We start from the raw sequence: 57,671 nt of genomic DNA, 5'->3' as shown, positions 1-57,671 counted from the left end.
CGCAAGCAACCCAGCAATTCCGGCACGGTTGGATTCGTAAATCTGCCCCGGGCGGCACTCTTCTCCTGCGCTTACAAGTTCATCACCGGTCGCCATCAGGCCTACCCGCAATTTACGGAAAACCGATACAGAATCTGCACCCAGTGACGCTATCAGCATAAGGTGCGCGGCAGAAAGCCGGGTTCCCGCAACAATTACGGTATCACCCTGGGCGATGTCACAGCCCATGGGGCGGATATTTTCGCCTGCCCGGGCAGTTTGCAGAACTTCAATCGCGTTATCGAGCCTGCAGGTATTTTCCTGCATGATCACGGCGGTGGCTCCACGGGGTACCGGGGCTCCGGTCATTATTCGTATCGCTGTATCCGGGGTAACCTCAAATGTTTCTCCGTTCATTCCCGCAAGAAGCGTATCGGTGACTTTCAGTGTTTTCCCTGCAACGGCATTGCTGGCGATTACGGCGTAACCGTCCATTGCGGAATTGTCCCATGGCGGAACATTGTGTTTTGCCACAATGGGGCTGGCAAGTACTCTTCCCAAAGCCGAGGACAATGGCACAGATTCGCTTTCGGTTACGGCGTTCAGCTGAGACAGGGCCTGGCTGAGTGCGCTGTCCAATGAATGCCAGCCGGAAGATACAGGGTCCGTCATTGTCACTCCTTGAATTTAAAAACAGCGATTATGGACCAATGCCGTAAATAAGCCAACGGCCGTGATTCATCTGTGACGAGTGAATTGAAAAAGGCTGACGAAATGAAAAGAAAGTGCCTCTGCTGCAACAGAGGCACTTTCGATTACTCCATGTCCTGGTTACTGATCCAGACGGTTTGGTAGGGTTTAAGCTGGATAAAACCGGCGGAACTGTTGATTTGATCGCGGGATATCAGATCAAGCCAGTTGTCAGTGCCGATGAGGTTGATGTCGGACAGCAGTATGGATTGCTCTTCATCGGTTATGTTGCTGATGCAGAAAATACTCTGTTTCCGGTCCAGGCTCTGGCGCCAGTAGCCGAAGAGGTGATTGCCCAATTGCAGGGTAAATTGGGTGGCGTTAGGGTGAAAGGCCGACTGCGCTTTGCGAATGCGGATAAGCTGTGAGATCCGGGTGAGTACTTTGTGGTGTTGCGAATAGGGAGAATCAAGCAAGGCCTCCAGTTCACGATAGTCCCAGCGTTTGCGGTTTATCGAACGGTTCTGCCCGGTGTTGGCGACTTTTTCATAGTCGTTGGAAGTGCCCAGCAGGCTGTGGATGTAAATGCCGGGGATCCCTTCCAGGCCGAGCATTATGGCGTGGGCGCAAATAAAACGGTCAACCTGGTACTTATCCGGCCCCTTGGTGGTTCCCTGCAGGGCATCGAACAGGGTAATGTTGATTTCGTACGGTTTTTGCTGACCATTTTCAGAGGCTCGCCAGGAAATCTTGCCACCAAAGTGTTGCATGGTGTTGACCAGCGTGCCCAATTCTTCGTCACTCAGCAGCCCTTCCGCTGGCCGCAGGCCAATGCCGTCGTGAGAGGCAATGAAGTTGAAATAGGTGGTGCCGTTTTGTGCCGGCGGCATGCTCATCATCCAGTTTTTCAGATACAGACAGTTGCCGGTAACCATGGTATTGACCAACAGTGGTGGTAACGAAAAGTTATAGATGGCGTGGGCTTCGTTGGCGTTACCAAAGTAAGTGAGGTTTTCCCGGTTGGGAATATTGGTTTCGGTGATCAGCATAATCCCCGGGTTCACGTGTTCAACCAGTGTGCGGATAAGGCGGATCACTTCATGGGTCTGAGGCAGATTGATGCAGCTGGTGCCGATGATTTTCCATAAAAATGCCACAGCGTCGAGGCGGAAAATTTTCGCTCCCTCATCAATGTACTGGCGGATAATCTCCATAAACGTCATCAGTACTTTGGGGTTGCGAAAGTCAAAATCCACCTGGTCATGGCTGAAGGTACACCACACATGCTGCGTTCCGTTGGCCGTTTCGGTTTCGCGCAGTAACGGTGAGGTTCTTGGTCGGGTCACACCTGTTAAATCGGCGGAAGGGTCTGCGGTGAAGAAAAAATCGCTGCCTGGGCCGTCACCTTTAATAAAATTGTCAAACCACACACTGCGGGCTGAACAATGGTTGATTACCAAATCGACCATCAGGCCATAGTCGGCGGCAATCCGTTCAACATCTTCCCAGCCGCCGAGTGATTCATTGACGCTCGAATAATCGATAACCGAAAAGCCATCGTCAGAACTGTAGGGAAAAAACGGCAGTATGTGCACATTGTTGATGGTATTTTTGCAGTAGGTGTGCAGGAACCGGGACAGCGTAAACAACGGGCGCTCCTGTTCCTGGATCACGCTGTCACCGTAGGTGATCATGATGATGTCTTCTTCATCCCAGTGATTACAGTGGGGTAGCGGTGTGGCGATGTCATCGTCACTGTTGAGACGCATGATTTCCATTAGGCGGGTAGCCAAATCCCCGACCGCAATGTCGGTGACGACATCCGCGTAAATGGCCTGCAAATGGTGACTGACCTTTTCGTGTAATTGGTTCCAGTTCGTGTTCATAGGTTACCCTAACAATTCAGACGTATCGGCTTCTACCGCTTCCAGTATCCGGTCGAGAATATCCGGTACCGCACTGGTTACCCGGTTCCAGCTTGGGATAAATGGGGTTTCCATCGGGTTTTCAAGAAAGCTCTGGCCGGCTTTCATAATGTTGCTGGCGAACAACTCTACGGCTTTCTCTTCACTGTGAATATCCAGTGACAAGCCATTCATCGCGGCATCGTTGTGGTACGTTTCAATGAAGTCCAGTGCGATGCGGTAGTATGTTGCCTTTATGGAGCGGAACATTTCGCTGGAGAACGTGAAACCCTGGGTAGCGAGCTTGCGAAAAACCGCTTTGGTGATGTCGATGGACATTTTTGACAGACCACCCTCGTCATTATTGAACGAGAGATCTTGGTGCTTGTGGTCATACACATCGGCAATGTCTGCCTGACAAAGGCGGTTGTGGGAATAGTTGCGGTGCATTTCAGACAGCACCCCAATTTCCAGGCCCCAGTCACTGGGGATGCGAATGTCGTTGAGCACATCGCGGCGGAAAGAGAATTCGCCCGCCAGCGGGTAGCGGAAGCTGTCCATAAACTCAAGGTATTCGTGGTCACCCAGCGTACGTTTCAGTGCGCGAAGCAGCGGTGTTACCAGTAGGCGGGATACCCGCCCGTTGATTTTGCCATTGGCGATACGGGCATAATATCCCTTACAGAATTCATAATTGAACATGGGGTTGGCAACCGGATAAATCAGACGCGCCAGCAAATCACGGTGGTAGGTCACTATATCGCAATCGTGCAGGGCCACCGATTCTGCCCGGTTGGAAGCCAGTACATAGCCCATGCAGTACCAGACATTGCGGCCTTTACCCAATTCCTTTGGTGCCAGGCCGAGTTTGGCCAGTTCCTCGTCAATGGCTTTAAGACGGGGACCGTCATTCCATAACACCCGGTGATGCTGGGGCAGTTTGCTGAAAAACTTCAGTGCATGCTTATACTGCGCTTTATCGGCCCGGTCCAGGCCAATGACGATTTCGGATAAGTAGGGCACGTTGGTCAGTTCATCTACTATCATCGGTAGCGCGTCACCTTCGAGTTCTGAAAACAGCGAGGGTAGAATGAGTGCCATCGGGCGCTTTTGCGAAAAGCGCAGCAGTTCCGCTTCCAGTTCTTCGGTGGGTCTTCGTGAAAGATTGTGCAATGTGGTAACCACACCATTCTGGTAAAAATCGGCCATGTGTCCTCCTAATGGTCTAAATCAAGCAATTGAGTGAGGGTTTCAGTCCAGCCTTCAGGGCCGAGTCGGGTACTGGTGTACACCTGTTGTTGTTTTTCAAGTTGTGGGGGGGGATGACTGGGGGAGGCGATGCGGACTGCAATGTCAGCAACTTCGAGCATGGCAACGTCATTTTTGCCATCTCCCAGGGCAATGGATGTGGAATCAGCATGATGTTGGCGCTGATATTCTTCCATAAACCAGCTCAGTGCTGCCCCTTTGTTGCAATCACCGGAAAGATGAATGAAACGCCCGCCTTCCAGAGGGTAGCCTCCGCGACTGCGAATGACCTGTATAAATTGTTCCTTTTCACTGTCTGAACCAGTCCACAGAATTGGTTCGCCAAATTGCCGCTGCGCAGCGCGGCTGGCCGCGGCTTCATCGAGACCGGTTGCTTCCTGTATGTCCTCAATGGTCATGCTACTGAAGTGTGTAAGCTTGCCGGAGAATTCCGGTTTGATGACTTCCAGCAGCTTGAGCCAATACCCTTTGTTGGAAATAAAAGCCTTACACCAGAAACCGTCCTGCCAGGTTGTTCCGGCAGGCTTCTGTTTGAAAAAGCCGTGTGGAATGTAAATGGCGGCGCCATTTTCGACGATGAAGGGCCCGTCCAGCCCAATCTGCTTGCGCAGTTCAAGCAACTCCGCGAAGGTTTTGCTGGTGGTCGGGATCACCGGAATGTTGCGCGTTTTCAACATCTCCAGTGTAGGGATTGCGGCTTCGAAACTATACGTATGATGGTCCAGCAGGGTGCCATCCATATCCGTGAAGATAACCGTTTTGTGTCCTGTCATAATGGTTGTTTAACTACCTTTGCTATGTGACGGTTTTCATCCAACTCGAAGACATGATTACACCGACCAGGCAAAGTCGTGAATCCGTGTTCCGTCAGACGCTGATAATGCTGAATAAAACGTGCGATTTGTTCATCTGTCATAATTCCGGATCCCGCGGGCCCCTGTTTAGCCAGAAGCTTGTGCTCCTGTTCGCAGCGCCACCGATACACATGATCAAAGGAAGGGCCTTTTAGCATCACCCAGTACTGCATCTGGCTGAAAAGAGTCTGGTAATCACCGGCAAGCTGGCTGTTAACAAACCTGCGCCAGGTACCCAGTGGATCTTCGTTGGCTTCCAGTTCATTGACCGGGGTGTCAAGTTCCTGTTCCAGTTGCGGAGGCACTCCCCAGCACCAGCCTTCAATAAGCACGATGTCGGGCGGGCTATTGATCACAGGCCATTCGGTTACCGGGCGGGGATCATCAGTTGCTTTATTAAATCTTGGTAAAGAAACGGTACCGTATTCCCGCAGCCTCGCCAGCGTGGCCAGAGCCAGTGGCGTGTTGTGGGTGCCGGGTACCCCTCGTGTGGCGAGCAGAGGGTGCACTTTAATGGCCAGTGCGTTACGGTCTGATTTGGGTAAATAGAAATCGTCGAGAGAAACCGTGACCACGTTCAGGCCATGGGCCTGGCCAAGATAGAACACCAGAAAATCACACAAAGTCGACTTTCCAGAACCCTGACAGCCGTTAACACCGACGAAAAAGGGTCGCCTTGCACCACTGCAGTGCGACTTAATTTCATCCGCCAGCGGTATGAACCAGTTTTGTGCAGTCTGTCGATAAGTTTCGGGTAATTGGTGCTCTGATAAAAAGCTGGCTATGTCCATCGCGCTACCTTATCTGTGCCGTTTTCACACGGTTTTTCTAAAGATAAGGTTACAACAATTGTGCCAACTCACAAGCTTGGCTTAATGTCTGTGGGTATCCGGACAGGCAAAGCCCAACGCACAGAGAAAGGGCGAACCCGGTTTAATCCGGGTTCAGAGTGTTGATAAAGTCTGGTTATTCACATTAAACACTCTGCAGACTGGAGACAAACGTAGCGAGCGAAGAAAGTGCAAGGAAAAAGTCGCCAAAAAACCGCAGTTTACAAATGGTAAATGAGGATTTTGAGAAGACTTTTGACGCCGCAATTTCGAGCGCAGTAGTTTGTCATCAGTATTAACCCGGTTTAACCCGGGTTGTCCGTTGGGCAGGCCGAGGGTGGTTAAGGTCTCGGCTCAGGCACGGGTAGCGATGAGCACAGCCCGCTGAGGAGCCGGATAGCCCTCGATGGTCAGACTGGGGTCTTGAGGGTCAAGAAAATCTGCCAGAGACTGGGATTCCATCCAGTTTGTGGCCCGCTGTTCTTCAACCGTAGTGTGGTTGATATCGGCCAGTTTTACGTTGATAAATCCAACTCGCTCGAGCCACACTTTGAGTGCAGCAACACTGGGCAGGAACCAGACATTACGCATTTGTGCATAACGTTCACCAGCCATCAGGACGGTTTGTTCATCACCTTCAACAACCAGGGTTTCCAGCACCAGTTCACCGCCTTTACGCAGTTGGTGCTTGAGTTGCGTCAGGAACTGAATGGGATCTTTGCGGTGATAAAGCACTCCCATTGAAAAAACCGTATCGAAAGCGTTGAGCGGCTGCATTTGCTCAATACCGAGCGGTAAAAAGTGGATCCTGTCATCCTGATGAAAGTGCCGTATGGCCTGAAACTGGATAAAGAACAGTTGCGTTGGGTCGATGCCAAATACCCGACTCGGATTGTGGCCGAGCATGCGCCACATGTGATAGCCGCTGCCACACCCCACATCCAGAACGGTGCGACCGCTTAATTCACTGATGTGTGGGAGAACCCGTTCCCATTTCCAGTCGGAGCGCCATTCTGTATCAACATGCAGGCCATGAATAAAAAACGGCCCTTTGCGCCACGGCATAAATTGTCGCAGCAGCCCCTCAATCTGTTTGCGTGTATAGTCATTAACGTCCTGTTGTGTGCCGAAGGTAACCGATTGCAGCAAATCGACGCGGGAGGGTTCCGTTACGGGAAGTTTGTCCAGTAACCGGCACCACTTGTTAAATTCACCGTGAAGCTCCTGGCTTGCCCAGTGCTTCATCTGTGCGGGCAAGGTTTCCAGCCAGTGGGAAAGTGGGGTGCCAAGAAGCGCAGCGTAACTTTGTTCCAGCCAGGAGGAGAGCAACTTATTCAACACCAGTCTCCTTTGGGCCTTTAATTGCAATCAAAGACGTAAAATTAAAACATTTGAACCACATGACGACATCCTGAAAACCCGCATCTTTGAGCCGATTTTCGTGAACGGAAAATGTGTCTGTCAGCATGACATTCTCCAGCGCAGCGCGTTTCTGGCTTACTTCCAGTTCACTGTAGCCGTTATTGCGTTTGAACTGGTGGTGCAAATCTACCAGTAACTCGTTGCCTGCGGCCGAAGGGTGACGAATCTTTTCGGACAAAACCAGGATCCCGCCAGGAGTGAGGCCGTCAGCAATTTTCCTGAGCAGTGCCGGCCGGTCAGCGGGAGCAATGAACTGCAGGGTGAAATTCATGATCACCATGGACGCATTTTTTATTTCTGTCTGCTGTGCACTCTGGCACTGCACGTCAATGGCATTGGGCAGGGTAAAACTCTGGACAATTCGTTCACAGCGTTTTGTCATGGCAGGAGAATTGTCTACGGCAAAAATCTGGCAGGGGGTTTTGCTGGTCGCCCTGGACACAGACAGACTGGCAGCGCCCAGTGAGCAGCCCAAATCGTAAACGTTAGAGCCGGGAGTAACGTACCTCTGGGCCAGTTCGCCGATGGTATTGATGATGGTGTGATAGCCCGGTACCGATCGTTGGATCATGTCCGGAAAGACATCCGCTACCGCTTCGTCGAATTTAAAATCTTCTACCGAATTCATCGGCGCGGCGAAAATCTTGTCTTCCTTATGCACCTTATTACCCTGTGGTCCTCAAAAAACTGGCGCAATTTTACCTGGATCTGAACATTTGCCAATCCATTCGGCATAAAACAGCATTGGCCCTGAGGTTGCGCATTGTGTTGATGAATGCTTTTAGTCTAGAGTATTTACCTGTTAAAGTGCCAGAAAACACAGGGGCGAGTAGTAACGATGGCAGTCATTTTGGTCGCAGATGATCATCCCTTATTCCGAGAAGCATTGACCGGTGCGTTGTCACCGCATTTCAAAGGCACACGCTTTTTACAGGCTGACAGCCTTACTTCGATGATGGCTGAGCTTTCCTCCAACCCCGGTATTGACCTGCTGCTGCTTGATTTGTCGATGCCGGGGGCAGAGGGCTTTGTAGGCTTAAGCAGTGTCAGACAGGCCTACCCGAACCTTCCGGTGGCAGTTATTTCAGCCAATGAAGCTATCGAAACAGCGGCTCAGGTGATGAACCTCGGCGCACAGGGTTTCATTCCAAAATCGACGCCTACGGCAGAGATTGCAGAGGCGATTAGCCTGATCAGCCGAAAAGAGCAGTGGCTTCCGCAAGGGTTCAGGGAGCGGCTCAGGGAGATTGAACATGAATTGTGTGACACAGTGCAGCGGTTTCGACAACTGACGCCAAAGCAGATGCGTGTGCTGGGCTACGTTCGGCGGGGCCTGATGAACAAGCAGATTGCCCACGAAATGAATGTGACGGAAGCAACCATTAAGGCTCATATCAGTGCGGTTTTGCGTAAACTCGACATTCGATCCCGTACCCAGGCCGTGTTGCTGATGAACAAACACAATATCGATTTTGAACCCCGTAGCGGAAAGTCTGCATGATTGATAAATCGCTGCCACTGGTGGATTTGCATCGCCATTTGGATGGTAACATTCGGCCTTCAACTATCTGGTCACTGGCACAATTGCATGGTATCGCGTTGCCGGTAGCAAGTGAGTCAGAACTGGCTCCGCTTACCCAGATACAGGGCAGGACCTCCGATTTGCTGGCGTTTCTTGAAAAGCTCGATTATGGAGTTTCTGTACTGGCTGACGCCCAGGCGTGTTATCGGGTTGCTTATGAAAATATGCAGGATGCAAGTAAAGAAGGTCTGGATTACGTAGAGTTGCGCTTTTCCCCCTATTACATGGGCCGAAAGTTTGATGTGCCGGTAGCAGAGGTGGTTGAAGCCGTTATTGCAGGTGTAAGAGACGGTGAAAAAGCGTTCGGTGTCAAAGCCAGTCTTATCGGCATTCTGAGCCGCACGTTTGGTGCACAGGCCTGCTGGCAGGAGCTGCAGGGACTGCTTGCACACAAAGGCAGTATTGTCGCGCTTGATCTGGCAGGTGACGAATTGGGATTTCCGGCACACTTGTTTGAGCCGCACTTCAAACTTGCCCGTGACGCCGGTTGGCAAATCACTGTGCATGCGGGGGAAGCGGACGGGCCTGCCAGCATATGGAAGGCTATTCGCGAACTGGGCGCTACCCGCATTGGCCATGGTGTTGCGGCTAAAAATGATCCTGAACTGATAGAATATCTGGTCGCCAATGACATCGGCATTGAAAGTTGCCCAACCTCCAACTATCAGACTGCCACTGTGGCAGACACCCGTCACCATCCAATGAAAGACTTTTTGCAAGCCGGTGTTGCTGTCACGCTAAATACGGATGATCCCGGAGTTTCCGCCATCGATCTAGCCCATGAATACCAGCTTGCCTATGACGTTATCGGGTTAAGTGCTGAACAGCTTACACAAATCCAGCGTAATGGTGTTCACCAGGCATTTATTAGCGAGGCGGAAAAGCAGAGTTTGTTTAATGGCGCTTTACAGAGAGCGTCCGGTGACAGGGGATAAATGACGGGGCCCGCTCACGGGCCCCAGACTCTTGATTCAGGCAGCTTTGGACTTGCGGCGGGTTTTGGCCCCCAGGTTTGCTGTCAGCTCCTTGTGCTCGAAATCATCTACACTTATGATTTTCACGCGGGCTTTTTCCGTGCGGGTGAGCAGCTCGGCTTCCTGCTCTGATATAATACCGTCTTTGAGGGCTTCACGGGCCAGTTCATCCAGCCGCGTGAAGGGGAGTTTTAACCCTCGCTCTTTACAGATGCGTTCAAAAACAGGCTCACTGGCCAGCACGTCATCCAGCGTCTGTTCGAGTTCGCCAAACGGATTTCCTTCCTCACGTGTCAGGTATTGGCCATCCCCCAACCGGCTTCGTGCGAGACACGGCTTCTGCAGCATTTGTGCGATGGAATGTTCCAACTGGTCAGAAGGTTTTTTTACCCGGCGTCCAAACGGAAGAATCAGCACTTTTAAACCTGTCGCCAGCCATTTTGAAGGGAAGTTTTCAAGCAATTCAATGATGGCCGTTTCCATGTCATACAGGGTATTCTGCAGCGCCCAGTGCATCAAAGGCGCGTCTTCCTGCAGGCGACCATCCTCGTCGTAACGTTTCAGCGTGGCGCTGGCCAGATACAACCCGCTGAGTATGTCTCCCAGGCGCGCAGAAAGGCGTTCACGGCGTTTGAGCTCGCCACCCAGCACTGCCATGCAAACGTCAGATAAAAAGGCCAGATTGGCGCTGTATCCCTGTAGCAACTGGTAGTACCGGGCGGTGTCGTCAGCAAACGGAGCCTGGGAGAATCGTCCGCCGGTCAGTGAAAACCACACACTGCGAATCTTGTTTGCCAGGGCAAAGCCAATGTGCCCAAATACCGCTTTGTCGAATGCTTCCAAACGTTCCTGGCGATCTAACAGGCTGGCTGCCCGAATCTCATCCAGCACGTAAGGGTGGCAACGCATGGCGCCCTGACCGTATATCATCATATTTCGGGTCAGAATGTTTGCCCCTTCCACGGTAATGGATATGGGGGCCCCCTGGTAGCTGCGGCCGAGGTAATTGTTCGGCCCAAGCATGATGCCTTTGCCGCCATGAACATCCATTGCGGCATTGATCACTACGCGCATTTTTTCGGTAAGGTGATATTTGCTGATAGCGGAAATCACCGAAGGCTTTTCTCCCAGATCAACACCAACTGTGGAGAACCGGGTTACGGCGTCCATCAGGTAGGCATTGCCGCCAATCTGAGCCAGCATTTCTTCAACCCCTTCCATATGGCCGACCGGAATGCGAAACTGACGACGGATACGGGCATAGGCACCAGTCGCAAGCGCGCAGGTTTTGGCACCACCGGCAGCGGTAGAGGGCAGGGTAATACAGCGGCCAACCGACAGGCACTCCATCAGCATGCGCCATCCCTTGCCCGCCATTCTGGGGCCACCGATTATGAAATCCAGTGGTACAAAAATGTCCTTGCCGCGCACCGGACCGTTCTGGAACGGTGTATTGAGAGGCAGGTGCCGGCGGCCGATTTCCAGCCCTTCGGTGTCCCGTGGAATCAACGCACAGGTAATGCCCAGTTCTTTGGTTTTGCCCAGCAAACCGTCGGGATCCTGCAGTTTAAATGCAAGGCCGATTACGGTGGCTACTGGCGCCAGGGTGATGTAGCGTTTGTCGAAGGTCAATCGCATACCCAGAATTTCTTCACCCTGCCATTCGCCTTTGCAGACAATGCCGACATCAGGAATGGCCCCAGCATCGGAACCGGCCTCCGGCCCGGTTAAGGCGAAGCAGGGGATTTCTTCACCGCTGGCCAGCCGGGGGAGATAATGGTCCTGTTGTTCCGGGGTGCCATAATGCTGAAGTAATTCTCCTGGCCCCAGTGAGTTTGGGACCCCTACCGTGCTGGAGAGCACGGCGCTGCAGCCTGCCAGTTTCTGCAGAACCCGGGACTGTGCAAACGCAGAATACTCCAGGCCGCCGTATTGCTTTTTGATGATCATGGCAAAAAATTTATTATCTTTGAGGTATTGCCAGATTTCAGGCGAGAGGTCGGCATCCTTGTGGTTGATTTGCCATTCATCAACCATGCTGCACACACGGTCAACCGGGCCATCCAGAAATGCCTGTTCTTCCTGGGTGAGACGCCCTTTGGGGATAGCGTGCAGTTTATCCCAGTCTGGCGCACCACTGAAAATGTCACCGTCCCACCAGACCGTGCCTGCGTCAATGGCTTCCTGTTCTGTGGAAGACATTTCCGGCATCACCTTGCGGTAAAAACCCAGTAGCTTTGCGCTTATGTGGGGGCGGCGAATATCCGCAACCGCCAGGGGGACAGTGATAACCAGATATACGAGCCAGCCAAATACGCCAATATCCCCGAAGATTGAGCCCAGTACCATGATGCCTGCAGTGACGGCAACGGTATTGAACAGACTCATGCGATGGTAACAGGCAATTGCAAGTGCAATTACGAACACTACAAACCAGATTAAATCTGCCATACGTCTCTCCTGACTTAGAATCATCAGGCCTGACCGTTTAGCTGAGCAGGTTAGTTTTTGGCTTGTAGTGTATGAAATCAACAATGCTATCAAGCTAATAGTGACTAAACTGTTCTATTCGAGGTCAGACCAGCATAGCCTTAAAGCTATAGTTTCAGTGGGCAAAGATCAAGAAATGAGGCGCCAAAGAGGCGCTAATCGTGACACAGAAGTACATGAATATGTACGCGGAGAACCGGGTACAGGCCCTAGTTAACAGGAATATAGCTGCTCAGCTTCAAATCGCCCTGTTCCTGGCCGTCTTTGAATTGCTGTAAGCGCACCAGATTGTAGTCAAGGGTAGGGGCAAACCACGCAAAGGTTTCACGGCTGCTGGCCTGGCGTACGATTTTCACCTTGATGGTGTCCAGCCGACCAAATGGAACCTCTATATTTTCCTCACCCACAACGTCTATCTGATAGGTTTTTGGTTCGCCCCGGTAGTTGATGAAGTGATAGGCCATTGAGCGCTTGCCAGCCGCCAGTTGGAGCGGAACATCAATACGGTATAACTGATTGTCCGTTTCGTTGTTCCATGGCAGGGAAGCTTGGTCGCTGATGGTGATTGTCGGCTCGGGCTGCTGGGAAAATTGTACTGTTAAACTGCTGTCCCGGCCTGTCCCTTTGCGTTTGTACCGGTATTCAGCGGGAACAAGTTTGCCGCCACGAAGATGAAAAACCGAGTATTCAAAACGTTCGTCAGAAAGGAAAAACTTACTTACTTCTGAAGAGTAGGTAAGAGCATACTGCTGGGGAGCAAGTTCCTGTAATTTTATCTCTGCAGTACCAACGTCATCCCCCCATTTGTAGGCGGTGTATTTGGCATGAAACTGAACGAGGGATTCCGGTACGTCATCGGCATGGGCGGTGAAGCCGAAGATCATCAGCATTACCGTGACGATGAACTTCGGAAAAAAGTGCAATTTAGTCGCTTGCATAGCCGGATAACGGAAGAATTTCATTGTCGAGCACCGCCTTATTGTCGTTCATTGTCAGTCGGCCACTACAGTACCAGTGCAATACCAAGGGGTAAATCCGGCGCTCCTGCTCCTGAACACGCTGCGCCAGTTCTTCTGCGGTATCGTCTTCAAAAACCGGGACCCGGCTTTGAATGATAACCGGTCCACCATCAAGTTCCGGGGTAACAAAATGCACGCTCACCCCATGCTCGGTATCGCCATTGTCGATGGCACGCTGGTGGGTATGTAAACCTTTGTACTTGGGCAACAAAGATGGGTGAATGTTCAATAGCTTACCGGAAAAGTGATCAACAAATGCGGGGGTAAGGATGCGCATGTAGCCTGCCAGGGCGACGACATCAGGGGCGAGTGCGTCGATTTGTGCCTGCAATGCATGGTCAAAAGATTCACGGTCAGCGAACGTTGTATGGTCGATGCAGTAGGCGTCTATACTGGCTTGCCGTGCACGCTCAAGGCCATAGGCATCCGGCCTGTTTGATATGACACCAACAATGCGGGCATTTAACTTGCCCGCGCCGATGGCGTCTATCATGGCCTGCAGGTTTGAACCATTACCGGATATCAGAACACAGATTTTTGCACAGTCAGACATAATTTAACGGATCTCGACTTGCTGATCGCCGTCTTTGGCTTCTACCGTTCCAATCAACCAGGCATTTTCGCCCTGCTGATTCAACAGCGATAACGCTTTATCGACGTCCTGTTCATCCACAACCAGAACCATTCCCACACCACAGTTAAAGGTGCGGTACATTTCGTGACGAGTCACGTTACCGTTTTGCTGAAGCCAGCTGAATACCGCAGGCCACTGCCAGCTTTGCTCGTCAATTACAACTTTGGCGTCGTCGGGCAATACACGGGGAATATTTTCCCAGAAACCACCACCGGTTATATGCGAAATGGCACTTACCTTGACTTCTTCAAGCAGTGCCAGTACCGATTTGACGTAAATTCGGGTAGGCTCCAACAGATGATCGATAAGGGGTTTACCTTCCAAATCCTGCTGAACGTCGGCATTACTGACTTCGAGAATTTTGCGGACCAGTGAATAGCCATTGGAGTGGGGGCCTGATGCGCCCAGTGCAATCAGCTTTTGCCCGGCCTTTACCTGACTGCCGTCGATGACGTTGTCTGCTTCAACCACGCCCACACAGAAGCCGGCAATATCGTAATCACCGTCATGGTACATGCCGGGCATCTCTGCGGTTTCGCCGCCAATCAGTGCGCAACCTGCCAGTTCACAGCCTTCACCAATACCAGTTACGACTGAAGCTGCGGTATCAACGTCGAGTTTACCGGTGGCGTAATAGTCGAGGAAAAATAATGGCTCAGCCCCCTGGACAATCAGGTCGTTCACGCACATGGCCACCAGGTCGATACCCACACCCTGATGCCGGTTGGCGTCCATTGCAACGCGCAATTTGGTGCCTACACCGTCGGTACCGGATACCAGCAGCGGGCGTTTGTATTTTGCAGGGATCTCACACAGAGCGCCGAATCCGCCGAGTCCGCCGCGAACTTCCGGACGGTGGGTACGTTTGGTTACGGATTTGATACGTTCGACAAGCTGGTTACCGGCATCAATATCGACTCCGGCATCTTTATAACTCAGAGAAGTTTTGTTTTCGCTCACGGTTTTGCCCTGGTGCTCTGGGTGAAAAACGCGGATTCTACCAGTAAGTGCTGGTAAGTCCAATCGCCAATGTTACTGCTTATTATTGAAGACAAAAATTTGCCACTTTTAAGATGAAAATATTTCGTAAATAGAACACAATGGCACCCATTTTTTCATGCATTTGACTACAGTGTAGTAGCGATTGCGGTTACGGAGTGACAAAAGGTTTTGATTACCAAAGTGAGAAACGTGTTCAGTAAATGTGCGGTTGCCGCCTTGCTGACAATGTTGCTGGCCGGCCTGGCAGCCCCCACTGTGGCGACCGAAGTGGTCGAAACCAACAGAGCCAAAATTCCTGTGGCTGATCAAAGCAGGGAATCTTTGTCTCGGGCCAGTCGTGAGGCGTTAGCCCAGGTAGTGGTTAAAATGAGTGGCAAGCGGGATTCGGTCAAAAATCCTGTGCTCAGTGCAGCAATTCGAAATCCTACTAAATTATTGCGTTCCTACCAGTTCGAAGTTATTGACCAGACCCTTTATCTGGTAGCGGACTTTGACGCCGAGAGTATTGAATCTATTTTAAGAACCGAAGGGTTTCCAATCTGGGATCAGCGTCGCCCGGACGGTTTGCTTTGGCTGGCGCTGGAGCAGGATAACGGCAATCGCGTGATTCTCGATGAAGCCAACAGTCGCGAGCTGGGGCAGGTCATCACAACCACTGCCGAGCAGCGTGGGGTGCCAGTTTCCATGCCATTGATGGATATCACTGATTCTCAGGCCATATCCATATACGATGTGTGGGGCCAGTTTGCCAGTTCCCTTACTCAGGCTTCGCAACGCTATGGTGCGGACTTTGTTCTCGGCGCAAGAATTTACCGCAACGACGGATTGTCTTCAGCCGAATTTTCACCTTCTGGTTCAGGCGAACCTGGTGATGGGGGCAATGAACAGGAAGATGCCTTATACCGGGCTCTGGCAAATGAGCGCCAGGCTAAGCTTCAGGGCAGGGCGTCGTTCAGTGATGAAGAGTTCCGCGCTATGAATGCCAACACCGGAGAGGGGGACTATGCTCTGGATTGGGTATTAATCGGCGGCGACAAAGTGCACGTTGGTACTCTGTATGGTGAATCACCGGTTCAGTTGAGCGAAAATCTTCTGCACGAATATGCCGATTTTCTGGCAGGAAAATTTGCGATAGTCCCGGTGGATGAACCCGGCGAAGCGAGTTCGGTGGAAATTTCGGTTGCCAACCTTGACTCCCTCAACCGCTACGTTGAAGCGCTGCGCTATCTCAATAGTCTGTCGGTTGTTGACGCGGCAGTATTGGAACAACAAAGTGGCTCTGTGGGCACGTTCCGTCTGGGACTTATCGGGTCTTTTGAGGATTTTGCGACAGCCGTTGCACTGGAAAACCATTTACAACCAGTGACGGATGGCGCCGGGCAAAGGGTTGAAGGCAAGCATTATTACTGGAATGACTAATCATGCAGTTGCCCTTGCCAGTTACGTTACCCAATGATGAAACTTTTAAAAGCTTTGTAGAGGCCAAAAATACCGAGCTGGTTGGTCTGCTTAAAAACATCGCGAACGGAGTTCCGGACTGGCAGGCCAATGAAGGGCTGAAAACGGTACGTCGACTACGCATACCCATGGTCAACATTATCGGCAGCCCGGGTAGGGGCAAAAGCCATTTGCTTTATGCGGTGTGTCATCAGTTGGCCCGACGTAACGTCAGCCACAGTTACCTCAACCTCGACGAGGCCGCAGACTGGCCTCCAAACGCATTTGAGGGCCTGGAATCCCTTTCCCTGATTTGCCTTGACAACATTCAGAGTATTGCCGGCAATGCCCGGTGGGAAGAGGCGTTGTTTGACCTAATCAACCGTGTGCTGGAAGTGAACCAGGGGCTATTGGTTTGCACGTCTGAACTGGGCCCGTCACACCCGGATTTCGTGCTGCCGGATTTGCGCTCCCGACTGGGGTGGGGCGTAACCTATCAGCTTCAGGCACTGTCTGATGAGCATCGTAAACAGGTAATTCGAAAACGGGCTCAGCAACGGGGGCTTAAACTCTCGGAGCAGGCTTTGCAGTTCTTACTGCATCACAGTGATCGTGATTTGCCCAGTCTGATGTCGTTGCTGGAAAGGTTGGATAACCGGTCGTTGCAGGAGCAAAAAAAGCTTTCTGTTGCGATGGTCAAAAGAGAGCTGGACCTTGGGTAGGCCCAGCTAGCCAATTCAGTGCGCCGGCAGCTTCAGAGTCTGTTCAAACGAGGGAACGGCAAAAAATTGCGGAGTTGCCGGCGGTAGTTCATTAATAGGTATCAGGAAGTTACCGGGTGCAGAGTACAGGACATCAAACCATGATACTCCTGGCGGAAGCAGTTCAGCATCAGGCAATTGTAGCTGGATCGCATCCACATCAAGTTCGGGCAACACCCGGTTCACGGCATATTTCACTCTTGGCTGCACCGATGGGTCATTGATGCGATCACGCTGTCCCCAGGTGATAGATAAATCGCCGCGGTTGATAGCGTCACTGGAAAATACGCCGACATCGGAAGAAACACCAAGCCGGTAAAGCATCATAAAGCGCTCAACCAGCGTAGCGTAATCCTCTCTTGCGGTATAGTAGGAATAGAAGGAAGCGGCACCGTCCCGTTCAAAATCCCAGGCGACTTCTTCAGCCGTAATGGCCAGTTGGTCAGAGGTGGCGTCTGCGCCACCGTAGTTGACCTGTGCCAGCTCTTCCAGCATGGTAGACATCAGTGGATGCGCCAGAATCAGGCCATCAGACTGGGGAGCATTTTCATATACGTAGGACAGCGGGGTTTCATTATCCGTTAAGCTCGACCAGCTCGTGGGTGGAAAAAAATCATTGGCGTGGGCGAGTTCGTGATAAAGAAGCCAGGAGATAGCTTGCTCGATGCCCAGCAAAGTGCGGCTGTTACGCAGTTCTGCAGCAAGTCCGGGCTGAGGATAGTAGTATTGTTGATTTTTCACATAGCGCCAGGTGGTTACATAATCCAAATCAAGGCCAAATTCACTGCGATAGTCCGGCTCGGTATTTACCGTGTCCCGTTCTTCCGGCGTGCGCCAGAAATTGTTCGCATCCAGGTAAATAGCTCCCGTGACCACCCAGTAAAATGACGGCCTTACTTCATAGGAAATGACGATGGCTGTGGTGGCGCGCAACATGTTAATCAAATCTTCACTGGCACTGGAATACGCAAGAAAATCGCGCAACGCGTCGCCCATCCAGGGGTGAGAAACATAGGTTCTGTCCAGAATGTCGTCTATTGTTGGGGTGTCGGTTACCTGGCCTATCAACGGCAATTTCTCAAACGTGCACGAGCGGGACAGCTGATTGTTATAGACACAGTCAGATAAGGCCTGGGCGTATGGGCTGTCAGCGCGGTAAGGTTGCATCTGTTCGGTGACTATCAGGTCGCTGGAAGGAAAAAAACCGTTGCTGTTGACGTCGGCGTTTTTCACCACAATCAGAGTAGAATCGCTGGCCTGATGGCCGTCACTGAAGCTTACGGTTGCCTCATACTCAATAACCGAATCCTGCAGTACCTGCGGAGCTTTAAAAAAAATGCGTTTGCTGGGGGTGCCTACATCATCGTATTTAACGTCGACAGCCTGGGGGCCCTGTAATTGCGTCCAGCTTATCTGCCGCACACTGGCGTTGCGGTTGGTGTCCAACTGCAGTGATACCCGCCCCCCCTCAGTGGCTTGATGAGCAAGTCTTACAATGACTGCGGGGGACGTGCCCTCAACAACAGTCAGAGTGACGGTTTTACTTAACCGGGTGCCGGAATTCAGCGTGGCTTCAACGTCAATACTGAAATTACCCGTTTTTGTTGCATCAAAACCTATGGCCTGGGTGTGCGGCGCCAAAATTGGGAAAGCCGCATCAGAAACGGACCAGGTTACCGTTTCGATTGGGCTTTGATCCGAAGCTGTTACTGCCAGTGCGACTGAATCGCCTTTAACTACCCGCAGTGACCCGGTAATTTCCAGAGCCAGTTGCGTATCGGTCTTACCTGAGGTTGTGTCGGGGCTTCCGGAACCACCACAACCCAATAACAACAACGTAAACAGTGCCACCAACCATAGCTTCATTACTTCCTCCCTTCAAAGCGCTCCCGCTCTTCCTGCATTACCGTTTTGAGCTTTTTTAGTCCAAGACCCAACTCACGCCCGCGTTTGCGCGCAAATACGCTGCAGCCGATGAACATGCCGATACAAAGGGCGAGTTCAACCAACGCATAATATCGCTCAGACTCTACCGCATAGATTACGGTAAGGCTATGCAGAAGGTAAAACAAAACCACGAAATTTGCCCAGGCGTGGGTGTAAGGTTTGGCCGTAATAATGCCCGGCAGTGGCAACAGCAAAGGCAGCACATAGACAATACCAACGAAAACCGGTGAATACTGAAACTGTTTCTGAAAATAAAATTGCCACAGGATGATCCAGGCAATCAGCAGTAAATGACTGCACAAGGCGAGATAACGATAAAAACGCGTAGAGGACGACATGAATTACTCCGTTAAGATGAATGCAACTGGCTTAGTTGCCGGGCAAGGCTGGCCAGTCTTTTTCCCTGGGCTACACACAAGGATTGCTCATCGGCGCTGAGTCCGGGGGCGGAACCGTTTTCGACATGAGTGGCACCATAGGGGGAGCCCCCTGTTGTGGTGCTATGCAGTTCCGGTTCCGAATAGGGCAATCCACATACCACCATGCCGTGATGTAGCAGTGGCAACATCATTGTCAGTAAAGTGGATTCCTGTCCGCCGTGCATACTTGAGGTTGAACTGAACACACAGGCAGGCTTGTTGATGAGTGTACCTTTTAACCAAAGATGGCTGCTTGAGTCGATGAAGTGTTTTAGTGGCGCCGCCATGTTGCCAAAGCGCGTGGGGCTGCCTAGTGCCAGTGCACTGCAAGCCGTCAAATCATCCAGTGTGGCGTATGGAGGACCGTTTTCGGGCAGTGGGCCGGGCGGTGCATCACCGTGAGTTGCCAGCGGCGGAACAGTTCGTAGCATAGCAGTAGCCCCGGCGGATTCGACACCGGTTGCAATAGCCCGGGCGAGTTTGGCGGTTGCTCCGTTACGGCTGTAATACAGAATAAGGACCGGCCCCATTAAAGAATTTCCAGCACGGCTTCAGGAGGCCGTCCGATGCGGGCGCGGGCACCGTTTATTACTACCGGACGTTCCAGCAGTTTGGGTGTCTCTGCCATAGCTTGAAAATACGCATCCTCACTGACGTTTTCCAGGTCCAGCCCGGCCTGCTTAAATTCGGCTTCTTTGGTTCTCATCATCGCAGTAACGGTTTTGAGATTGAGTTTTGAATAAAGTGTCCGAAGTTCATCAACCGTCAGTGGGGTTTTCAGGTATTCGATCACGTCGGGTTCAACGCCTTGTTCCTGGAGTAAGGCGAGTGTTTGACGGCTTTTGGAGCAGCGAGGATTGTGCAGTATGGTAACTCTGGACATAATCATTATCGTTGTGTTGAGATAGCTGCATTGTATATTGCTGACCTGGACCAATCCACCCGCAGACGTAAACTCCTGCTGGCAGTGGTTGGATGAGTGAATGCGAGGTGGAAAGGGCTGTGCAAAATAAAGTCAGTAAAGGCCTGGGTTATCTGGCTGTGGCGCTGTTGGGAGTATTGGCTGCGGTTGCCGGGGTTGTCAGCTATCAGGCCGGCCGGGTGGATTTTGAAACGGTTACCGGCAAGCAGTATCGCTGGGAAACGCTGGAGCAACAATGGGTAGTAGTGAATTACTTTGCTGAATGGTGTTCACCGTGCCTCAAGGAAATTCCCGAACTTAACCATTTTTTCCGCACCAGGCCCGGGGATGTGCAGCTTTTTGGCGTCAGTTACGACCTTCTTTCAGTGGCGGATGTACAGGCACTGAAACAAAAATATCATATAGAATATGACCTGATTGTGGCCGATGAAAATACCCGGCTCCCGGTCTCCAAACCTCAGTATCTTCCGGCCACATTTGTTATTGGACCCGATGGTACAATCGCTGCGGAATTGATGGGGGAGATATCCAGCAAGCGGCTCGTTGAGGTATTGGAAAAACTCAAGTCAAAGCCGCTTTAGACGTTCTTCCTCTTCCCTTAATTGCTTTATGCGGGCACGGATGCGCTGTTTTTCGAGGTGGCTTTCACCACTGAAATTGTAGGCGTACTGCAGTTCGTCCACGGCCCGGCTGTAGGCACCATACAGAGCGTAAACTTCTGCTTTGCTCTGGTGCATGTCCTGAAACTGTTTTGCCCCCTTGTAGGCTTCACTGAGCATCTGGTAGGCCAGTTCATGTTCCCTGTGGACCAGCAAAAAATCTTTCAGCAGCGCAATGGATTCCTCATACCGCCGGGCTTCGTTAAGGGCATTAGCCTGGTTGAGCACCAGAACCTGGTTTCGCGGGGTTCTTTGTAAATGGGGCTGCAGACGCGCTACAGCCTCATCGAATTTTCTCTGCGCCAGTGAAATATCGGTTGCAACATCAAGATAGAACAGGTTTTCCGGATCCTTGGCCAGCAGGTCGTCGATGATAATTTTACGGGCCTGGTCAAATTGTTCGTTGCGCAGGTAGGCGATGCCCAACCCATACAATCCGGCCTCCCGCATTGAATAGGTGCTTTTCTCCACCATTGCCTTGAAATACTCCAGGCTGTATTCCGAGTCAAATGTGTAGCGTGCCACTACCCGAGCCCTGGCCAGTTCGAAGGATAAATTCTGTGGCAGATTGACCGCAGGGTAATCGTCCACCCGGGATCGGGCATCAGCGATACGGCTTTCCGTCAGTGGGTGCGACAGCAATCTGGCAGGTGGCCTGGAAACCATCCGATACTGGCTTGCCAGGGTTGAGAAAAAGGTTGCCGCTCCCCGGGGATCAAAACCAGCCCTTGCCAGCATGGCGATGCCGATACGATCCGCTTCCTGTTCGTTTGAGCGGGTATAGTCAATCTGAAGTTGCGCCGATGCTGCCTGGCCTGCTGAAATTGCCGCCATTCCCGCTTCAGGGTTTGCGATAGCCAGGAGCACGCCTCCCAGCATAGATGCCAGCGCAAGGGGGGACGAACGTTGTTGTGCCTGCATGCGCCTTGCAATATGGCGCTGAGTGACGTGGGCAATTTCGTGCGCCAGAACCGATGCGAGCTCACTTTCATTTTTTGCCCGATAAATCAGCCCGGAATGAACACCAATGTGGCCACCGAAGAACGCGAATGCATTAATGTCGTTATTATTGACCCAAAAAAATCGGAATGGGAACTTGGCATTATCGGCATAGGCAACCAGCCGATTACCCAAATCCTGCAGGTATTCATCGAGGATTGGATCGGCAATCAGGGGGGCCTGGCTGCGCATTTGCCTCATTACGGCATCACCCACCAGGATCTCTTTATCCAGCGGCATGACTTCAGAGGCCACAACACCAATTTCCGGGAGAATGTTTTTGTCGTTTTGAGTCTGACTATGGGCGATGGCCGCTAAGCTCATCCCTAAGATAAAAAACCCGCTTTTGATTCCTTTACGCACTATTGATCTCATTAAATACGGTAAAAAAATTGAGTACTGCATTTTGCGCTCGTTCCGGTTAGAGCGAATAGAATGGCTGAGAGTTTCATTTTTCTGTCGCAATTTTTCGCTATTGTGCCGCACCTGCGGGCTGATTGCTACTGAGCCCGCTTGGATTGCCGATTTTGCGTATTGCCCCAAGCCGTGGGTTTACCCTATGATGCTAGGCATTATAAGGAGTTCGGTTAAAGGAACAGGACTATGTTGAGTGTGTTTGGTCGCTGGTATCGGCGCAAGTTTTCTGATCCCGATGCAGCGATGTTGCTCATCCTGATACTTTTGAGCACGGCAGTATTGCTGCTATGGGGGCAAATGATAATGCCGGTCCTGGTAGCGGCGGTCATTGCGTATCTGCTCGACTGGCCGGTGAATCGTCTGGTCAGGATTGGGGTGGGGAGGGGCTTTGCCTGTGGCGTTATGATGCTGCTATTCGTAGCCATTGCGGTGATGCTGTTTGTGGGGCTGGTACCGGTGGTGGCCCGCCAGAGTATTAACCTGATTCAGGAAACCCCGCTGATCTGGCAAAAAGCCCAGGACTGGGTGTTAACCCTGCCGGAAAAGTACCCCGATTACGTTCAGCTTAACCAAATCTATCAAATGATGGAAAGCCTTAATGAACGGTTAGTCGGGGTAGGAGAAAGCCTGATTTCTGCTTCTTTCAGCTCACTGATTGATGTCGCCGCGCTGCTGGTTTATCTCATCCTGGTGCCGTTGATGGTGTTTTTCATGTTGAAGGACAAATTTTTCTTCCTTGACAGTATTTCCCGTATGCTGCCGAAAGAACGCAGGCTCATTACCCAGGTTGGGCATGAAATGAATGCGCAAATCGCCAATTACATTCGCGGCAAGGTAATTGAGATACTGATTGTGGGTTCGGTGTCCTGTGTGACCTTCGTTCTTATGGACTTGCGTTACGCCATATTGCTGGGAGTGCTGGTTGGATTGTCGGTATTGATACCCTATATCGGAGCCGCTGTCGTAACCATTCCTGTGGCTGTAGTTGCCATGTTCCAGTGGGGCATTACGCCTGAATTCTGGTATTTGATGTTTGCCTATGGGGTGATTCAGGCACTGGACGGTAACTTGCTGGTACCATTGTTATTTTCTGAAGCGGTAAGTTTACACCCGTTGTACATTATCATTGCTGTGCTGTTTTTTGGTGGGTTATGGGGGTTTTGGGGTGTGTTTTTTGCCATCCCGCTGGCCACCCTGGTGAAAGCGGTGATCACCGCTTGGTCCTCTTCGCCGGAGCAGGAAAAGTTTCCAGATGCTACTGCCCCGTAGGGCAGACGTTTCAGAGTTTGCCAGACTAAGGTTTTCGCGGGCGTTCAGCCCGCCGGGCTGACTAATCCAATTGCAGGTTGCTGACGGTAACCGACACGTTCTCAGCCCCGGCCTGAATTTCCTGCATAACCGCAGCTACTCCCTGGATCTGTTCCAATCCCCGTTGGGTAGTCCCGGAAACGTCCTCCATAAGTCTGGTAGCATTTAGGGTCAGGGCTTCATTTCTGAGCACCACTTCGTTAATTTCATGTGTCGAGTCGTTGGTTTTGGCTGCCAGGCTTCGTACTTCATCGGCAACCACGGCAAACCCGCGCCCCTGTTCACCGGCTCTTGCGGCTTCGATAGCGGCATTCAGCGCAAGCAAATTGGTTTGCTCAGCAATTGCACTGATGGTCGAGACAATGGCTGATATATTTTTGGACTGCTCGTTTAACGAATTGATCGACGTCATCGCACTGGTGACTTTTTCCGTTATCTGGCTCGAAGTCTCGACGGCAAGGCGCAACTGCTCGCTGCCCTGTTGTGCAATCTGCTCGGTCTCTACCGAAGTAGACTGGGCAATTTCCGCGGCCTGCGTAATGCTGAGTTCCCGATCGACCTGGGCGGTTACATCCGAGGCAAACTTAATTACTTTTACCACGCGCCCCGCGTCATCGAACACCGGATTGTAGGTGGCCTCTATCCAGACAGGTTGCCCCCGTTTATTCTGACGCTGGAACCGGCCACTTTTGAATTCGCCATTTTCCAGTTGTTCCCAGAATCCTGGATTTTGTTCGTAGAACCCGGGTTTGCAAAACAGTCGGTGGTGCTTGCCTTTTATTTCGTGCAGTTCGTAGCCTACGGCATTAAGAAAGTTTTGGTTAGCATTAATTATCTCACCTTTTGGCGTGAATTCTATTACCGCATTGGAACGGTCGAGCGCGTCGAACACCGCGTTTTTGTCTGTAAGGGCGTTTCTTTCTGCTGTGATATCGGTTGCAATCTTGATGATTTTGACAACTTCTCTGTGCTGTATTACCGGAAAATAGGTGGCGTTTAACCACACTGCACTGCCGTCTTGTTTCACGCGCTGAAATTCACCGGATTGAGCCTTGCCGGAACGCAGCCTTTCCCAGAATTCCTGATATGACCGGGAGTTTTTCTGTTGCGGCGGGCAGAACATACTGTGATGCTTGCCCTGAATTTGTTCAAGGCTGTAGCCAACGGTGGCCAAAAATAGCGCGTTGGCGCTCAGAATGGTGCCGTCAGGGCTGAATTCTATATTGGCCACGGCGTTGTTGATGGACTCAACCACTGCTTTCAACTGCTCATTCTGTTCGCTGAGTGCCTGAATTTTATTGTTATGTTTGGTAAACAGCATGCAATGCATTCCTCTTGAGGTGCTTTCAATAGACTTCCATTTCCGCTTTTCCCTGAGTTTGTCGTTATTAAGGTTTGGGCCATTAAATGGGGCTGTAGGGGGGGTATTCTAGTGGTAGAGGTGGCAGGATAGGTGTTGGTTTTTATACGTAGGTATTGAGCAGGGCGCAGCATACGGAGGCTGCGCCAAGGACAAGTGCTGCCCTTCGGGTTCACTCTGAGTGCTTACATGACTGCGTTGTTCGCCATTTACTTAGCTGACTAAGCTTCATGGCTCTCGCCACAGCAAAGATCAACAGGCCCTAGAGTCTGTTGAGGAAATCGAGCACCACCTGATGGTGATCTTTGGTTTTGAATTTATCAAACACTTTGATAATTTTGCCGCTTTCGTCGATCAGAAAGCTGATGCGATGAATGCCGTCGTACTCTTTGCCCATGAATTTTTTACGGCCCCAAACACCGAACGCATCGGCAACGGAATGATCCTCGTCCGACAGCAGAGTAAAATTCAGACTTTCCTTCTCGATAAATTTGGGCAGGCGTTTTACCGCGTCCGGGCTGATTCCCAAAACCACCACATTGTGACTTTCCAGCTCTGATTTAACGTCGCGCAGGCACTGGGCCTGAACCGTGCATCCTGGTGTCATGGCTTTAGGATAGAAATACACCAGTACTTTCTTACCGGACAGGCTGTTAAGAGTAACAGTCGAGCCATTCTGGTCGGGCAGGGAGAACTGTGGGGCGCTGTCACCAGCTTGCAGTGTGTTCATGGTTGTCCTTCTTGTGTTTGTCGACGACCTTCCCGGTCAGGTTGAGGCTGTCGAATAGGAGTTTGAGAGAGTATTCCAGTTCGCCAAAATCCACCGAATCCGGAATGCTGACCACAAATTTACAGCGCATCATCTCAAGCCCCGACGCTTTGTCGGTAAAAGTGCGTTGTCGGAACGCGCTGATAGATGCGTTACGGTCGGCAAAAAAACCGGTCACGGATTTGATCAGTCCTGCTGCGTCTACTCCGCTGAATTCGACGTCGAACAGGTGCTCCAGGTTTTGCTTGGCGTGATGGCTGGTACGTTTCATCATCGACAGCAGATCAAGGCGTTGGCAAAGGGGGGGGAGCAGGCATTCGGCTTTGGTGATTGCCTGATGGGAACCTTCCAGGATCATGGTCAGGGAAAATTCTCTGCCGTAAATAGCCTGGCGACTGTCGAGGATATTGCAATGCACTTCGGACACGGTAGAGGCTATCTCGCTCAATATACCGCTGTGGTCGGTGCCCAATATGGTCACAATTAATTGATGCTTCATGGGTTTTCGGTTCCAAAGTAACAAGCGGAAATGGTATCACAGAGTTTTTTTGCTGTGCCAGCGCTAAAGGGTTGGAAATAATCTTAAAATTGCCCGCCGGATTGCTTGTGTTTAGTGCCTCAGATAATTAACATGTGCGCTCACAAAAAGCGGAGAGATTATGTTTACAGGCAGTTACGTCGCACTGATTACACCGATGAATGACCAGGGCGAAATCGATTACGCCGCGCTGGAAAAACTGGTTCAGTTTCATATCGAACAGGGTACCCACGGTATCGTATCAGTCGGCACTACCGGTGAATCAGCAACTTTACCCTTTGAAGAGCACATAGATGTGGTCAAGCGCACGGTAGCAATGGTGGGCGGGAAAATTCCGGTGATTGCTGGCAGTGGCGCGAACTCGACTGCAGAAGCAATTTTTTTGAGCGAGCAAATGGCTGGGCTCGGCGTGGATGGTTTTTTGAGTGTGGTTCCATATTACAATAAACCCCAGCAAGCTGGCATGATTGCCCATTTTAATGCCATCGCAGACGCCACCGATGTGCCTGTGCTGCTGTATAACGTCCCGGGGCGCACTGTTGCGGACATGTTACCGGAAACCGTCGCTGAATTGGCAAAGCACAAAAACATTGTGGGGCTTAAGGATGCTACCGGTGATATAGACCGCCTCAAGCAAACTCAGGCGCTGGTGGAAGACGATTTTCTGCTGTTAAGTGGTGATGACGCCAGCAGTTGTGAGTTTTTGTGTGAAGGCGGTCATGGGGTTATTTCTGTTACGGCAAACCTGGTACCGAATGCCATGGCCCGTATGTGTGACGCAGCACTAAACAAAGAGTTTGACCAATGCCGTCGTATCAATTCGGAAATTGAACTTCTTCATGATGCCTTGTTCGTTGAACCCAACCCGGTGATGCCTAAGTGGGCTTTATACAAAATGGGCCTGATTCAAAGTGCAGTGTTAAGATTGCCCATGGTTTTACCGGAACTTGCCAGCCAAAAACATATCGAAGACATATTAAAACAATATCAAATGATTTCTGGTTAAGAGGATAGCCAATGAACAAATCCCTGGCTTTAGTAAGTGGCCTTCTGGTTGTGGCCCTTACAGGCTGTTCGAGCCAAATGGAAAGAAAAACCGCTTCAGGCAGTTATGAATATCTGAAAGCAGAGCAACAAGCTGTGCTGAAGGTTCCGGCGGACCTGCACAGTCCAGATTATTCCGGTGACTATGAATTACCTCAGTTGGGCGCTGGCGCTGATCATTCCCTGATTGGGCGTGAGCTCTCCGTGCAGTCACCTACACTGGTGTTGCCGCTGGTTGCCGGATCACGGGTGGAAGATGGAAATCAGTCCGCTACAATCTGGTTTGATCAGGTTGATGACAGTCAGCCTCTGAACCAGGCAATCTGGAATTCTTTGTTGGCTTACCTTGAACAACAGGGCATCGGAGTGGAAAGTTTCGATCCTGAAGCTGGTGTTCTTGTTACCGACTGGATGGTGCAGGATATGGGGGAAGATGCCAGCTGGTATGATTTCTCCGATGAAACCCATCAGACTGAACGCCGCTTTGAATTTTCTATGGAAGTGAAGCCTCATGGTCGAACAGCGGCACTGCATGCTGAGTTGAAAGACTACAGGGAAACCTTGGGCGAGGACGTCAAGAGTGACCTTCTGGCTATGCAGGAACGTCGTGAAGAAGTAGATGTACTGAACAAGGTTATCAATCACTATGAGTACCAAATTCGGCTGGAAGACAGCCGTCGTCTGGCACAAATCCGCCAGGGGCTGAATACCGAGTTGGGTTATGACAGCGATGGTGCTGCTGCCTTTATTGTCAACGCTGGTTATGATATCGCCTGGCCCCGGTTGTTACTGGTGCTGAGGAAACTTGGTTTTGATGTGAAAGATTTGGATAAATCCACTGGTTTGCTGTTTGTAACCTACAACGGTGCGGATGAGAGTTGGTGGAAGGGGTGGTTCTCCGATGACGGAGAATTGCTTGAACAGGATGATTACCGGCTTCGGGTTGGCAAGATGGGTGAGAAAACCTCGATCACTTTTATGAATAATGAAAGTAAACCCTTTGAGCCCAACGTTGTAGCCGACATTTATGACGCTTTCGTAGAGGCAATGTCGCAAGACAACCTTGATATTTAATTTTTGAGAGTAACCATGGAAAAACGCGAAGAATTGTACCGCGGTAAGGCAAAAACGGTTTATCTGACGGATGACAGTGATAAATTGATCCTGCATTTTCGTAACGATACCTCCGCTTTTGACGGCCAGAAAATTGAACAGCTGGATCGCAAGGGTGAAGTGAACAACAAGTTCAATCACTTTATTATGACCAAACTGGAAGATGCGGGCATTGCAACCCAGGTTGAAGCATTGGTTTCTGATACCGAGTCGCTGGTTAAGAAACTGGATATGATCCCGGTTGAATGCGTAGTTCGAAACGTGGCTGCCGGTTCTCTGGTACGTCGGCTGGGCGTTGAAGAAGGGTTATTGCTGGATCCGCCAGTGTTTGAGTTTTTCCTCAAGAATGACGCACTCCACGACCCTATGGTGAACGATTATCATATTGTTTCGTTCGGATGGGCCAGCGAAGCGCAAATTGCCGAAATGAAAGCTCTGACGTTCAAGGTGAATGCTGTACTGAAAGCATTGTTCGACGAAGCAGGTATGATGCTGGTGGACTACAAACTGGAATTCGGTGTGGATGCTGCCGGCAATATCGTGCTGGGTGACGAATTTACGCCGGACGGTTGCCGTCTGTGGGACAAGGAAACCCGCAAAAAAATGGACAAAGACCGTTTTCGTCAGGGGCTGGGCTCCGTTGTCGAAACTTACATCGAAGTCGCAGAACGTCTCGGTCTTGCCCTGTAAGTTCGCAAATGATCTAACAAAGCCGCAGTAAAGCGGCTTTTTTTATGTTTAGATTACTGGCATAACTTTTCATGAAAACGAACAGGTACGTGTTCACGTCACATCTGGTGAATAGCCGAAATGCGTAATATAACCAATGGACTCTGGTTGTCGGTGGCAATGCTCGCATTTGCCGCCAACTCATTGCTGTGCCGTATGGCATTACTTGAGGGCAGCATTGATCCGGCCAGTTTTACCAGCATTCGCCTTATCAGCGGTGCTTTTACGCTGTTTTTACTTACGTATTGGAATGGCATCCGTGCTTTCTCATTTGGCTCGCTGTCCGGGGCAGTGGCGCTTTTTGTGTATGCTAGTGGTTTTTCGTTTGCCTATATCAGTATGTCCACCGGTACTGGAGCATTGATCCTGTTCGGTAGCGTGCAGCTGACCATGCTGGTCTGGGGATTTTTTCACGGTGAACGCTTCAGCTTGTGGCAGTGGCTGGGGTTGGGGGCGGCAGTTGCAGGTCTGGTGGTGTTGCTGTTACCGGGGCTGAGTGCACCACCAATGTCGAGCGCGGCGCTAATGACCATGGCAGGAATTGGCTGGGGGGCTTACTCATTACTTGGCAGGGCTGCCGGTGCGCCACTGGCTATGACGGCCGGAAACTTTCTGTTTACTGTTCCGCTGGCGGTGGTTTTACATCTTGCGCTTGCACAACCGGTTAACTGGCAATCGATGGGGGTCGCCTGTGCACTGCTTTCCGGAGTTGTGACATCCGGTCTGGGCTACGCAATCTGGTATCGGGTGGTAAAATTTCTTGCTGCGTCACAGGCAGCCACAGTGCAACTTAGTGTGCCTGTGCTTGCCATGTTGCTGGGATGGGTGTTTTTAGGTGAAGTCATTAGTGGTCAGATGTTACTGGCTTCGGCTTGCATACTGGGCGGAATTGGTCTGGTGATCAATCGGCGGAAGGCCGAAGCGTCGAAATAACGGTTGTGTTCTTACAAGGGAACTTTGATCTTCAGATCGGTCAATGCGATGCAGCAACAGGGCAGGATCTCATCGTCGTCGATGTAGGCAAGGGGATCTGTGGTGTAATCTACTTCTCCAGCTATCAGCTTGGTGCGACAGGCTCCACAGTAGCCTTCGCGGCAATGATAATGGATTTGGACGTCCGCGGCTTCCAGAGACTCGAGCAGGGTTTTGTCCGGGTCAGACAGGGTGCCTTTCACATCGATAACTTCAATGTGAAAGGCGGTGTCAGGTTTTTTCATTCAAACTTGGATCAAAGCTCGAAATCGGCGAAATCGTCTTCGCTGACGGAAGAGTCAATTTGGCCAACCAGATAAGAACTGATTTCAGACTCCTGCGGAGCAACCTGAACGTTGTCGGAATTCAGATAGTTGTTCATCCAGGGCAGGGGGTTGCTCTTGACGTCAAACCCGGAATCCAGCCCAATTGCCGACATACGCTGATGGGCGATGTATTCCACATACTGGCACAGAATTTCTTTGTTAAGACCGATCATAGAGCCGTTCTGGAACAGGTACTCAGCCCATTGCTTTTCCTGTTCAACCGCTGACAGGAATATATCCCGGGCCTGCTCTTTACATTCCTCGGCAATTTCTGCCATTTCCGGGTCGTCCTTGCCCTTGGCCCACAAATTCAGAATGTGCTGAGTTGAGGTTAAATGCAGGTTTTCGTCGCGGGCAATCAGACGAATGATCTTTGAATTACCTTCCATCAGCTCGCGCTCTGCAAACGCAAAGGTACAGGCAAATGAAACATAGAAACGAATGGCTTCCAGCGCATTTACTGAGTTCATGCACAGGTACAGTTTCTTTTTCAGCTCACGCAGGGAAACTGTGTAGGTTTCGCCGTCAACGGTGTGAACGCCTTCTCCCTGGGTTTGCCACAACTGAGTCAGGAAAATGAGTTCGTCATAGTAACCGGAGATGTCTGATGCACGTCGCTTGATCTCTTCATTGACGACAATGTCTTTAAAAATATCGCTGGGGTCGGAGAACAGGTTACGCAATATGTGCGTGTATGAGCGGGAGTGAATGGTCTCAAAGAATGACCAGGTCTCTACCCAGGTTTCCAGTTCCGGCAAGGAAATGATGGGCAGGAAGGCAATATTCGGGCTTCGACCCTGGACCGAATCCAGCAGTGTCTGATACTTCAGGTTTGAGATGAAGATGTGCTGCTCGGCTTCGGTCAGCTTTTGGAAGTCAACGCGATCGCGGCTGACATCCACTTCTTCCGGGCGCCAGAAAAAGCTGATTTGTTTTTCGATCAGTTTTTCAAAAATCGCGTGTCGCTGCTGGTCATACCGGGCTACATTAACCGGATTGCCGAAAAACATGGGCTCAACCAGCGGGTTGACACTTTGTTGATTAAAAGTGGTGTATTTCATACTGATTTAAATCACTAAAAACGAAATGCGTTGATCTCTGTAATGCATAGGGTACCAGAGTACAGCCGAGCAAGAAGAACGAATACCCGGAAGGTGAAAACTTCCGGGTATGCCCTGAGGGACTTAGATTTTGCAAGCTCCACCAGCGCAGTCGTCGTCTTCGACAATTACCGCTTCCTGAGCAAGAGGCTTGGCCTCCTGTTGCTTGGTCTCCAGCGTACTGGAGTCAGCTGCGCCATCACGGGTGTTATGATAGTACAGAGTCTTAACACCCAACTTGTACGCAGTAAGCAAATCTTTAAGCAACAGCTTCATCGGCACCTTGCCGTTTTCGTATTTGCCCGGGTCATAACTGGTATTGGCAGAAATTGTCTGGTCAATAAACTTCTGCATGATACCCACCAGCTGCAGATAGCCGTCATTCGAGGGGATATCCCACAACAACTCATACTTTTCCTTGAGTGTGTCGTACTCAGGAACAACCTGCTTCAGGACGCCATCTTTACTCGACTTGATGCTGATATGGCCACGTGGCGGCTCAATACCGTTGGTGGCATTGGATATTTGTGACGATGTTTCCGACGGCATCAGAGCTGACAATGTTGAATTGCGTAACCCATGGGCCTGAATGTCGGCACGCAGGGTTTCCCAATCGTATTGGAGTGGCTCATTACAAATGGCGTCCAAATCCTTTTTGTAGGTATCTATTGGCAGGATACCTTGGGAGTAGGTGGTTTCATTAAATTTCGGACATGCACCTTGTTCTCTGGCCAGATTGTTGGAAGCCTTAAGCAGATAAAACTGAATGGCTTCAAATGTTCTGTGAATCAGCCCGTTGGCGCTGAAATCGGAATACTTCACGCCGTGTTTCGCCAGATAATAAGCGAAGTTGATTACACCTATGCCGAGCGTACGACGCCCCATGGTTGCGTTATAGGCTGCGGGAACCGGGTAGTCCTGGTAATCCAGCAGGCTGTCCAGAGCACGTACCGCCAAATCGGACAACTCTTCCAGTTCATCCAGTGACTTGATAGCGCCCAGGTTAAACGCCGAAAGGGTGCACAGGGCAATTTCGCCGTTTTCGTCGTTAACGTGCTCGAGAGGCTTGGTCGGTAAGGCAATTTCCAGACACAGATTGCTCTGGCGTACCGGAGCCACTTTAGGGTCAAACGGGCTGTGTGTATTACAGTGATCCACATTTTGCAGGTATATACGGCCTGTACTTGCACGCTCCTGCATAAACAGACTGAACAGCTCCATGGCTTTGATGCGCTTCTTGCGAATGCTCTCGTCGTTTTCGTACTTGACGTAAAGCTCTTCAAATTTCGCCTGGTCGGCAAAGAATGCATCGTACAAACCCGGTACATCAGAAGGACTGAACAGCGTAATGTAGTCGTCTTTCATCATGCGCTGATACATCAGCTTGTTGAACTGGACACCATAATCCAAGTGACGGACCCGGTTCTCTTCGACGCCACGGTTGTTTTTCAATACCAGCAGCGATTCAACTTCCCAGTGCCACAATGGGTAGAACAGGGTAGCTGCGCCACCACGTACACCGCCCTGTGAACAGCTTTTCACGGCTGTCTGGAAATACTTGTAGAACGGAATACAGCCAGTGTGGAAAGCTTCACCACCGCGGATTGGGCTGCCCAGAGCACGAATGCGGCCAGCGTTCACACCAATACCGGCACGCTGACTGACGTACTTAACTATGGCACTGGCGGTAGCATTGATGGAATCGAGGCTGTCACCGGTTTCAATCAGAACGCAGGAGCTGAACTGACGGGTAGGGGTACGTACCCCGGACATGATCGGCGTCGGCAATGAAATCTTGAACAGTGATGTAGCGTCATAAAAACGGCGTACATAGTCCATTCGGGTGGTTTTGGGATAATTGGCAAACAGACAGGCTGCCACCAGCACATACAGAAACTGGGCACTTTCGTAGATTTCACCGGTTACACGGTTTTGAACCAGATATTTTCCTTCCAGCTGCTTTACCGCGGCGTAGCTGAAATTCATGTCACGCCAGTGATCGATGTAGGATTCCATCTCGGCAAATTCTTCAGCGCTGTAATCACTGAGCAGATGCTCATCGTACTTGCCCTGAGCGACCATTTTCTTCACGTGATCATACAACACCGGTGGCTCAAACTGGCCATAGGCTTTTTTGCGCAGATGGAATATAGCCAGGCGGGCAGCAAGATACTGATAATCCGGCGCCTCTGTTGAAATCAGATCGGCCGCGGACTTAATCAAAGTTTCGTGGATTTCGCTGGTTTTGATGCCATCATAAAACTGGATGTGAGCCTTGATTTCCACCTGGGAAACAGAGACGTTTTTAAGCCCCTTTGCAGCCCATGTGATGACTTTATGGATCTTTTCGAGGTCAATGGGCTCTTTCTCACCATTGCGTTTGGTGACGGTTAGGTTGTTATTCATTAGTACTGGCCGTTTGTCTGTTAGCGCTGCTAGCGTGGGCTTTGCCCATCGTTATTTTAACTACAAAATTCTTACTGCTTGTGGAATTGCCAAGGTTTGGCAACGATCCTGCGCGATCCCTGACTGCATTACGGGAGATCAAACGCTACCGCGGGCTCCGCCGAAAGTTCACGTTTGCTGGACCTACCACAAGATAGTGAGGTTTATGGATTATTGCAACCCAATATCTGGTGGTTAATCCAGCAGTCAGAACGGGTTGTTTCTTTGGTTAGTAGTGACTCACCTAAAAGCCACGATTTGTCCTTCCATGAGTCGAATGCAAGGTATTTTTTCGATCGGATCCGTATATAAAATTATTTGTTCCAAAAAACGCATTTATATAAATACAGGATCTAAGCAGGACGAATAATCATCAACTACTACATAGTGTGTCCAATATATTAAGCGGGCACACTATGTAGTAGGTAGTTCACATCCACATTTCGGTCCGAAAGGTAAAAGGTTTGCGACATTGGCGACATGTGTAAACCTGTTATATGGCGGTTTAACAAGTTGGCCTGATCGGTCATGGCCATCAGTTCTGAGGGCTTAATAAATCGCTCATGTTGATGTGTGCCTTTAGGGACAAGATTGAGAATGTATTCGGCTCCGACGATTCCCATCAGGTAGGACTTAATGTTGCGGTTAAGGGTAGAGAAAAACACATGGCCGCCAGGCTTGACCAGTTGTGCGCAGGCTTGCACAACCGACCCTGGATCAGGCACGTGTTCGAGCATTTCCATGCAGGTAACCACATCGAACTGACCAGCGTGCTGGGCAGCAAAAGACTCAGCGGTGCTGCACTCGTAGCTTACGTCAACACCACTCTCCAGGCCGTGCAGTCGAGCAACTTCGAGCGAGGCTTCGGCCATATCGATACCGGTGACCTGCGCTCCCATTCTGGCCATGGATTCGGCCAGAATGCCACCACCACATCCTATATCGAGTACTTTTTTTTCAAACAGTCCATCGGCGTGCTGCTGAATAAAATCCAACCGCAAAGGGTTGATGGCGTGAAGGGGTTTAAACTCCCCTTGCGGGTCCCACCAGCGAGAGGCCAGTTCAGCGAATTTTGAGATTTCCTGATGATCTACATTGTTCATAGTGACAGCCACGTAGCTCTGAGTGCCTGATTGGTTTTCGTGCCATTAAAATACCTGAATTAGCGTTCGAATGGCATGAAAAAAAGGCCTCGGGATGTCAGTTGGTGAAAAATTCAGCGGTTGGCCGGTAAAAGCGAAATTGGGCTTATTAAGCGCTACATAAATTGCTAATGCGGTGTTACACTCGGGGATTATTTACGACCCCATAATAACAGTGTGCGCGCCCTTATATCGCTTCGATAGCGGGCTTTGTCCCTATGACAACGCATGACAACCTGAGAACAAGGGACCTAGCAGTTTATGACTGATAACGCTAAAGAAATTCTCCCCGTAAACATAGAGGAAGAACTCAAGAATTCTTACCTCGATTACGCGATGAGCGTTATTGTTGGGCGTGCCTTGCCCGATGTACGAGATGGCCTGAAGCCGGTTCACCGCCGCGTTTTGTTTGCCATGAACGAGCTCAAGAACGATTTCAACAAGCCGTATAAAAAATCAGCCCGTGTGGTTGGGGATGTTATCGGTAAATATCACCCGCATGGCGACTCGGCTGTGTACGACACCATTGTTCGTATGGCCCAACCGTTTTCACTGCGCTACATGCTGGTTGACGGGCAGGGTAACTTTGGTTCGGTTGACGGTGATTCTGCTGCTGCCATGCGTTATACCGAAGTACGCATGGCCAAAATTGCCCACGAACTGCTGGCAGATCTTGACAAGGAAACCGTGGATTTTGTGCCCAACTATGACGGTACAGAGCAAATCCCGGAAGTATTACCCACCAGAGTTCCTAACCTGCTGGTAAATGGATCCTCCGGTATTGCCGTTGGTATGGCGACCAACATTCCGCCGCACAATTTAACCGAAGTGGTGAATGGCTGTATCGCGCTTATCGAAGATCCGGACCTCAGTATTGATGGTCTTATGGAATACATTCCTGGCCCGGATTTCCCCACTGCCGCTCTTATCAGTGGCCGTAAAGGAATCGACGATGCATACCGCACCGGCCGGGGAAAAATTTACCTGCGTGCCCGGGCAGAAATTGAAACCGACAGTAATGGCAAGGAAACCATTGTTGTTCACGAAATTCCTTACCAGGTTAATAAAGCCAGACTGATTGAAAAGATAGCCGACCTGGTTAAAGAGAAGCGTATTGAAGGCGTTTCGGCTCTGCGTGACGAGTCTGATAAAGATGGCATGCGTATTGTCGTCGAAGTCAAGCGTAACGAATCAGCGGAAGTTCTGCTCAACCATCTTTATGCCAATACCCAGCTACAAACGGTGTTTGGGATTAATATGGTGGCATTGGATAACGGCCAGCCCAAGGTATTTAACCTTAAGGAAACCCTTGAAGCCTTTATTCTGCACCGCCGTGAGGTGGTTACCCGTCGTACCGTATTTGAACTGCGTAAAGCCCGGGACCGTGCCCATATTTTGGAAGGTCTGGCCATTGCGCTGGCCAACATCGATCCCATCATTGATTTGATCAAGGCCTCGCAGAGCCCGGCAGAAGCCAAGCAAGCCTTGGTAGCGCAGGGTTGGCAACTGGGCGATGTGGCAGAAATGCTGGAGCGTGCTGGTGACGATGCTGCTCGCCCTGATTGGCTGATGCCGGAATTCGGGATTCGTGACGGTAAATATTACCTGACCGAGCAACAGGCCCAGGCAATTCTTGACCTGCGTCTGCACAAGCTGACTGGTCTTGAACATGAAAAGATCCTTGATGAATACAAAGAACTGCTGGAACTGATTGCGGAGCTTCTGCATATTCTGAACAGCCCGTCTCGTCTGATGGAAGTGATCCGCGAAGAGCTGGAGAAGATCCGTGACGAATATGGCGATGCCCGTCGCACCGAAATCACCGCAGCCAGTCACGATATCGACATTGAAGATTTGATTGAGCAGGAAGATGTGGTTGTTACGCTCTCCCGCGAAGGTTATGTGAAATACCAGAAGCTTACTGATTATGAAGCGCAGCGTCGGGGTGGTAAAGGAAAGTCGGCGACCAAGATGAAAGATGAAGATTTCATCGAGCGGTTGCTGGTAGCCAATACCCATGATCATATTCTGTGTTTCTCTACTCGTGGCCGACTCTACTGGCTGAAGGTTTACCAACTGCCATTTGCCAGCCGCAATGCCCGAGGCCGCCCAATCGTAAACATTCTTCCGCTTGAACAGAACGAGCGGATCACCGCCATTCTTCCCATAAAAGAATTTGAAGAAGGCAAATTTGTGCTGATGGCAACGGCCAACGGTGTGGTTAAGAAAACCGATCTGAGTCTCTATTCGCGTCCACGCTCCAGCGGCATCATTGCTGTAAACCTGAATGAAGGTGACGAACTGATCGGTGTTGCAATTACTCACGGTGACGATGACATTATGCTGTTCTCCGATGCCGGCAAAGTGGTTCGTTTCAACGAAAAACTGAGAGATTCCGAAACCGGAGAAATCAAGCGTGACCCGGAAACCGGTGAAGAAATGCTGGCATTACGCCCAATGGGTCGCACAGCCACTGGTGTGAGGGGAATCAGGCTGCAGGATGGTCAGAAAGTTGTATCCTTGATCGTTCCAAACGGGCAGGGACCAATTCTGACAGCCACCGAAAACGGATTCGGTAAGCGTACTCCGCTGGAAGATTACCCGGCCAAGAGTCGCGCGACTCAGGGGGTGGTTTCCATTAAGGTTTCCGAGCGTAATGGTAAAGTGGTTGGCGCGGTCCAGGTCGAGGAAGGCCAGGAGATCATGCTGATCAGCGACCAGGGCACTCTGGTACGTACCCGTGTGGATGAAGTTTCGGTGGTTGGCCGTAACACCCAGGGTGTAAGATTGATCCGTACTGGTGAAAACGAGCACGTGGTTGGTCTGCAACGTATCGAAGAAGTTGAAGACGAAATCGAAATAAGTGACGAAGAAGGCGGGGAAAACACCGCCGAATAGGAAATCGTTGGCGTCCGACGCTGTGCGCCGGGCTACAACAATCCTACGACAGAAGAGTAGCGCCCAGTCCTGAAGGCTTCATGCCGGAAGGGACAAAGCAAATTCTTTGATGAACAAGCGGCGTTTGCCGCTTGTTGTGTTTACAGGTGTTGAATCAACCAATGAATAAGGTGTTTAATTTTAGTGCCGGGCCGGCCATGCTGCCAGCTGAAGTAATGAAGCAGGCTCAGGACGAATTCATGAACTGGCGCGATGGCGGTACTTCTGTCATGGAAGTCAGCCACCGCGGTGCAGATTTTATTGAAGTCGCTGAACAGGCTGAAGCGGACTTGCGCTCCCTTTTGGACGTGCCTGATAACTATAAAGTCCTGTTTACCCATGGCGGTGGCCGAGGTCAGTTCGCCGCTGTACCCCTGAACCTGTCTGCGGCAGGGGATACCTCATTGCACCTGGTTTCCGGTTCCTGGTCTCAAGGTGCAGTGGAAGAAGCACAAAAGTACAATCAAGCCAAGGTAATTGGTGAGGTTACCCAGGTGGATGGCAAAACGGCGTTTATACCGCCAGCGGAAGAAGCGTTTTTCGACGACGCGGCATATTGCCACTTTTGCCCCAACGAAACGGTAGATGGAATTGCATTTGACTGGCTTCCCGAGAGCGGGAATGTGCCTCTGGTAGCAGACATGTCGTCTACCATTTTGTCTCAGCCGCTTGATGTCAGCCGTTATGGGGTGATCTATGCCGGTGCGCAGAAAAACATCGGGCCTTCAGGGTTGTCGGTGGTGATCGTACGTGACGATTTAATTGGCAAGGCTCGCCGTGAAACCCCATCAATCTTTGACTACGAGTTGTTGGCAAAACACGACAGCATGTACAACACGCCTCCGACGTTCTCCTGGTATCTCGCCGGACTGGTGTTCAAGTGGCTGATAAATCAGGGTGGCCTTACAGCAATGGCATCGCGCAATCAGGCCAAGGCAGAATTACTTTACAGCGCAATTGATAGCAGCGATTTTTACCGTAATAGTATCCATACTGACAACCGTTCAAAAATGAATGTGCCGTTTCAGCTGACAGATCCATCTTTGGACAGTGAATTTTTGGCACAGTCTAAGCAGGCTGGCCTCATGGCATTGAAAGGTCACCGGTCTGTCGGTGGGATGCGCGCAAGTATCTATAATGCCATGCCTATTGAAGGGGTTCAGGCCCTGGTGGATTTTATGGCTGAATTTGAAAGGAGACACGGATGAGTCAACCATCACAACTGACCTTGCAACCGGTTGCTAAAATAGAAGGTGAGGTCAATGTTCCGGGTTCGAAGAGCCTGTCTAACCGGGCACTACTTTTGGCCGCGTTGGCTGAAGGAAAGACAACCCTTACCAATTTGCTGGACAGCGATGATATCCGCCACATGCTGGCGGCGCTAACCAGTCTGGGTGTGAATTACTCACTCAGCGAGGACAAAACGGTTTGCACTGTAGAGGGGCTGGCGGGTACATTTAAGTCCATTGAACCACTGGAATTGTTTCTTGGCAACGCCGGTACCGCAATGCGCCCGCTTTGCGCAGCGCTGGCCGCCAGTGATGTTGATGTTACTCTAACTGGTGAGCCGCGGATGGAAGAACGCCCGATAGGAGACCTGGTAGATGCATTGCGCCAGGCGGGGGCTTCAATAGAGTACCTTAAAAATGACGGTTATCCGCCGCTTGAAATTAAAGGGCAACGTCTGAAAGGCGGTGACATTCAGGTTGATGGCAGCGTCTCAAGCCAATTTCTGACCGCAGTGTTAATGGCAGCCCCTCTGTTTGAAGGGGATTCAGTCATCAGCATTAAGGGTGAACTGGTTTCCAAACCCTACATCGACATTACCCTGGATACTATGGCCAGATTTGGCGTAGAAGTAGCTAACGATGACTATCGATCCTTCGCGGTAAGCGGTGGGCAGAAGTATGTTTCACCAGGGCGTTTTATGGTTGAAGGTGATGCGTCATCGGCATCCTACTTTCTGGCCGCCGGCGCCATAAAAGGCGGTTCAGTCAAGGTAACCGGAATTGGCAAAAACTCCATTCAGGGTGACATTCGTTTTGCGGATGTACTCGAAGCCATGGGGGCCAAAGTAGAGTGGTTTGATGATTGTGTGGTGGTGACAGGTCAACCGCTTAAAGGGGTGGACATGGATATGAATCACATTCCTGATGCCGCCATGACCATTGCGACCACCGCACTGTTTGCCGAGGGGCCCACCGCCATTCGCAATATATACAACTGGCGCGTAAAGGAAACTGACCGTTTGCATGCCATGGCAACCGAACTCAGGAAGTTGGGAGCAGAGGTTGAGGAAGGCGAAGATTACATAAAAGTGTGGCCCAGCGAGACACTGAAGCACGTTGATATTGATACCTATAATGATCATCGTGTAGCCATGTGTTTTTCACTGGTGTGTCTGAGCGATACGCCGGTTACCATTAATGATCCTGGCTGCACCGCGAAAACCTTTCCGGATTATTTTACCCGCTTTAAGACCATCTGTGCTTAAGTCTGATCGCAATGCCAGGGCCTGCTGGCATTGCGAATCCATACCGAATGCGTATAATTGCGCGCGTTTTTTTAATCATTTGTAAATAACTGGAGCAGTTATGCATCCTATTCCCGTAGTTACGGTCGACGGCCCCAGTGGGGCAGGTAAAGGAACGCTCAGTAGTTTGCTGGCCGAGAAACTGGGATGGCATTTTCTCGACAGCGGGGCAATTTACCGGGTGTTGGCCGTTGCGGCACTTCACCACGATCTCCCGGCAGACGATGAAGAGTCCATAGTGCCTCTGGCAACCGGCCTGGATGTAAGCTTCGAAACCGATAAGGACGGAACCCGTATCGTACTTGAAGGTGAAGACGTCACCGATGATATTCGCACTGAACAGGTGGGTGGTATGGCGTCCAAGGTTGCTGCATTACCCCGGGTCCGTGAAGCGTTGCTCAGAAGGCAGCGGGCATTTCAGCAGGCCCCCGGCCTGGTTGCAGACGGCAGAGACATGGGCACGGTGGTATTTCCCGATGCTGTGGTGAAAATATTCCTGACAGCAAGCGCGGAAGCGCGGGCTGAACGTCGCTATAGTCAGTTGAAAGCAAAAGGGATGGATGTTAATATTGCGCGCCTTTTAACCGATATCAAGGCGAGAGACGAGCGTGATACTCAGCGTTCCGTTGCCCCTTTGGTGCCGGCTGAAGATGCTGTAATTATAGATTCAACCGCTTTGGAGATATCCCAAGTGTTTGAAACGGCAATGGAAGTTATTTCCTCTCGCCTTTAAGACGTGAGTCTAATAGCACCGGAGCAGTTAGTTGTCACAGGACGTGGCTTCAAATTTTAATAACCCCACATTAACGGGACTGTAATGTGGATGTCAACTTATATGCTATTTAAACCTTATGACTGAAAATTTTGCACAACTTTTTGAAGAAAGCCTCCAGGAACTCGAAACCCGTCCAGGGTCTATTGTAAAGGGTACCGTTGTATCAATCGACAAAGACATCGTTCTGGTTGATGCGGGCTTGAAATCAGAAAGTGCTATCCCAGCCGACCAATTCAAAAATGCCGATGGCGAACTGGAAATCGAAATCGGTGACACTGTAGACGTAGCACTTGACGCAGTAGAAGATGGCTTCGGTGAAACCATCCTGTCTCGTGAAAAAGCCAAGCGTCATGAAGCCTGGGTTGAGCTGGAAAAAGCCTATGAAGATAAGGCCACTATCAAGGGCGTTATCAATGGTAAAGTGAAAGGCGGTTTCACTGTTGAAGTGAACAACGTTCGTGCGTTCCTGCCAGGCTCTCTGGTAGACGTTCGTCCGGTACGTGACACCACTCACCTGGAAGGCAAAGAGCTTGAATTTAAAGTGATCAAGCTGGATGCCAAGCGTAACAACGTGGTTGTTTCACGTCGTGCGGTTATTGAAGCAGAAAGCAGCGCTGAGCGTGAGTCTCTGCTGTCTAACCTGGAAGAAGGTCACGAAATCAAAGGTATCGTTAAGAACCTGACTGACTACGGTGCATTCGTAGATCTGGGCGGTGTTGACGGTCTGCTGCACATCACTGACATGGCTTGGAAGCGCGTTAAGCACCCAAGTGAAATCGTAAACGTCGGTGATGAAATCAACGTTAAAGTATTGAAGTTTGACAAAGACAAGCAGCGTGTATCTCTGGGTATGAAGCAAATGGGCAACGACCCATGGCAGGAAATTGCTCAGCGTTACCCGGAAGGTACCAAGATCACTGGCCAGGTTACTAACCTGACTGACTACGGCTGCTTCGTTGAAATCGAAGACGGTGTTGAAGGTCTGGTACACGTTTCTGAAATGGACTGGACCAACAAAAACATCCACCCATCTAAGGTTGTTAACCTGGGTGACACCGTTGAAGTTATGGTTCTGGAAATCGACGAAGAGCGTCGTCGTATTTCTCTGGGTCTGAAACAGTGTATCGCTAACCCGTGGGAAGAGTTTGCCAAGTCGCACGAAAAAGGCGACAAAGTGTCCGGTAAGATCAAGTCTATCACTGACTTCGGTATCTTCATCGGCCTGGACGGCGGCATCGACGGCCTGGTTCACCTGTCTGACATTTCCTGGAACAAATCCGGTGAAGAAGCAGTACGTGAATACAAGAAAGGCGATGAAATCTCTGCCGTGGTTCTGCAGGTCGATCCAGAGCGTGAGCGTATCTCTCTTGGCGTTAAGCAAATCGAAGAAGATCCTTTCAACAAGTATCTGACAGATAACAAGAAAGGTGCTATCGTTACTGGTACAGTTACCGCAGTTGACGCGAAAGGCGTAACCGTAAACCTGGCTGAAGAAGTTGATGGCTACATCCGTGTTGCAGACTTGTCTCGCGACCGTGTAGAAGATGCTTCTGAAGTGGTTAACGTTGGCGACAGCATCGAAGCGAAATTTATGGGCGTAGACCGTAAGAATCGCACTGTTAACCTGTCTGTGAAAGCAAAAGACCAGGCTGACGAAAAAGAAGCTATCGATAAAGTTAATCAGCAGGAAGATGCTGGTTTCGCTAACGCGATGGCGGAAGCCTTTAAAGCTGCTAAAGGCGAGTAATTATAGAGGCCCGGGAATGCATTACTGCATTCCCGATCCGCGGTATCTGTCTGGATTAATGTGTTTGACAATGAGGTTACTATGACCAAGTCGGAACTTATTGAAAGGCTCGCGGATCAGGCTCGGCAAATTCCCGCAAAAGAACTGGAATTGGCTATCAAGGAAATGCTCGAACAAATGGCGCAAACCCTTCAGAAGGGCGATCGCATCGAAATTCGGGGTTTTGGTAGTTTTTCATTGCATTATCGGGCACCCAGAGTAGGGCGAAATCCCAAAACGGGTGAGACGGTGGAGTTGGATGGTAAATATGTACCACACTTCAAACCCGGTAAGGAATTGCGGGAACGTGTCAACGACTCTATTCAATAATATCAATGCCGCACATTAGTGCGGCATTTTTTTATCCACTGCTTGTTGCAGTATTTTGAACATCCTCTCTGCGCAGAAGGAGTGTTAGACGCATTTTGCGGATAACCTTCAGGTCCAGCTTTTCTTGCCTTTGGTGAACCAAAAAATCCAATCCTGCCTGTTTGATTTGACCGTTTTTCGTACAAAGAGCGCCGTTACTGTAGTCACAGCATCATGATATTTAATAAATTGTTATGGCAATGTGAAATTTCTATGGGTATATTAGTTTTTGTCGTACAAAAAGTAGTCGGTCTGGTAGCAGGATGCCAAGCTATGATAGAAACACGGTAGTAGAGCGTTACCGCCAGTTAATTCGGGCGCTCATTCCCTATGAACAGCAAAACCGATTACTTGAAGGGTTGAACAAGTTTTCCCAGCGCCTGCCCAAACCTGTTCGCCAACTCATCAAGGAAGAGGTGCTGCGTTTGTCGTCTCTGACTGATGCAGCAGCCGACAATTCAGCGTTTGCGCAGTTCCCGGTACAGAAATTTACTCATTTTGGGGTAAAAATGTGCCTGGACAAGATTGGAGCACAAATTTTGCGGCAGGAGTCCGCGTTATATAAGAATCGTTATACCATCGGCGTATTTGAATCGATAACCAACTCTGAGGTGTATCAGGCACACATAAAAAAGACGCAGTACAAAAGCCTTGTAGATGCGTTTGCAGTGCAGGCCAATTCATTGAGCGATATTGATTTCGGCGAAGGATTCAGTATTTGCCCCAATTTTACCCTTTCTTCCCGCGAATTTCTCAATGGCCGGAGTTGTGTGGTCAGTGCGTTCAGTCCCATGTCTGTTACCGTTACCACCAAGCGTCCGCCCAAGGTTGCAACTGGCACCAGGGTGATGTTTAACCTGCCAGCTGCCGTTGGCCTGAGCCCTGAGCAAAGTACCCAGGAATATATTCTTGACCGTATAAGCTTCAACCGGGAAACCGGACAGTATGAAACCTGCTTTGAATTATCTGCACAGGCTGATCAAACGATTAAACATGGTATTGAAAAATACATTCGCTCCTGTGTTTATTCCCAGCCGTTGCGAAGAGACTGTGAAATAGCGCGTGTCATACAGGACCTTGAACGGGATCGCATCGTGGAAAACAGCCCCTGGATGCCGATTTACGTTGCCACCCAGGGAAGAGGGCACCGCCCGCTGATGGCACTGGTAACCAGAGCAAACCGCAATGAATATTCCCTCAGTGCTTTACGGGCAAAACGTAATTTTACTCAGCTTGTGCAGGAACTTGTTCGCTATGGTGAAGCGTTTTATTTTACCGGTACGGTGAAGGGCGTATCCAGTACCTTTCGGTTGGCGGCCTCGCACAGGTTGCTGATTGAACACGGATTGTTTTCGACCGTACTTGGCCCTTTGAGCCAGGCGGAAGATTTCAGATGTCTGCAGTGTCGTATACAAAGTATTGATGCTGCAGATAAGGAAAAAGCCTTAAGCATTCACGGTGGGAGCAAGTCCAGGGACAAAGCCCTTATGTCTCTGTCACATGTGGTTTTCTGCAAAGATCTAACCGAATCAGTACGGGATCTTGCCGTGCTCCAGTCTGCTCCTGTTACGTCTGTTGTAAGCCAGTGCCTCATAGATGAAGAACAATGGGCTATCAATGAAATCATGGAAGATGATTTGGACCGGCGCAGCGAAGCGAGATACCGGCTTGAGAAAGAAGCGATTATTAAAGTGGGGCTGATGAAAAGTTATCCTGCGACAGTAGCAGATTTCTCCGTCAGAGGGATGAGGCTGCTGATGGAGTCAGCGGTTCAAATAAAACCACATGAGTGGATAAAGGTGTCCGTCCCGGATCTTAAAATCAGGAATGAAAAATATCAGGTGATCGAGGCCTCACCGGACGGAAGAATGCTGCGACTGTGTATTGCCGATACGGATGCAAAGCGGAATGTTCTTGAAGGGATCGTCAATAACAATCAGGCCTATTTTAAGCTCAGGGACATGGCCAGAGAGCAACGACGTATCCACCGTGTGATTTGGGAGCTGGCTGCCAGAACCATGCCTTCTGTTGCCGTCCTGTGTGTTGACGGACGACAACAGCTTGAGCGGTTAAAAGCCGTTTACAGCAATGATAATTCCGATGATCTATACCCCTATGTGCGCGTCGGTGAACTCGTTCCGCTGCATGGCTTCCTTGCTGACCGTTCAACCGACAAACCCCGCTCGGGAATTCTTAAAAACATGTTCCGGGGAGCGGTGAATTCGATGTTGGTGATCCACTGCGTTCGAAAAGCAGACAAACGCCTTGTTTATCTGTCCCAGGATGATTTTATGCATGGGTCCATTCGCCAGCCCATTCGCAATCACCTTGCGCAGGGAAAAACAGACCTGGCGGTGACACGGATGCATATTCAGAAATGCACGCCCCCTAATTCTTCACTGGTGAAAAAGCGTCTGGCACAATTGTCTAAAATTGATAAAGCCCAGTGCGAATTGCTGGCCAACCTGCTGCATCGCTATACCCACGTACTTTACCTTACCAATGAGTCCAGTTTGCACATTGAGCTGGTTCGGGCCAATTTGTGCCACAATCAGAATGTTGACCTTATCACCAGGGACAGTGCCTGAACACTGTCAGTACCTGCAACCTGCGCACAAATGCGCTGTTTGATTGTAAAATTTCTCACATTGCGATGTTATGTTTGCGGCCAATTTGCTATGCTTTTATGCAGATTACGTGACAAAGGTTTCTGTATTGAAAGGAATAATTTCGCTTTTGGTGATTGTGCTTCTGTTGGCCGTGGCTTTTGCGATTGGTTCTCAAAATGATGCCGTCATTACAGTAAATTATTTGCTGGCTCAAACCCAGATCCGTATTTCCACTCTGATCGCAATCACCCTTTCTATTGGTGTTGTTATCGGGCTCCTGATCATGTTGGCCAGTTGGCTCAGTTTGCGTGTGCAACTGCTAGCTGCCAGAGCAAAACTAAAGAAATTCAACAAAGAAAATTAAAATGCTGGAATTGCTGTTTCTACTATTGCCTGTTGCTGCGGGTTACGGCTGGATAATGGGCCGTAACAGCGTGCGTCAGGCACAACGTAAACAATCCAGTATATTGTCCCGCCATTATTACAAGGGCCTCAATTTTCTGCTGTCTGACCAGCCGGACAAAGCCGTTGATACACTGATCAAAATGATTAACATCAACAGCGATACGATTGAAACCCACATCGCAATGGGCAATTTTTTTCGTCATCGGGGTGAAATAGACCGGGCAATCCGGGTTCACCAAAACCTGGTTAGTCGTGAAGAAATTCAGCCCAGTCAAAGAGAAAATGCGCTCAAGGAATTAGGCCGGGATTATACCCAGGCCGGCTTTCTTGAACGGGCCGAGAATGCATTTTTGCAGCTATTAAATTCCGATAAACACTATCTGGTAGCTCAGCAGCAACTGTTCAGCATTTACCAAACCACCAAGGAATGGGGGCGGGCGATTGAGTTGGCCGAGCGTATGGTAGAATGTCACGGCGACAACGATGATGTCAGCGAACGGCTGGCCCATTTTTATTGCGAGCAGGCTCAACTGGAACTGGCAAATCAGAAAACTGCGCAGGCGGAACTGTTGTTACAAAAAGCGGTAAATGCCGATGAACACGCCGTGCGTCCGTGGTTGATGCTGGGCGAAATTGCTCTGCAGAAAAAAAATTATCAGGATGCCCACGCCTATTTCCTACAGGTAGCAGAACGCGACATCAACTGGTTCAGCGAAGCCGTCCCGCATCTCGAGTCCATTGCTGAGCAAACTGGTGAATGGGACAAATTCTCAGAAACACTGGAAGCGCACTGGCAGCAATGTGCCACCAGTTATCTGGCCATGGTTGACGTATTACTGCACAAAGGCGAGACCAGCAAAGCGATTGAGTATTTACTTGAGCAATTGCATACCCGCCCGACCATGAAAGGATTTAAGACCCTGATGGGTCTTTACATCGATCAAATCGACGACACAGCCTCCACTGAAAGCCTCCGACAGTTGAAAGAACTGGTGGAAGCGCAATTGAATCAACGGCCCAAATACCGTTGTCAGAGCTGCGGATTTTCCGGCCGCAAGCTTTACTGGCTGTGTCCGTCCTGTAAAAAATGGGGTGTGGTAAAGCCCATCAAAGGTCTCGATGGAGAGTAACAGCGTGAAAAACGATCCAAAAGTCATAGTCGCATTGGATTTCGATAACAGTAATACCGCCTTCGATTTTGTGGCTCAACTTGATCCCAGATTGTGCAAACTGAAGGTGGGCAAAGAAATGTTCACCTTGTTTGGACCGGATTTTGTCCGCAAATTGATAGCTGACGGATTTGACGTGTTTCTGGATTTGAAATTCCACGACATTCCCAATACTGTGGCTAAAGCCTGTAAGGCAGCCGCAGAACTGGGCGTATGGATGGTAAACGTGCACGCGTCTGGTGGGGCAGAGATGATGAGGGCAGCGAAGCAGGCCATTGCTCAAAGCAGCAACCCTAAAACCAAACTGATTGCGGTGACGGTTCTGACCAGTATGGACCAGGCGCAACTGAATGACGTGGTTGAAGGGATAACTCCTCAGCAGCAGGTACTGAAACTGGCTAAACTGACCGCGGATTGCGGTCTGGATGGAGTGGTTTGTTCGGCACAGGAAGCCCATTTGCTGCGCTCTGAGTTGCCACAGGAATTTTTATTGGTCACTCCGGGAATACGCCCTTTGGGCGCCGATAAAGGCGATCAGAAACGGGTTATGACGCCTGTCGATGCGATGGACTCTGGTGTGAGTTATCTGGTCATGGGCAGGCCGATTACCCAGGCAGAAAATCCCATTTCAGTCCTGGAGTCGGTAAACAGCAGCATCGGCTAGTAATCTGCGGCTTGTCATGTCACAAAAAATGCCCCGCTAACGCGGGGCATTTTGTAATCACAGAAGCAATGGCAGGGAATTTAACCTGCCAGTGCCTCTTTTGCCGGCGTGTAGCCAAAGCCCAGTTGTGCTCCGAGAGCGTCCACCACGGCTTTGTAAGTGACTTTGCCTTCGTGAACATTAAGACCGTTGAGTAAATGCGGGTCATCGAGCATGGCTTGTTTTGGACCTTTGTTGGCCAGTGCCAGGCCGAAGGGCAGGGTAGCGTTGTTCAACGCCATAGTCGAAGTGCGTGCGACTCCACCTGGCATATTGGCTACACAGTAGTGCACCACATCGTCTACTACGTAAACCGGATCCTGGTGTGTGGTTGCTCTGGAGGTTTCGAAGCAACCGCCCTGGTCAATGGCAACATCAACCAGTACTGAGCCCGGTTTCATAGCCCTGATTTGCTCCCGATTCAGCAACTTAGGAGCTGCTGCACCGGGGATGAGCACTGCACCCACAACCAGGTCGGCTTTGGAGGAGTAGTGCTCAATGGCGTCAACAGTCGAGAATACGGTTTTTACCTGGCCGTTGAAAATGTCGTCCAGCTGACGAAGACGGGGCAGGGAGCGATCCAGAATTGTGACATCTGCACCCAGGCCCAGTGCCATTTTAGCCGCATTGGTGCCAACTACACCGCCGCCAATCACCAGCACTTTTCCCGGTGCCACGCCCGGCACACCACCAAGCAAGGTACCGCTGCCACCATGCGCTTTTTCAAGGTAATGGGCACCGGCCTGCACTGACATGCGGCCCGCTACTTCACTCATCGGTGCCAGCAGTGGCAGGCCACCACGGTCATCGGTTACCGTTTCGTAAGCAATACAGGTGGCGCCGGATGCAATCAGCAGTTCGGTTTGGGTAGGGTCTGGGGCAAGGTGCAGATACGTGTACAGGGTTTGCCCTTTACGTAACATTTTACATTCGTTGGGTTGGGGTTCCTTAACCTTTACGATCAGCTCTGCCTGTTCAAATACCTGTTCAGCCGTTGACGCAATGGTCGCACCGGCCTGTTGGTACATTTCATCGCTAAAGCCGATGGCATCACCTGCCAGGGTTTCTACAATCACCTCATGGCCATGGCTCACAAATTCTTTGACCGCAGCCGGCGTAAGCCCCACACGGTATTCATGGTTTTTTATTTCTTTTGGTACACCGACTAGCATAGAAACCCTCATTTATTTGGATAATTGGACGGTTTTAAGGTGCGCAGTATACTCAAGGCCAGAGCAAAGTGTGTGCTGTATATTGTTCAAAAACGGTATAATATATCGTTATGCTAGGCTGATGCAGAATAAAAAATGCTGGTAAAAACACCCAAACACCTCGACAGAATTGACCGCAACATACTTACAGTGTTGCAGCGGGATGGCCGAATTTCCAATGTTGATTTGGCCCGCCAGGTGGGGTTGAGTCCGAGCCCTTGTCTGGAAAGGGTAAAGCGTTTGGAAAGTCAGGGCTATATTAACGGTTATCATGCGGTGGTTAATCCGGAAAAACTGGGTGCGGCCATGCTGGTGTTTGTAGAAATTACCCTGACGAAAACTTCGGTCGATATATTTGCAGAATTTTCTGCTGCTGTGCAGGACCATGAGGATATCCAGGAATGCCATTTGGTTTCCGGTGACTTCGATTTCCTGCTTAAGGCGAGAGTTGCCGATATGTCCAGTTATCGACGGTTACTCGGCGATACCTTGTTGCGTTTGCCGGGGGTAAGTGAAACCCGAACTTACGTGGTAATGGAAGAGGTTAAAAATACTACGGTGCTTAGGATCAGCCAGAAATGAACAGTACTTTGACCTTGTAATGCCATAATTAGAGATAGGTTTAAATCTCACGTTTATGGTAGTCTTTGGGTATAAAAATGAAAACCAGCACTGGGTACACCAAGCGTGATTCGATTCGGGATCCGGGTGGTTTTAATGTATCAGTGTGTCAGAGGCTGAATGCCGCTGGCGCACCAACGGTGAAAACAGATAGTAATTTGGGGTTATGGCGCGACTAACCGGTATCCAGCGATTGTTGGAAGCAGGCATGATATTGGCCTGTGTCTTCGCATTTTTTCTCTTATTGGCGCTGGCGTCCTTTCACCCGGGTGATCCTGGTTGGAGTCAGGCGGGTTTGCAGCTCGACGTTCATAACTGGGTCGGGGCAACGGGTGCCTGGGTAGCCGACCTTCTGCTGTTCAGCTTCGGTTATCTCGCATACCTGCTGCCTTTTTGCAGCGCATTTCTTGGATGGTTCCTGTTCCAGCACATCAAACAGCTAGACGAGTTTGATTACCTGACCATAGGTTTGCGCCTGATTGGTGGTTTGCTGATGGCACTGGGGGCAACCGGAATTGCCAGTATCAACTTTGATGATCTGTTTAACTTTTCTGCGGGCGGTTTTGTCGGTGACGTTATCAGCTCGGCGTTGATACCGTATTTTAATATTGCCGGTTCCATCTTGTTGCTGCTGTGCTTTTTCTGTACCGGGTTTACCCTGTTAACAGGTATCAGTTGGCTCACTATCATCGATGCGATAGGTGGCGCGACTCTGTGGACAGGGAGAAAAGCCGCGGCCTTACCTGAGCAGCTTCTTGGCCTGGAAATGCCCAAGCTGGCCCTGCCATTTAACCAATCACAGTCTGATAACCAATCCGATGCGCTGGACATTACCAGTATGCGCGCCGAGCCTCCACCCGTAAATACGAATGCTGAAAAAGCCAGGCCTGCGCCGAAAAGGGCCGAGCCTACGTTTGGCATACCAGATGAAGTATTCGCCGACGAAGATGACGCCCCGCCATTTTATGTGGACGACAGCCCAGTGCAGGAAGACGCCAAGCCTTCCCGTTTTTCATTTTCAGGCATGAAGGAAAAAATTAGCGGCTCTTCGCCCGCTGAGCAGGTTGATGTGCCTGAAGCCAATGACAGCCCGGCACCTCGCCCGGCTGTAAAAGCCAAACCGGAAGCATCCGTAGATGAATCGATCGGGCCCATGCCATCTTTTGATTTGCTCGAGCGCCCTGATAAGCACGAAAATCCCATTTCCCAGGAAGAACTGGATATGGTTTCCCGCCTGGTGGAAGAAAAGCTCGCCGATTTCAACATCGAAGCCACTGTGGTGGGTGTGTATCCCGGCCCCGTAATTACCCGTTTTGAACTGGATTTGGCGCCTGGTGTCAAGGTCAGTAAAATTACCAGTTTGTCGAAAGACCTCGCCCGCGCCATGTCTGCCATTTCTGTGCGGGTCGTTGAGGTTATTCCGGGTAAATCGGTAATCGGGCTGGAATTACCGAACAAGAAACGTGAAATGGTGCGCCTGAGCGAAGTCCTTAGCTGTGATACCTTTCAGTCCAATGCCTCAGCCCTGACCATGGTATTGGGTGCGGACATCAGCGGCAAGCCGGTGGTAGTGGATCTGGCGAAAATGCCCCACTTGCTGGTAGCGGGTACCACCGGTTCCGGTAAATCAGTGGGTGTGAATGTGATGATCCTGAGCCTGTTGTACAAGTCGACACCGGAAGACGTGCGCATGATCATGATCGACCCGAAAATGCTTGAATTGTCAGTTTACGAGGGGATCCCTCATTTGCTGGCGGAAGTGGTTACAGACATGAAGGAGGCAGCCAACGCACTTCGCTGGTGTGTGGGCGAGATGGAACGCCGCTATCGCCTGATGTCGGCGTTGGGGGTCAGAAACCTTAAAGGTTATAATGCCAAAGTCGCTCAAGCCATTGCTGACGGCGAGCCGATTAAGGACCCATTGTGGCGCTCAGAGGAGAGCATGGAGCCAGAAGCGCCAGACTTGGAGAAACTGCCTGCCATTGTTGTGGTAGTGGACGAATTTGCCGACATGATGATGATTGTGGGCAAAAAAGTTGAAGAGCTGATAGCCCGTATTGCTCAGAAAGCACGGGCAGCCGGTATACACCTGATCCTGGCCACCCAGCGCCCCTCGGTGGATGTGATCACCGGTCTGATTAAAGCCAACATTCCAACCCGAATTGCGTTCCAGGTTTCCAGCAAAATCGACTCCCGTACCATTCTGGATCAGCAGGGCGCAGAAGCGCTGTTAGGAATGGGCGATATGCTTTATTTGCCTCCGGGCAGCCCGGTACCAACCCGTGTACACGGTGCGTTTGTGGATGACCACGAAGTACACGCCGTGGTTGCCGACTGGAAAAAGCGCGGAGAGCCGGAATACATCGACGAGATCCTCAATGGAGAAGCCACGGCGGAAGTATTGTTGCCGGGTGAGCAGCCGGAAGGTGGCGACCAGGAACTCGATGCTTTTTATGATGAAGCGGTGGCGTTTGTTACAGAGTCCCGCCGGGCCAGTGTGTCCAGTGTGCAGCGCAAGTTCAGAATTGGTTACAACCGGGCTGCACGTCTGGTGGAACAGATGGAAAGCAGTGGCGTGGTAAGTTCACCCGGGCACAATGGTAACCGCGAAGTGCTGGCACCACCGCCACCCAAGGATTAAATGAGTATGCAAAAATTTTTCATGGCTTCACTGTCGTTACTTGCCGTCAGTGCAAATTCTCTGGCGGATGATCCCAAGGCTAAGGCCGAGTTACAATCCAAACTGGCTGCCATGCAGCAATATCAGGCTGAGTTTGCCCAAGCGGTTGTTGATGTTGATGGTGAGCTGATTCATGAGGCAACCGGCAAACTGACAATGGCCCAGCCAGATAAACTGCGGTGGGAAACTTTCAGCCCTGACGAAACTTTGCTGGTGGCGGATGGAACTTCAGTGTGGAACCTTGACCCCTTTGTTGAACAGGTCACCGTTATCAACCAGCAGACTGCGGTGCAGGATAATCCGATTATTCTGCTTACTACGGCGGATATGAGCGTGTGGAATCAATTTGATATTGAATACGGTTTGCCGGGTAAACACAGTTTTGTGGTGAAACCCCTCGATGGCGAGGGCCAGATAAAGTCGTTGTCGCTGACCTTCCAGGGTGACGTGTTGTCGTCGCTGGCAATGACCGATGCACAAAGCCAAGTCAGTACACTCAAATTTGCCAGTGTTGAAAGCGAGTTTGTGCTGCCGGATTCAACCTTCCGGGTTTCGATTCCCGATACTTACGTGGTTGACGACCAACGCTGATGGACCTGTTTGATCAGCAATCTGAGCCGTTCGCGCCACTTGCTGCGCGGATGCGTCCGGTTTCCCTTGGCGATTACGCCGGCCAGTCTCATCTGGTCGGTGAGGGCAAACCGCTGCGTAAAATGCTGGAGTCTGGCCATTGTCATTCGATGATTTTGTGGGGCCCGCCAGGTACCGGGAAGACCACGCTGGCAGAATTGATTGCGCATTACACCCAGGCGAATGTGATCCGCCTGTCAGCCGTGACAGCAGGGGTTAAAGATGTTCGCGCTGCTATGGACAAGGCCCAGCAGGATGCGCATTATCAGCTGCGTACGTTACTTTTTGTCGATGAAGTGCATCGTTTCAACAAGAGTCAGCAGGACGCCTTTCTGCCTTATGTGGAATCAGGCACGGTGACCTTCGTTGGAGCCACAACGGAAAACCCGTCGTTTGAACTGAACAACGCGTTACTCTCAAGGGTGCGGGTGTATGTACTTAAGCCTTTGACAGACGACGAACTCAATGGCGTACTTAACCGCGCACTTAATGACTCTGAGCGTGGTTTGGGTGCACGGCAACTGGTACTCGAAGAAGACGCCAGAAACGCACTTATTGGCCTAAGCGGCGGAGACGGGCGCAGATTGTTAACCTATCTGGAACTGGCCAGCGATTTTGTTGAACAGTCTGCTATTACATTGCGTGACATTGAGCAGGCGGTGGGAGAAAAGGTTGCCAGCTATGACAAGCAGGGCGATGCGTTTTACGACCTTATTTCCGCTTTTCACAAGTCGGTTCGGGGCTCAGATCCGGATGCCGCGCTTTATTGGTATGCCCGTATATTGAACGGTGGCGGCGATGCATTGTATGTAGCGCGAAGATTATTGGCCATCGCATCAGAAGACATCGGCAACGCCGACCCCCGGGCTATGCAATTGTGTGTGAACGCCTGGGATACATTTCACCGTGTTGGGCCTTCCGAGGGCGAGCGGGCAATTGCCCAGGCTGCAGTATATTGTGCCCTGGCGGCAAAAAGTAATGCAGTGTATCAGGCTTTTAACGCCGCAAAGGCGATGGCAAGGGAAGCGCCGGATTATCCGGTGCCAATGCATTTGCGCAATGCACCCACCAAAATCATGAAGGATCTCGGCCACGGTGACGGTTATCGCTATGCTCATGACGAACCCAATGCATTTGCTGCCGGGGAATGTTATTTGCCGCCTGAACTGGCGCAACAGCGTTTTTATCACCCCACAGAGCGTGGGCTGGAAAAGGCACTTAAAGCCAAGCGGGATTATTTGGACCAACTGAACTCACACAGCAACCAGAAAAGAAGTTAACTCATGCCGACAGGACTGTCACTATACTGTTTTATTGCCGCAGGAGGCGCCGTGGGGGCCTGTTTGCGTTATTTCTGTACTACTACAATCGATTCCTGGTTTGGAAAAGAATTGCCGTTTGGTACACTTACCGTCAACGTGCTGGGGTCATTCGCCCTGGCGATACTGTACGGTTTTATTGAGCACCATGATTTGGCCGAAAGCCCGTATCGCCCATTAATTGGTGTCGGGCTACTGGGAGCATTTACCACGTTTTCAACGTTTTCGATTGAGACATTGACCTTGCTGGAAAATGAACTCTGGCTAAAGGCGTTAACCAACGTCGTAATGAATGTGGGTGCTTGTTTGCTGGCCGGCTGGTTGGCGATTGAAATAATGAAAGGATAAGAAAAAACACATGTTAGATCCCAAGTGTTTGCGAAGCGATATTGAAACTACGGCTCAGCGACTGGCCAGCCGTGGCTATACACTCGACGTAGATGCGTTCAATGCATTGGAAGAAAAGCGTAAGGCACTGCAAATTAAAACCCAGGAGTTGCAGAACGAACGCAATGTGCGCAGTAAATCGATTGGAAAAGCCAAAGCACAGGGGCAGGATATTGCGCCCTTATTGGCTGAGGTTGGCCAACTGGGCGACGCGCTGGATGCCGCCAAAGCGGAACTGGGTGAAGTGCTGGACGCCATCAATGCCTTTACTCAGGGAATTCCCAATCTGCCCCATGAGTCTGTTCCTGCAGGCAAAGACGAATCCGAAAACGTTGAAATTTCATTGTGGGGAACGCCGCCGAAATTTGATTTTGACGTTAAAGATCACGTCGATGTAGCGGAAGGGCTCGACAATGGGCTGGACTTTGAAACCGCCGCCAAACTTACCGGCAGCCGGTTTGTGGTGATGCGTGGGCCAATTGCCCGCATGCACCGTGCGCTTACCCAGTTTATGCTCGATGTACATACCGGTGAACATGGCTATCAGGAAATGTACGTGCCTTACCTGGTAAATGCCGACAGCCTGTATGGTACCGGCCAGCTGCCCAAGTTCGGTGAAGACCTGTTTCACACCCAACCGGCCACCGAAGAGGGGCAGGGGCTTTCTCTAATTCCTACGGCCGAGGTTCCGCTGACCAACATCGCTCGCGATGAAATCTTTGATGCCAAGCAACTGCCGTTGAAAATGACTGCGCACACACCGTGTTTTCGCAGTGAAGCCGGTTCTTACGGCCGGGATACCCGCGGCCTGATCCGTCAGCATCAATTTGATAAGGTGGAACTGGTTCAGTTGGTCAAACCTGAGGACAGTTTTGAGGCTCTGGAAGCGCTGACCGGTCATGCCGAAGTCATTCTTCAGCGCCTCGGTCTGGCTTACCGTAAGGTGCTGTTGTGTACCGGTGACATGGGCTTTGGCAGCTGCAAGACGTACGATTTGGAAGTATGGCTGCCGGCTCAGAACACCTACCGCGAAATTTCCTCTTGCTCCAATATGCTGGATTTCCAGGCCCGGCGCATGCAGGCCCGCTACCGTAATCCGGAGACCAATAAACCAGAACTGTTGCATACCCTGAATGGTTCAGGCTTGGCAGTGGGGCGTACGCTGGTTGCCATACTGGAAAATTACCAGCAGGCCGATGGCAGTGTTAAGGTGCCGGAAGCGCTGGTGAGTTACATGGGTGGAATGACCGAAATTAAGCCCTGAGATCTATCTTCAATCCGACCTTTCAAAGCAACGGCATTGTCCTTTTGACGTTGCTTTTCTTTACTAGGCAGCGTACGTAAAGTGTGCGTTGCACATCTCAAATTGCCGGCGGCAATTGGTGTGTAAACCGATCTGCCAGCATCCGTCACAAGCGAGTGTGACAGACATCACTTTTAGTACACATTGCCACTTCCAAATTTACAGCTTACTCATTTGTTTTCAGCGCGAATTCAACTCCGAAGTGCACCACTCGCTAAATTAGGCCGCACTGCGTAATTCATCGAACACTGCAACCGGCTGTTTAAAGCCGAGGCACTTTCTTGGCCTGGTATTTAATGCCCGGTCAATATCAGCAATCTGCTTATCCGTTACCGTCCGTAAATCCGTGCCTTTACGGATGTACTGGCGCAGCAGGCCATTGAAGTTCTCATTCAATCCGCGTTCCCATGAAGAGTATGGGTTCGCGAAATAGATATCCGCTTTCAACTTCTCTGCAACCTGCTCGTGGTCACAGAATTCACTGCCGTTATCCGCTGTAATAGTGCGGACGTGGCGGCGGTACCGCCACAGCATTCCGACCATGGCCCGGCTTACATCAGCCGCGCTTTTGGCTGGCACTTTACGTATCAGATACAGCTTGCTTTTCCGCTCAACCAGGCTGACTATCGCGCCGGTTCCTTGCTTCCCTAAAACCGTGTCAGCTTCCCAATCACCAAACCGCTTCTTTCTGTTCACGATGGCTGGACGATGCTCAATGCCCACACGATTCGGGATAATGACCCGCTTCGCCCGACTGCCTTTGCGGTATCTGCGTCGACTCTGACGTAATTGCTTATACAGCTTGCCACCGCGTAATTTATCGCGCTGTACATAGCCATAAATCCACTCGTGGCTCACGGAATGGCCTATGAATTGGCCTACGCCAGCAATTTGCTCAGGACTCCATTTCTGGCTCAGGCCAAACTCAACAAACGTAATGGTCGATTCCGGAACACAATATTTTCCAGCCTGACATCGTCGTTTTTCTGCTTTCGCCTGAGCGACTTCCGGCAAGTAATGGCTATCTCGAATTCGATTGCGTCTGACTTCCCGACTGATAGTGCTATGACTTTTCCCCAGTCGCTTTCCTATTTCCCGATAACTGAAACCCTCGCGTAAGTAGGCCTCTATCTGGTATCGTTGTCCCTCGATCAACTGCTTGTAACTCATGGTAGCTA

General features: G+C 50.7%; 51 protein-coding genes (1 of these 51 running past the window's edge). 26 read left to right on the top strand and 25 right to left on the bottom strand.

All coding sequences use genetic code 11. The features are described 5' to 3' along the window. From moeA to cmoA, 7 genes are all read right to left on the bottom strand, one after another. Positions 1 to 651, bottom strand: partial view of a molybdopterin molybdotransferase MoeA gene (gene moeA, locus DXV75_RS04680; RefSeq protein WP_115592242.1) — the 5' portion only. It extends 600 nt beyond the left edge of the window; the window shows 651 of its 1,251 coding nt (coding positions 1-651); it begins with the start codon at positions 649 to 651; the stop codon falls past the left edge of the window. 143 nt (positions 652 to 794) lie between these two features. After that, complete coding sequence (locus DXV75_RS04675) at positions 795 to 2,555, bottom strand: sugar phosphorylase (protein WP_115592241.1); 1,761 nt, start codon at positions 2,553 to 2,555, stop codon at positions 795 to 797. Between the two features lie 3 nt (positions 2,556 to 2,558). Then, positions 2,559 to 3,782: a glycosyltransferase family protein gene (locus DXV75_RS04670; RefSeq protein ID WP_115592240.1), complete on the bottom strand. Its 1,224-nt coding sequence runs from the start codon at positions 3,780 to 3,782 to the stop codon at positions 2,559 to 2,561. Between the two features lie 8 nt (positions 3,783 to 3,790). Then, positions 3,791 to 4,615, bottom strand: a complete 825-nt coding sequence (locus DXV75_RS04665; RefSeq protein ID WP_115592239.1) for an HAD-IIB family hydrolase — start codon at positions 4,613 to 4,615, stop codon at positions 3,791 to 3,793. Then, positions 4,612 to 5,487 carry a kinase gene (locus DXV75_RS04660; RefSeq protein ID WP_115592238.1) on the bottom strand — a complete coding sequence of 292 codons (876 nt, stop codon included), beginning with the start codon at positions 5,485 to 5,487 and terminating at the stop codon, positions 4,612 to 4,614. The genes DXV75_RS04665 and DXV75_RS04660 overlap by 4 nt, the downstream gene beginning before the upstream one ends. 393 nt (positions 5,488 to 5,880) lie before the next feature. After that, the gene (gene cmoB / locus DXV75_RS04655; protein WP_425451682.1) at positions 5,881 to 6,855 is read right to left on the bottom strand and encodes a tRNA 5-methoxyuridine(34)/uridine 5-oxyacetic acid(34) synthase CmoB; all 975 of its coding nucleotides are present in this window, start codon (positions 6,853 to 6,855) and stop codon (positions 5,881 to 5,883) included. A gap of 1 nt (position 6,856) precedes the next feature. Continuing rightward, positions 6,857 to 7,609 (bottom strand): carboxy-S-adenosyl-L-methionine synthase CmoA, encoded by a 753-nt coding sequence (gene cmoA, locus DXV75_RS04650; RefSeq protein WP_115592237.1) that lies wholly within the window; start codon positions 7,607 to 7,609, stop codon positions 6,857 to 6,859. 177 nt (positions 7,610 to 7,786) lie between these two features. Between cmoA and DXV75_RS04645 the strand changes: the two genes are divergently transcribed. Then, the gene (locus DXV75_RS04645) at positions 7,787 to 8,449 is read left to right on the top strand and encodes a response regulator (protein ID WP_115592236.1); all 663 of its coding nucleotides are present in this window, start codon (positions 7,787 to 7,789) and stop codon (positions 8,447 to 8,449) included. Further along, the gene (add, locus tag DXV75_RS04640) at positions 8,446 to 9,465 is read left to right on the top strand and encodes an adenosine deaminase (RefSeq protein ID WP_115592235.1); all 1,020 of its coding nucleotides are present in this window, start codon (positions 8,446 to 8,448) and stop codon (positions 9,463 to 9,465) included. Before DXV75_RS04645 ends, add begins: the two co-directional genes overlap by 4 nt. A gap of 36 nt (positions 9,466 to 9,501) precedes the next feature. Here the strand turns inward: add and fadE are convergent, their stop codons facing one another. The 4 genes from fadE to purM all read right to left on the bottom strand — a co-directional run bounded on the left by fadE (position 9,502) and on the right by purM (position 14,607). After that, positions 9,502 to 11,955, bottom strand: a complete 2,454-nt coding sequence (fadE, locus tag DXV75_RS04635) for an acyl-CoA dehydrogenase FadE (protein ID WP_115592234.1) — start codon at positions 11,953 to 11,955, stop codon at positions 9,502 to 9,504. Between the two features lie 248 nt (positions 11,956 to 12,203). Then, positions 12,204 to 12,956: a DUF3108 domain-containing protein gene (locus DXV75_RS04630; RefSeq protein ID WP_245953120.1), complete on the bottom strand. Its 753-nt coding sequence runs from the start codon at positions 12,954 to 12,956 to the stop codon at positions 12,204 to 12,206. Further along, positions 12,919 to 13,566 (bottom strand): phosphoribosylglycinamide formyltransferase, encoded by a 648-nt coding sequence (gene purN, locus DXV75_RS04625; RefSeq protein WP_115592232.1) that lies wholly within the window; start codon positions 13,564 to 13,566, stop codon positions 12,919 to 12,921. The genes DXV75_RS04630 and purN overlap by 38 nt, the downstream gene beginning before the upstream one ends. Before the next feature lie 3 nt (positions 13,567 to 13,569). Beyond that, entirely contained in the window at positions 13,570 to 14,607 is a 1,038-nt protein-coding gene (purM, locus tag DXV75_RS04620) for a phosphoribosylformylglycinamidine cyclo-ligase (RefSeq protein ID WP_115592231.1), read from the bottom strand. A gap of 231 nt (positions 14,608 to 14,838) precedes the next feature. On the opposite strand from purM, the gene DXV75_RS04615 reads away from it, so the two are divergent. Beyond that, positions 14,839 to 16,068, top strand: coding sequence for a DUF2066 domain-containing protein (locus tag DXV75_RS04615; RefSeq protein WP_147291795.1), 1,230 nt, complete (start codon positions 14,839 to 14,841; stop codon positions 16,066 to 16,068). A gap of 2 nt (positions 16,069 to 16,070) precedes the next feature. Further along, complete coding sequence (gene hda / locus DXV75_RS04610; RefSeq protein WP_115592229.1) at positions 16,071 to 16,808, top strand: DnaA regulatory inactivator Hda; 738 nt, start codon at positions 16,071 to 16,073, stop codon at positions 16,806 to 16,808. Positions 16,809 to 16,823: 15 nt separating this feature from the next. On the opposite strand, the gene DXV75_RS04605 is transcribed toward hda, so the two are convergent. The 4 genes from DXV75_RS04605 to arsC are packed head-to-tail and all read right to left on the bottom strand — an operon-like array spanning position 16,824 to position 20,096. After that, entirely contained in the window at positions 16,824 to 18,713 is a 1,890-nt protein-coding gene (locus DXV75_RS04605) for a hypothetical protein (RefSeq protein ID WP_115592228.1), read from the bottom strand. After that, complete coding sequence (locus DXV75_RS04600; RefSeq protein WP_115592227.1) at positions 18,713 to 19,132, bottom strand: DUF2069 domain-containing protein; 420 nt, start codon at positions 19,130 to 19,132, stop codon at positions 18,713 to 18,715. Before DXV75_RS04600 ends, DXV75_RS04605 begins: the two co-directional genes overlap by 1 nt. Positions 19,133 to 19,143: 11 nt before the next feature. Then, complete coding sequence (gene wrbA, locus DXV75_RS04595; protein WP_115592226.1) at positions 19,144 to 19,743, bottom strand: NAD(P)H:quinone oxidoreductase; 600 nt, start codon at positions 19,741 to 19,743, stop codon at positions 19,144 to 19,146. After that, positions 19,743 to 20,096, bottom strand: coding sequence for an arsenate reductase (glutaredoxin) (gene arsC / locus DXV75_RS04590; RefSeq protein WP_115592487.1), 354 nt, complete (start codon positions 20,094 to 20,096; stop codon positions 19,743 to 19,745). Before arsC ends, wrbA begins: the two co-directional genes overlap by 1 nt. 119 nt (positions 20,097 to 20,215) lie before the next feature. Between arsC and DXV75_RS04585 the strand changes: the two genes are divergently transcribed. Further along, entirely contained in the window at positions 20,216 to 20,716 is a 501-nt protein-coding gene (locus tag DXV75_RS04585; protein ID WP_245953119.1) for a TlpA family protein disulfide reductase, read from the top strand. Here the strand turns inward: DXV75_RS04585 and bepA are convergent. Beyond that, a complete protein-coding gene (gene bepA / locus DXV75_RS04580; RefSeq protein WP_115592486.1) occupies positions 20,702 to 22,168 on the bottom strand; it encodes a beta-barrel assembly-enhancing protease in 1,467 nt (488 codons plus the stop codon). The two genes, DXV75_RS04585 and bepA, sit on opposite strands and share 15 nt — an antisense overlap. Positions 22,169 to 22,396: 228 nt before the next feature. Between bepA and DXV75_RS04575 the strand changes: the two genes are divergently transcribed. Then, positions 22,397 to 23,479 (top strand): AI-2E family transporter, encoded by a 1,083-nt coding sequence (locus DXV75_RS04575; protein ID WP_115592224.1) that lies wholly within the window; start codon positions 22,397 to 22,399, stop codon positions 23,477 to 23,479. 61 nt (positions 23,480 to 23,540) lie between these two features. Here DXV75_RS04575 and DXV75_RS17260 read toward each other — a convergent pair whose 3' ends face one another. The 3 genes from DXV75_RS17260 to DXV75_RS04560 all read right to left on the bottom strand — a co-directional run bounded on the left by DXV75_RS17260 (position 23,541) and on the right by DXV75_RS04560 (position 26,146). Continuing rightward, positions 23,541 to 24,839, bottom strand: a complete 1,299-nt coding sequence (locus DXV75_RS17260) for a methyl-accepting chemotaxis protein (protein ID WP_115592223.1) — start codon at positions 24,837 to 24,839, stop codon at positions 23,541 to 23,543. 301 nt (positions 24,840 to 25,140) lie between these two features. Further along, positions 25,141 to 25,608, bottom strand: a complete 468-nt coding sequence (gene bcp / locus DXV75_RS04565) for a thioredoxin-dependent thiol peroxidase (protein ID WP_115592222.1) — start codon at positions 25,606 to 25,608, stop codon at positions 25,141 to 25,143. Then, positions 25,586 to 26,146 (bottom strand): glycine cleavage system transcriptional repressor, encoded by a 561-nt coding sequence (locus tag DXV75_RS04560; protein ID WP_115592221.1) that lies wholly within the window; start codon positions 26,144 to 26,146, stop codon positions 25,586 to 25,588. The genes bcp and DXV75_RS04560 overlap by 23 nt, the downstream gene beginning before the upstream one ends. A gap of 160 nt (positions 26,147 to 26,306) precedes the next feature. On the opposite strand from DXV75_RS04560, the gene dapA reads away from it, so the two are divergent. From dapA to DXV75_RS04540, 4 genes are all read left to right on the top strand, one after another. Further along, positions 26,307 to 27,191 carry a 4-hydroxy-tetrahydrodipicolinate synthase gene (gene dapA, locus DXV75_RS04555; RefSeq protein ID WP_115592220.1) on the top strand — a complete coding sequence of 295 codons (885 nt, stop codon included), beginning with the start codon at positions 26,307 to 26,309 and terminating at the stop codon, positions 27,189 to 27,191. Between the two features lie 11 nt (positions 27,192 to 27,202). Continuing rightward, positions 27,203 to 28,303 (top strand): outer membrane protein assembly factor BamC, encoded by a 1,101-nt coding sequence (gene bamC / locus DXV75_RS04550; protein ID WP_115592219.1) that lies wholly within the window; start codon positions 27,203 to 27,205, stop codon positions 28,301 to 28,303. 15 nt (positions 28,304 to 28,318) lie between these two features. Then, positions 28,319 to 29,032 carry a phosphoribosylaminoimidazolesuccinocarboxamide synthase gene (gene purC, locus DXV75_RS04545; protein ID WP_115592218.1) on the top strand — a complete coding sequence of 238 codons (714 nt, stop codon included), beginning with the start codon at positions 28,319 to 28,321 and terminating at the stop codon, positions 29,030 to 29,032. 120 nt (positions 29,033 to 29,152) lie between these two features. Then, positions 29,153 to 30,004, top strand: coding sequence for a DMT family transporter (locus DXV75_RS04540; protein WP_115592217.1), 852 nt, complete (start codon positions 29,153 to 29,155; stop codon positions 30,002 to 30,004). 11 nt (positions 30,005 to 30,015) lie between these two features. Here DXV75_RS04540 and yfaE read toward each other — a convergent pair whose 3' ends face one another. The 4 genes from yfaE to ubiG all read right to left on the bottom strand — a co-directional run bounded on the left by yfaE (position 30,016) and on the right by ubiG (position 35,017). Further along, positions 30,016 to 30,288 (bottom strand): class I ribonucleotide reductase maintenance protein YfaE, encoded by a 273-nt coding sequence (gene yfaE / locus DXV75_RS04535; RefSeq protein ID WP_115592216.1) that lies wholly within the window; start codon positions 30,286 to 30,288, stop codon positions 30,016 to 30,018. Between the two features lie 11 nt (positions 30,289 to 30,299). Further along, positions 30,300 to 31,430 carry a class Ia ribonucleoside-diphosphate reductase subunit beta gene (nrdB, locus tag DXV75_RS04530; RefSeq protein WP_115592215.1) on the bottom strand — a complete coding sequence of 377 codons (1,131 nt, stop codon included), beginning with the start codon at positions 31,428 to 31,430 and terminating at the stop codon, positions 30,300 to 30,302. Between the two features lie 123 nt (positions 31,431 to 31,553). After that, on the bottom strand, positions 31,554 to 33,875 hold the full coding sequence (nrdA, locus tag DXV75_RS04525) for a class 1a ribonucleoside-diphosphate reductase subunit alpha (protein WP_115592214.1): 2,322 nt from the start codon (positions 33,873 to 33,875) through the stop codon (positions 31,554 to 31,556). 440 nt (positions 33,876 to 34,315) lie between these two features. Continuing rightward, entirely contained in the window at positions 34,316 to 35,017 is a 702-nt protein-coding gene (ubiG, locus tag DXV75_RS04520; protein WP_115592213.1) for a bifunctional 2-polyprenyl-6-hydroxyphenol methylase/3-demethylubiquinol 3-O-methyltransferase UbiG, read from the bottom strand. 300 nt (positions 35,018 to 35,317) lie between these two features. On the opposite strand from ubiG, the gene gyrA reads away from it, so the two are divergent. The 10 genes from gyrA to pyrF all read left to right on the top strand — a co-directional run bounded on the left by gyrA (position 35,318) and on the right by pyrF (position 48,303). Further along, the gene (gyrA, locus tag DXV75_RS04515) at positions 35,318 to 37,954 is read left to right on the top strand and encodes a DNA topoisomerase (ATP-hydrolyzing) subunit A (RefSeq protein WP_115592212.1); all 2,637 of its coding nucleotides are present in this window, start codon (positions 35,318 to 35,320) and stop codon (positions 37,952 to 37,954) included. Between the two features lie 161 nt (positions 37,955 to 38,115). Then, complete coding sequence (gene serC, locus DXV75_RS04510; protein WP_115592211.1) at positions 38,116 to 39,201, top strand: 3-phosphoserine/phosphohydroxythreonine transaminase; 1,086 nt, start codon at positions 38,116 to 38,118, stop codon at positions 39,199 to 39,201. Beyond that, positions 39,198 to 40,487: a 3-phosphoshikimate 1-carboxyvinyltransferase gene (gene aroA, locus DXV75_RS04505; RefSeq protein WP_115592210.1), complete on the top strand. Its 1,290-nt coding sequence runs from the start codon at positions 39,198 to 39,200 to the stop codon at positions 40,485 to 40,487. Before serC ends, aroA begins: the two co-directional genes overlap by 4 nt. Positions 40,488 to 40,587: 100 nt before the next feature. Then, positions 40,588 to 41,259: a (d)CMP kinase gene (cmk, locus tag DXV75_RS04500; RefSeq protein WP_115592209.1), complete on the top strand. Its 672-nt coding sequence runs from the start codon at positions 40,588 to 40,590 to the stop codon at positions 41,257 to 41,259. Positions 41,260 to 41,377: 118 nt separating this feature from the next. Further along, the gene (gene rpsA, locus DXV75_RS04495) at positions 41,378 to 43,048 is read left to right on the top strand and encodes a 30S ribosomal protein S1 (protein ID WP_115592208.1); all 1,671 of its coding nucleotides are present in this window, start codon (positions 41,378 to 41,380) and stop codon (positions 43,046 to 43,048) included. Between the two features lie 60 nt (positions 43,049 to 43,108). Beyond that, positions 43,109 to 43,417, top strand: coding sequence for an integration host factor subunit beta (gene ihfB, locus DXV75_RS04490; protein WP_281268906.1), 309 nt, complete (start codon positions 43,109 to 43,111; stop codon positions 43,415 to 43,417). A 302-nt stretch (positions 43,418 to 43,719) separates the two neighbouring features. Beyond that, positions 43,720 to 46,044, top strand: a complete 2,325-nt coding sequence (locus tag DXV75_RS04485; protein ID WP_115592207.1) for a PilZ domain-containing protein — start codon at positions 43,720 to 43,722, stop codon at positions 46,042 to 46,044. Positions 46,045 to 46,153: 109 nt separating this feature from the next. Next, positions 46,154 to 46,429 (top strand): lipopolysaccharide assembly protein LapA domain-containing protein, encoded by a 276-nt coding sequence (locus DXV75_RS04480; RefSeq protein WP_245953118.1) that lies wholly within the window; start codon positions 46,154 to 46,156, stop codon positions 46,427 to 46,429. Position 46,430: 1 nt separating this feature from the next. Further along, complete coding sequence (gene lapB / locus DXV75_RS04475; protein ID WP_115592206.1) at positions 46,431 to 47,600, top strand: lipopolysaccharide assembly protein LapB; 1,170 nt, start codon at positions 46,431 to 46,433, stop codon at positions 47,598 to 47,600. Then, a complete protein-coding gene (pyrF, locus tag DXV75_RS04470; RefSeq protein ID WP_115592205.1) occupies positions 47,590 to 48,303 on the top strand; it encodes an orotidine-5'-phosphate decarboxylase in 714 nt (237 codons plus the stop codon). The genes lapB and pyrF overlap by 11 nt, the downstream gene beginning before the upstream one ends. Positions 48,304 to 48,383: 80 nt before the next feature. Here the strand turns inward: pyrF and ald are convergent, their stop codons facing one another. After that, positions 48,384 to 49,514, bottom strand: a complete 1,131-nt coding sequence (ald, locus tag DXV75_RS04465; protein ID WP_115592204.1) for an alanine dehydrogenase — start codon at positions 49,512 to 49,514, stop codon at positions 48,384 to 48,386. A 135-nt stretch (positions 49,515 to 49,649) separates the two neighbouring features. Here ald and lrp point away from each other — a divergent pair, with 135 nt between their 5' ends. The 6 genes from lrp (at position 49,650) to serS (ending at position 56,454) form a co-directional block, all read left to right on the top strand. Next, positions 49,650 to 50,135, top strand: a complete 486-nt coding sequence (lrp, locus tag DXV75_RS04460; RefSeq protein WP_115592203.1) for a leucine-responsive transcriptional regulator Lrp — start codon at positions 49,650 to 49,652, stop codon at positions 50,133 to 50,135. A 205-nt stretch (positions 50,136 to 50,340) separates the two neighbouring features. Further along, positions 50,341 to 52,815, top strand: coding sequence for a DNA translocase FtsK (locus DXV75_RS17295; RefSeq protein WP_115592202.1), 2,475 nt, complete (start codon positions 50,341 to 50,343; stop codon positions 52,813 to 52,815). Between the two features lie 6 nt (positions 52,816 to 52,821). Beyond that, entirely contained in the window at positions 52,822 to 53,445 is a 624-nt protein-coding gene (gene lolA, locus DXV75_RS04450) for an outer membrane lipoprotein periplasmic chaperone LolA (protein WP_181898353.1), read from the top strand. Then, positions 53,445 to 54,764: a replication-associated recombination protein A gene (locus DXV75_RS04445; RefSeq protein ID WP_115592200.1), complete on the top strand. Its 1,320-nt coding sequence runs from the start codon at positions 53,445 to 53,447 to the stop codon at positions 54,762 to 54,764. Before lolA ends, DXV75_RS04445 begins: the two co-directional genes overlap by 1 nt. Positions 54,765 to 54,767: 3 nt before the next feature. After that, positions 54,768 to 55,151 (top strand): fluoride efflux transporter CrcB, encoded by a 384-nt coding sequence (crcB, locus tag DXV75_RS04440; RefSeq protein ID WP_115592199.1) that lies wholly within the window; start codon positions 54,768 to 54,770, stop codon positions 55,149 to 55,151. A 10-nt stretch (positions 55,152 to 55,161) separates the two neighbouring features. Then, positions 55,162 to 56,454, top strand: coding sequence for a serine--tRNA ligase (gene serS, locus DXV75_RS04435; RefSeq protein WP_115592198.1), 1,293 nt, complete (start codon positions 55,162 to 55,164; stop codon positions 56,452 to 56,454). A 258-nt stretch (positions 56,455 to 56,712) separates the two neighbouring features. On the opposite strand, the gene DXV75_RS04430 is transcribed toward serS, so the two are convergent. Then, complete coding sequence (locus DXV75_RS04430; RefSeq protein ID WP_115592483.1) at positions 56,713 to 57,663, bottom strand: IS30 family transposase; 951 nt, start codon at positions 57,661 to 57,663, stop codon at positions 56,713 to 56,715. Positions 57,664 to 57,671: the final 8 nt, after the last annotated feature.

It is taken from the genome of Alteromonas aestuariivivens, assembly GCF_003367475.1.
GTDB lineage: Bacteria > Pseudomonadota > Gammaproteobacteria > Enterobacterales > Alteromonadaceae > Alteromonas > Alteromonas aestuariivivens.
This window is presented reverse-complemented; position numbering and strand designations above follow the sequence as displayed.

What these genes read in the sequence shown, in the direction of transcription:
- DXV75_RS04675 (WP_115592241.1), bottom strand. Translation starts at nt 2,555, where the DNA reads ATGAACACGAACTGGAACCAATTACACGAAAAGGTCAGTCACCATTTG.
- DXV75_RS04670 (WP_115592240.1), bottom strand. Translation starts at nt 3,782, where the DNA reads ATGGCCGATTTTTACCAGAATGGTGTGGTTACCACATTGCACAATCTT.
- DXV75_RS04665 (WP_115592239.1), bottom strand. Translation starts at nt 4,615, where the DNA reads ATGACAGGACACAAAACGGTTATCTTCACGGATATGGATGGCACCCTG.
- DXV75_RS04660 (WP_115592238.1), bottom strand. Translation starts at nt 5,487, where the DNA reads ATGGACATAGCCAGCTTTTTATCAGAGCACCAATTACCCGAAACTTAT.
- DXV75_RS04645 (WP_115592236.1), top strand. Translation starts at nt 7,787, where the DNA reads ATGGCAGTCATTTTGGTCGCAGATGATCATCCCTTATTCCGAGAAGCA.
- add (WP_115592235.1), top strand. Translation starts at nt 8,446, where the DNA reads ATGATTGATAAATCGCTGCCACTGGTGGATTTGCATCGCCATTTGGAT.
- fadE (WP_115592234.1), bottom strand. Translation starts at nt 11,955, where the DNA reads ATGGCAGATTTAATCTGGTTTGTAGTGTTCGTAATTGCACTTGCAATT.
- DXV75_RS04630 (WP_245953120.1), bottom strand. Translation starts at nt 12,956, where the DNA reads ATGAAATTCTTCCGTTATCCGGCTATGCAAGCGACTAAATTGCACTTT.
- purN (WP_115592232.1), bottom strand. Translation starts at nt 13,566, where the DNA reads ATGTCTGACTGTGCAAAAATCTGTGTTCTGATATCCGGTAATGGTTCA.
- hda (WP_115592229.1), top strand. Translation starts at nt 16,071, where the DNA reads ATGCAGTTGCCCTTGCCAGTTACGTTACCCAATGATGAAACTTTTAAA.
- DXV75_RS04605 (WP_115592228.1), bottom strand. Translation starts at nt 18,713, where the DNA reads ATGAAGCTATGGTTGGTGGCACTGTTTACGTTGTTGTTATTGGGTTGT.
- DXV75_RS04600 (WP_115592227.1), bottom strand. Translation starts at nt 19,132, where the DNA reads ATGTCGTCCTCTACGCGTTTTTATCGTTATCTCGCCTTGTGCAGTCAT.
- wrbA (WP_115592226.1), bottom strand. Translation starts at nt 19,743, where the DNA reads ATGGGGCCGGTCCTTATTCTGTATTACAGCCGTAACGGAGCAACCGCC.
- arsC (WP_115592487.1), bottom strand. Translation starts at nt 20,096, where the DNA reads ATGTCCAGAGTTACCATACTGCACAATCCTCGCTGCTCCAAAAGCCGT.
- bepA (WP_115592486.1), bottom strand. Translation starts at nt 22,168, where the DNA reads ATGAGATCAATAGTGCGTAAAGGAATCAAAAGCGGGTTTTTTATCTTA.
- DXV75_RS04575 (WP_115592224.1), top strand. Translation starts at nt 22,397, where the DNA reads ATGTTGAGTGTGTTTGGTCGCTGGTATCGGCGCAAGTTTTCTGATCCC.
- DXV75_RS17260 (WP_115592223.1), bottom strand. Translation starts at nt 24,839, where the DNA reads ATGCTGTTTACCAAACATAACAATAAAATTCAGGCACTCAGCGAACAG.
- bcp (WP_115592222.1), bottom strand. Translation starts at nt 25,608, where the DNA reads ATGAACACACTGCAAGCTGGTGACAGCGCCCCACAGTTCTCCCTGCCC.
- DXV75_RS04560 (WP_115592221.1), bottom strand. Translation starts at nt 26,146, where the DNA reads ATGAAGCATCAATTAATTGTGACCATATTGGGCACCGACCACAGCGGT.
- dapA (WP_115592220.1), top strand. Translation starts at nt 26,307, where the DNA reads ATGTTTACAGGCAGTTACGTCGCACTGATTACACCGATGAATGACCAG.
- bamC (WP_115592219.1), top strand. Translation starts at nt 27,203, where the DNA reads ATGAACAAATCCCTGGCTTTAGTAAGTGGCCTTCTGGTTGTGGCCCTT.
- purC (WP_115592218.1), top strand. Translation starts at nt 28,319, where the DNA reads ATGGAAAAACGCGAAGAATTGTACCGCGGTAAGGCAAAAACGGTTTAT.
- DXV75_RS04540 (WP_115592217.1), top strand. Translation starts at nt 29,153, where the DNA reads ATGCGTAATATAACCAATGGACTCTGGTTGTCGGTGGCAATGCTCGCA.
- yfaE (WP_115592216.1), bottom strand. Translation starts at nt 30,288, where the DNA reads ATGAAAAAACCTGACACCGCCTTTCACATTGAAGTTATCGATGTGAAA.
- nrdB (WP_115592215.1), bottom strand. Translation starts at nt 31,430, where the DNA reads ATGAAATACACCACTTTTAATCAACAAAGTGTCAACCCGCTGGTTGAG.
- nrdA (WP_115592214.1), bottom strand. Translation starts at nt 33,875, where the DNA reads ATGAATAACAACCTAACCGTCACCAAACGCAATGGTGAGAAAGAGCCC.
- ubiG (WP_115592213.1), bottom strand. Translation starts at nt 35,017, where the DNA reads ATGAACAATGTAGATCATCAGGAAATCTCAAAATTCGCTGAACTGGCC.
- gyrA (WP_115592212.1), top strand. Translation starts at nt 35,318, where the DNA reads ATGACTGATAACGCTAAAGAAATTCTCCCCGTAAACATAGAGGAAGAA.
- serC (WP_115592211.1), top strand. Translation starts at nt 38,116, where the DNA reads ATGAATAAGGTGTTTAATTTTAGTGCCGGGCCGGCCATGCTGCCAGCT.
- aroA (WP_115592210.1), top strand. Translation starts at nt 39,198, where the DNA reads ATGAGTCAACCATCACAACTGACCTTGCAACCGGTTGCTAAAATAGAA.
- cmk (WP_115592209.1), top strand. Translation starts at nt 40,588, where the DNA reads ATGCATCCTATTCCCGTAGTTACGGTCGACGGCCCCAGTGGGGCAGGT.
- rpsA (WP_115592208.1), top strand. Translation starts at nt 41,378, where the DNA reads ATGACTGAAAATTTTGCACAACTTTTTGAAGAAAGCCTCCAGGAACTC.
- DXV75_RS04485 (WP_115592207.1), top strand. Translation starts at nt 43,720, where the DNA reads ATGCCAAGCTATGATAGAAACACGGTAGTAGAGCGTTACCGCCAGTTA.
- lapB (WP_115592206.1), top strand. Translation starts at nt 46,431, where the DNA reads ATGCTGGAATTGCTGTTTCTACTATTGCCTGTTGCTGCGGGTTACGGC.
- pyrF (WP_115592205.1), top strand. Translation starts at nt 47,590, where the DNA reads ATGGAGAGTAACAGCGTGAAAAACGATCCAAAAGTCATAGTCGCATTG.
- ald (WP_115592204.1), bottom strand. Translation starts at nt 49,514, where the DNA reads ATGCTAGTCGGTGTACCAAAAGAAATAAAAAACCATGAATACCGTGTG.
- lrp (WP_115592203.1), top strand. Translation starts at nt 49,650, where the DNA reads ATGCTGGTAAAAACACCCAAACACCTCGACAGAATTGACCGCAACATA.
- DXV75_RS17295 (WP_115592202.1), top strand. Translation starts at nt 50,341, where the DNA reads ATGGCGCGACTAACCGGTATCCAGCGATTGTTGGAAGCAGGCATGATA.
- lolA (WP_181898353.1), top strand. Translation starts at nt 52,822, where the DNA reads ATGCAAAAATTTTTCATGGCTTCACTGTCGTTACTTGCCGTCAGTGCA.
- DXV75_RS04445 (WP_115592200.1), top strand. Translation starts at nt 53,445, where the DNA reads ATGGACCTGTTTGATCAGCAATCTGAGCCGTTCGCGCCACTTGCTGCG.
- crcB (WP_115592199.1), top strand. Translation starts at nt 54,768, where the DNA reads ATGCCGACAGGACTGTCACTATACTGTTTTATTGCCGCAGGAGGCGCC.
- serS (WP_115592198.1), top strand. Translation starts at nt 55,162, where the DNA reads ATGTTAGATCCCAAGTGTTTGCGAAGCGATATTGAAACTACGGCTCAG.
- DXV75_RS04430 (WP_115592483.1), bottom strand. Translation starts at nt 57,663, where the DNA reads ATGAGTTACAAGCAGTTGATCGAGGGACAACGATACCAGATAGAGGCC.